The organism is Streptomyces echinoruber, assembly GCF_014651135.1.
Classification (GTDB): Bacteria; Actinomycetota; Actinomycetes; order Streptomycetales; family Streptomycetaceae; genus Streptomyces; species Streptomyces echinoruber.
In genome coordinates this window covers 1-57326 of the sequence record NZ_BMWH01000018.1, presented here as the reverse complement: position 1 = coordinate 57326, position 57326 = coordinate 1, and the positions used below count along the sequence as shown (strand labels likewise).

At 73.4% G+C, this 57326-nt stretch carries 45 protein-coding genes and 2 pseudogenes (1 of these 47 running past the window's edge); 28 read left to right on the top strand and 19 right to left on the bottom strand.

The features are described 5' to 3' along the window. A protein-coding gene (locus IE225_RS20495) for a formimidoylglutamate deiminase (RefSeq protein WP_190059038.1) crosses the window boundary here: on the top strand, window positions 1-1124 show its 3' portion. Its footprint begins 238 nt before the window's first position; only the last 1124 of its 1362 coding nucleotides appear in the window; its start codon lies off the left edge, out of view; the stop codon is at window positions 1122-1124. Window positions 1125-1159: 35 nt separating this feature from the next. After that, window positions 1160-2377, top strand: coding sequence for an imidazolonepropionase (gene hutI / locus IE225_RS20490; RefSeq protein ID WP_190059037.1), 1218 nt, complete (start codon window positions 1160-1162; stop codon window positions 2375-2377). Between the two features lie 52 nt (window positions 2378-2429). On the opposite strand, the gene IE225_RS20485 is transcribed toward hutI, so the two are convergent. Together IE225_RS20485 and IE225_RS20480 are read right to left on the bottom strand one after the other, a co-directional pair. Then, a complete protein-coding gene (locus IE225_RS20485) occupies window positions 2430-4037 on the bottom strand; it encodes an RICIN domain-containing protein (protein WP_190059036.1) in 1608 nt (535 codons plus the stop codon). A 223-nt stretch (window positions 4038-4260) separates the two neighbouring features. Then, window positions 4261-5232, bottom strand: a complete 972-nt coding sequence (locus tag IE225_RS20480) for an RNA polymerase sigma factor SigF (protein WP_190059035.1) — start codon at window positions 5230-5232, stop codon at window positions 4261-4263. Between the two features lie 237 nt (window positions 5233-5469). Between IE225_RS20480 and IE225_RS20475 the strand changes: the two genes are divergently transcribed. The 3 genes and pseudogenes from IE225_RS20475 (at window position 5470) to IE225_RS20470 (ending at window position 7101) form a co-directional block, all read left to right on the top strand. After that, window positions 5470-5847: an STAS domain-containing protein gene (locus IE225_RS20475; RefSeq protein ID WP_190059034.1), complete on the top strand. Its 378-nt coding sequence runs from the start codon at window positions 5470-5472 to the stop codon at window positions 5845-5847. A gap of 417 nt (window positions 5848-6264) precedes the next feature. Beyond that, window positions 6265-6378: pseudogene (locus tag IE225_RS34245) on the top strand (ATP-binding protein); the annotation flags it as partial. Window positions 6379-6570: 192 nt separating this feature from the next. Then, entirely contained in the window at window positions 6571-7101 is a 531-nt protein-coding gene (locus IE225_RS20470; protein ID WP_190059119.1) for an ATP-binding protein, read from the top strand. Between the two features lie 627 nt (window positions 7102-7728). Here IE225_RS20470 and IE225_RS20465 read toward each other — a convergent pair. Then, the gene (locus tag IE225_RS20465; protein WP_190059033.1) at window positions 7729-9225 is read right to left on the bottom strand and encodes an oligopeptide:H+ symporter; all 1497 of its coding nucleotides are present in this window, start codon (window positions 9223-9225) and stop codon (window positions 7729-7731) included. A gap of 557 nt (window positions 9226-9782) precedes the next feature. Between IE225_RS20465 and IE225_RS20460 the strand changes: the two genes are divergently transcribed. Both IE225_RS20460 and IE225_RS20455 read left to right on the top strand, forming a co-directional pair. After that, window positions 9783-10460: a response regulator transcription factor gene (locus IE225_RS20460; protein WP_190059032.1), complete on the top strand. Its 678-nt coding sequence runs from the start codon at window positions 9783-9785 to the stop codon at window positions 10458-10460. A gap of 62 nt (window positions 10461-10522) precedes the next feature. Beyond that, window positions 10523-11794, top strand: coding sequence for a sensor histidine kinase (locus tag IE225_RS20455; RefSeq protein ID WP_190059031.1), 1272 nt, complete (start codon window positions 10523-10525; stop codon window positions 11792-11794). 79 nt (window positions 11795-11873) lie between these two features. Here the strand turns inward: IE225_RS20455 and IE225_RS20450 are convergent, their stop codons facing one another. Beyond that, on the bottom strand, window positions 11874-12422 hold the full coding sequence (locus IE225_RS20450) for a GtrA family protein (protein WP_190059030.1): 549 nt from the start codon (window positions 12420-12422) through the stop codon (window positions 11874-11876). A 240-nt stretch (window positions 12423-12662) separates the two neighbouring features. Between IE225_RS20450 and IE225_RS20445 the strand changes: the two genes are divergently transcribed. The 3 genes from IE225_RS20445 (at window position 12663) to IE225_RS20435 (ending at window position 15570) form a co-directional block, all read left to right on the top strand. Continuing rightward, window positions 12663-13802, top strand: a complete 1140-nt coding sequence (locus IE225_RS20445) for a 5-(carboxyamino)imidazole ribonucleotide synthase (RefSeq protein WP_190059029.1) — start codon at window positions 12663-12665, stop codon at window positions 13800-13802. A gap of 77 nt (window positions 13803-13879) precedes the next feature. After that, window positions 13880-14386 (top strand): 5-(carboxyamino)imidazole ribonucleotide mutase, encoded by a 507-nt coding sequence (gene purE, locus IE225_RS20440; RefSeq protein WP_190059118.1) that lies wholly within the window; start codon window positions 13880-13882, stop codon window positions 14384-14386. 2 nt (window positions 14387-14388) lie between these two features. Further along, complete coding sequence (locus IE225_RS20435) at window positions 14389-15570, top strand: dipeptidase (protein WP_190059028.1); 1182 nt, start codon at window positions 14389-14391, stop codon at window positions 15568-15570. On the opposite strand, the pseudogene IE225_RS33330 reads toward IE225_RS20435, so the two are convergent. The 3 genes and pseudogenes from IE225_RS33330 to IE225_RS20425 all read right to left on the bottom strand — a co-directional run. After that, window positions 15516-15656: pseudogene (locus tag IE225_RS33330) on the bottom strand (alkene reductase); the annotation flags it as partial. The gene IE225_RS20435 and the pseudogene IE225_RS33330 sit on opposite strands and share 55 nt — an antisense overlap. A gap of 39 nt (window positions 15657-15695) precedes the next feature. Beyond that, window positions 15696-16088 carry a VOC family protein gene (locus IE225_RS20430; RefSeq protein WP_190059027.1) on the bottom strand — a complete coding sequence of 131 codons (393 nt, stop codon included), beginning with the start codon at window positions 16086-16088 and terminating at the stop codon, window positions 15696-15698. A gap of 17 nt (window positions 16089-16105) precedes the next feature. After that, on the bottom strand, window positions 16106-16474 hold the full coding sequence (locus IE225_RS20425) for a VOC family protein (RefSeq protein ID WP_190059026.1): 369 nt from the start codon (window positions 16472-16474) through the stop codon (window positions 16106-16108). 119 nt (window positions 16475-16593) lie between these two features. Here IE225_RS20425 and IE225_RS20420 point away from each other — a divergent pair, with 119 nt between their 5' ends. After that, the gene (locus IE225_RS20420) at window positions 16594-17100 is read left to right on the top strand and encodes a CGNR zinc finger domain-containing protein (protein WP_190059025.1); all 507 of its coding nucleotides are present in this window, start codon (window positions 16594-16596) and stop codon (window positions 17098-17100) included. A gap of 22 nt (window positions 17101-17122) precedes the next feature. On the opposite strand, the gene IE225_RS20415 is transcribed toward IE225_RS20420, so the two are convergent. Next, window positions 17123-18466: a UDP-glucose dehydrogenase family protein gene (locus IE225_RS20415; RefSeq protein WP_190059024.1), complete on the bottom strand. Its 1344-nt coding sequence runs from the start codon at window positions 18464-18466 to the stop codon at window positions 17123-17125. A 234-nt stretch (window positions 18467-18700) separates the two neighbouring features. On the opposite strand from IE225_RS20415, the gene IE225_RS20410 reads away from it, so the two are divergent. Then, window positions 18701-19858 (top strand): acyl-CoA dehydrogenase, encoded by a 1158-nt coding sequence (locus IE225_RS20410; protein ID WP_268250008.1) that lies wholly within the window; start codon window positions 18701-18703, stop codon window positions 19856-19858. 84 nt (window positions 19859-19942) lie between these two features. Here the strand turns inward: IE225_RS20410 and IE225_RS20405 are convergent, their stop codons facing one another. Continuing rightward, window positions 19943-21238 (bottom strand): LCP family protein, encoded by a 1296-nt coding sequence (locus IE225_RS20405; RefSeq protein ID WP_190059023.1) that lies wholly within the window; start codon window positions 21236-21238, stop codon window positions 19943-19945. 119 nt (window positions 21239-21357) lie between these two features. Between IE225_RS20405 and IE225_RS20400 the strand changes: the two genes are divergently transcribed. Next, window positions 21358-21987, top strand: a complete 630-nt coding sequence (locus IE225_RS20400) for an acyl-CoA thioesterase (protein ID WP_190059022.1) — start codon at window positions 21358-21360, stop codon at window positions 21985-21987. A 151-nt stretch (window positions 21988-22138) separates the two neighbouring features. On the opposite strand, the gene IE225_RS20395 is transcribed toward IE225_RS20400, so the two are convergent. Continuing rightward, window positions 22139-23677: an LCP family protein gene (locus tag IE225_RS20395; protein WP_190059021.1), complete on the bottom strand. Its 1539-nt coding sequence runs from the start codon at window positions 23675-23677 to the stop codon at window positions 22139-22141. A gap of 141 nt (window positions 23678-23818) precedes the next feature. Here IE225_RS20395 and IE225_RS20390 point away from each other — a divergent pair, with 141 nt between their 5' ends. Continuing rightward, on the top strand, window positions 23819-24853 hold the full coding sequence (locus IE225_RS20390) for a glycosyltransferase family 2 protein (RefSeq protein ID WP_190059020.1): 1035 nt from the start codon (window positions 23819-23821) through the stop codon (window positions 24851-24853). Window positions 24854-24974: 121 nt separating this feature from the next. Here the strand turns inward: IE225_RS20390 and IE225_RS20385 are convergent, their stop codons facing one another. The 3 genes from IE225_RS20385 to IE225_RS20375 all read right to left on the bottom strand — a co-directional run bounded on the left by IE225_RS20385 (window position 24975) and on the right by IE225_RS20375 (window position 29859). Further along, window positions 24975-26585: an LCP family protein gene (locus IE225_RS20385; protein WP_229879827.1), complete on the bottom strand. Its 1611-nt coding sequence runs from the start codon at window positions 26583-26585 to the stop codon at window positions 24975-24977. 151 nt (window positions 26586-26736) lie between these two features. After that, on the bottom strand, window positions 26737-28473 hold the full coding sequence (locus IE225_RS20380) for an LCP family protein (protein WP_190059018.1): 1737 nt from the start codon (window positions 28471-28473) through the stop codon (window positions 26737-26739). A 630-nt stretch (window positions 28474-29103) separates the two neighbouring features. Continuing rightward, window positions 29104-29859: a TIGR03089 family protein gene (locus IE225_RS20375; protein WP_190059017.1), complete on the bottom strand. Its 756-nt coding sequence runs from the start codon at window positions 29857-29859 to the stop codon at window positions 29104-29106. A 138-nt stretch (window positions 29860-29997) separates the two neighbouring features. Between IE225_RS20375 and IE225_RS20370 the strand changes: the two genes are divergently transcribed. Next, entirely contained in the window at window positions 29998-31635 is a 1638-nt protein-coding gene (locus IE225_RS20370; RefSeq protein WP_229879825.1) for a peptidoglycan recognition protein family protein, read from the top strand. A gap of 216 nt (window positions 31636-31851) precedes the next feature. Beyond that, window positions 31852-32934: a mannose-1-phosphate guanylyltransferase gene (manB, locus tag IE225_RS20365; protein WP_190059015.1), complete on the top strand. Its 1083-nt coding sequence runs from the start codon at window positions 31852-31854 to the stop codon at window positions 32932-32934. Between the two features lie 109 nt (window positions 32935-33043). On the opposite strand, the gene IE225_RS20360 is transcribed toward manB, so the two are convergent. The 4 genes from IE225_RS20360 to IE225_RS20345 all read right to left on the bottom strand — a co-directional run bounded on the left by IE225_RS20360 (window position 33044) and on the right by IE225_RS20345 (window position 37167). Continuing rightward, a complete protein-coding gene (locus tag IE225_RS20360; protein WP_190059014.1) occupies window positions 33044-34036 on the bottom strand; it encodes a DNA-3-methyladenine glycosylase family protein in 993 nt (330 codons plus the stop codon). Between the two features lie 268 nt (window positions 34037-34304). Beyond that, window positions 34305-35645, bottom strand: coding sequence for a coenzyme F420-0:L-glutamate ligase (locus IE225_RS20355; protein ID WP_190059013.1), 1341 nt, complete (start codon window positions 35643-35645; stop codon window positions 34305-34307). Then, window positions 35642-36601: a 2-phospho-L-lactate transferase gene (gene cofD, locus IE225_RS20350; protein ID WP_190059012.1), complete on the bottom strand. Its 960-nt coding sequence runs from the start codon at window positions 36599-36601 to the stop codon at window positions 35642-35644. Before cofD ends, IE225_RS20355 begins: the two co-directional genes overlap by 4 nt. A 56-nt stretch (window positions 36602-36657) precedes the next feature. After that, window positions 36658-37167 (bottom strand): cysteine dioxygenase, encoded by a 510-nt coding sequence (locus IE225_RS20345; protein ID WP_190059011.1) that lies wholly within the window; start codon window positions 37165-37167, stop codon window positions 36658-36660. Between the two features lie 699 nt (window positions 37168-37866). Here IE225_RS20345 and IE225_RS20340 point away from each other — a divergent pair. The 3 genes from IE225_RS20340 (at window position 37867) to IE225_RS20330 (ending at window position 43667) form a co-directional block, all read left to right on the top strand. After that, complete coding sequence (locus tag IE225_RS20340; protein WP_190059010.1) at window positions 37867-38130, top strand: WhiB family transcriptional regulator; 264 nt, start codon at window positions 37867-37869, stop codon at window positions 38128-38130. Window positions 38131-38340: 210 nt separating this feature from the next. Further along, window positions 38341-42099 carry a glycosyltransferase family 2 protein gene (locus tag IE225_RS20335; protein WP_190059009.1) on the top strand — a complete coding sequence of 1253 codons (3759 nt, stop codon included), beginning with the start codon at window positions 38341-38343 and terminating at the stop codon, window positions 42097-42099. Next, complete coding sequence (locus tag IE225_RS20330) at window positions 42096-43667, top strand: DUF5719 family protein (RefSeq protein ID WP_190059008.1); 1572 nt, start codon at window positions 42096-42098, stop codon at window positions 43665-43667. Before IE225_RS20335 ends, IE225_RS20330 begins: the two co-directional genes overlap by 4 nt. Before the next feature lie 223 nt (window positions 43668-43890). On the opposite strand, the gene IE225_RS20325 is transcribed toward IE225_RS20330, so the two are convergent. Then, the gene (locus IE225_RS20325) at window positions 43891-44337 is read right to left on the bottom strand and encodes a metallopeptidase family protein (protein ID WP_190059007.1); all 447 of its coding nucleotides are present in this window, start codon (window positions 44335-44337) and stop codon (window positions 43891-43893) included. Between the two features lie 271 nt (window positions 44338-44608). On the opposite strand from IE225_RS20325, the gene IE225_RS20320 reads away from it, so the two are divergent. From IE225_RS20320 to IE225_RS20285, 8 genes are all read left to right on the top strand, one after another. Beyond that, window positions 44609-45031 (top strand): DUF3499 domain-containing protein, encoded by a 423-nt coding sequence (locus IE225_RS20320; RefSeq protein ID WP_190059006.1) that lies wholly within the window; start codon window positions 44609-44611, stop codon window positions 45029-45031. 957 nt (window positions 45032-45988) lie between these two features. Then, complete coding sequence (locus IE225_RS20315) at window positions 45989-47353, top strand: phosphomannomutase/phosphoglucomutase (RefSeq protein WP_190059005.1); 1365 nt, start codon at window positions 45989-45991, stop codon at window positions 47351-47353. A 380-nt stretch (window positions 47354-47733) separates the two neighbouring features. Then, window positions 47734-47904: a Trm112 family protein gene (locus IE225_RS20310; RefSeq protein ID WP_190059004.1), complete on the top strand. Its 171-nt coding sequence runs from the start codon at window positions 47734-47736 to the stop codon at window positions 47902-47904. A gap of 48 nt (window positions 47905-47952) precedes the next feature. Further along, on the top strand, window positions 47953-49080 hold the full coding sequence (locus IE225_RS20305) for an SIS domain-containing protein (RefSeq protein WP_190059003.1): 1128 nt from the start codon (window positions 47953-47955) through the stop codon (window positions 49078-49080). 233 nt (window positions 49081-49313) lie between these two features. Continuing rightward, window positions 49314-50465, top strand: coding sequence for a mannose-6-phosphate isomerase, class I (manA, locus tag IE225_RS20300; protein ID WP_190059002.1), 1152 nt, complete (start codon window positions 49314-49316; stop codon window positions 50463-50465). A 245-nt stretch (window positions 50466-50710) separates the two neighbouring features. Then, entirely contained in the window at window positions 50711-51697 is a 987-nt protein-coding gene (locus IE225_RS20295; RefSeq protein WP_190059001.1) for a cation diffusion facilitator family transporter, read from the top strand. Window positions 51698-52053: 356 nt separating this feature from the next. Beyond that, window positions 52054-53511 carry an adenosylhomocysteinase gene (gene ahcY, locus IE225_RS20290; protein ID WP_190059000.1) on the top strand — a complete coding sequence of 486 codons (1458 nt, stop codon included), beginning with the start codon at window positions 52054-52056 and terminating at the stop codon, window positions 53509-53511. A gap of 282 nt (window positions 53512-53793) precedes the next feature. Continuing rightward, the gene (locus tag IE225_RS20285; RefSeq protein ID WP_190058999.1) at window positions 53794-54408 is read left to right on the top strand and encodes a hypothetical protein; all 615 of its coding nucleotides are present in this window, start codon (window positions 53794-53796) and stop codon (window positions 54406-54408) included. Between the two features lie 70 nt (window positions 54409-54478). Here the strand turns inward: IE225_RS20285 and IE225_RS20280 are convergent, their stop codons facing one another. Beyond that, window positions 54479-55540 carry an RDD family protein gene (locus IE225_RS20280; protein WP_190058998.1) on the bottom strand — a complete coding sequence of 354 codons (1062 nt, stop codon included), beginning with the start codon at window positions 55538-55540 and terminating at the stop codon, window positions 54479-54481. A gap of 138 nt (window positions 55541-55678) precedes the next feature. Between IE225_RS20280 and IE225_RS20275 the strand changes: the two genes are divergently transcribed. Further along, complete coding sequence (locus IE225_RS20275; RefSeq protein ID WP_190058997.1) at window positions 55679-56683, top strand: stage II sporulation protein M; 1005 nt, start codon at window positions 55679-55681, stop codon at window positions 56681-56683. Window positions 56684-57326 lie beyond the last annotated feature (643 nt).

The window sequence follows — 57326 nt, the reverse complement described above, 5'->3', positions numbered from 1 at the left end:
AGGTCGGCTCCGGCACCTTCTGGACCTGGCGCGAGGTGATGTACGCGACGGCCCGCCGGCTGACCCCGGACACCTACCACGCCCTCGCCCGCGCGGTGTACGCCGAGATGGCCCTCGCCGGCATCACCGCCGTCGGCGAGTTCCACTACGTCCACCACGCCCCGGACGGCACGCGCTACGCCGACCCCAACGCGATGGGCGAGGCCCTGATCGCGGCCGCCGCCGAAGCCGGCATCCGCATCACCCTCCTCGACACCTGCTACTTGTCCTCCGGCTTCGGCGAGCCGCCCACCCGCCACCAGCTCCGCTTCTCGGACGGCACCGCGGAGAACTGGGCGGAACGCTGTGCACTTCTCAAGGAACGGGACCACGCGCGGATCGGCGCCGCGATCCACTCCGTGCGGGCGGTGCCCGCGCCGCAGCTGGCGACGGTGGCGCGGTGGGCGCGGGACCGGCGGGCCCCGCTGCACGTGCACCTGTCCGAGCAGACCGCGGAGAACGACGCCTGCCGTGCCGCCCACGGCCGCACGCCCACGCAGCTCCTCGCCGACCACGGGGTGCTGGGCCCGCTCACCACGGGCGTGCACAACACACACCTGACGGACGAGGACATCGCCCTGATCGGCACCTCCGGCACCGGCACCTGCATGTGCCCGACCACCGAACGCGACCTGGCCGACGGCATCGGACCCGCCGCCGCCCTGCAGCGGGCCGGCTCCTCTCTGTGTCTGGGCTCCGACAGCCACGCCGTGATCGACCTGCTCGAAGAGGCCCGCGCCATGGAACTCGACGAGCGGTTGCGCACCCGCACCCGCGGCCACTGGACGGCGTCCGACCTGCTGTACGCGGCCACCGAGGCCGGGCACGCCGCGCTCGGCTGGACGGAGGCGGGCACCCTCCGGGCCGGTGCCCTCGCCGACTTCACGACGATCGCGCTGGACTCGGTCAGGACCGCGGGCGCCCCGCCGCATCTCGGCGCCGAGACGGCCGTATTCGCCGCGACGGCCGCGGACGTGCGGCACACGGTCGTGGGCGGGCGGCACGTCGTGCGGGACGGGGCGCACACCCTCGTGCCCGACGTGCCGCGGGCCCTGGCCGACGCCATCGAGGCCCTGCGGGCCTGACCCCCCTCCCCGCCCCGGCCACCCCCGAGGACGCCATGAGCAGCAGCACCAGCACCCTCATCACCAACATCGCCACGCTGGTCACCAACGACCCCTCCCTCGGCTGGGGGTCCCCCCGCTCGAGCACGTTCGAGAGTGGGGGAAGTTCCCCCCTCGGTCTGGTCCGGGACGCGGCCGTCGTCGTCGAAGGCGACCGCGTCGTGTGGACCGGTTCCTCCAGGAAAGCACCCGCCACTGACAATCGGGTCGACGTCCAGGGCCGGGCGGTGCTCCCGGGCTTCGTCGACTCCCACTCCCACCTGGTCTTCGCCGGCGACCGCACCGAGGAGTTCCACGCCCGTATGTCCGGCCGCCCCTACACCGCGGGCGGCATCCGCACCACCGTCGCCGCCACCCGCGCCGCCACCGACGCGGAACTGGAGGCCAACCTCCTGCGCTACCGGCACGAGGCCCTCCGCCAGGGCACCACCACGCTGGAGACGAAGTCCGGCTACGGCCTCACCGTCGAGGACGAGGCCCGCGCCCTGCGCCTGGCCGCCCGCCACACCGAGGAAGTCACCTACCTCGGCGCGCACGTGGTCCCCCCCGAGTACGCCGACGACCCGGCCGGCTACGTGGACCTCGTCACCGGAGCGATGCTCGACGCCTGCGCGCCGCACGCCCGCTGGATCGACGTCTTCTGCGAGAAGGGCGCCTTCGACGGCGACCAGGCCCGCGCCATCCTCACCGCGGGCAGACAGCGGGGCCTGCAGCTCCGCATCCACGCCAACCAGCTCACCCACGGCCCCGGCGTCCGGCTCGCCGTCGAACTCGACGCGGCCAGCGCCGACCACTGCACCCACCTGACGGACGCGGACGTGGACGCGCTGGCGAACAGCCGCACCGTCGCCACCCTCCTGCCCGGCGCCGAGTTCTCCACCCGCGCCGAGTGGCCCGACGCCCGCCGCCTGCTCGACGCGGGCGTCACCGTGGCCCTGTCCACCGACTGCAACCCGGGGTCGTCGTTCACCTCGTCGATGCCGTTCTGCATCGCGCTCGCCGTGCGGGACATGGGCATGACGCCGGACGAGGCGGTCTGGTCGGCCACGGCCGGCGGTGCCGCGGCCCTGCGCCGCACCGACGTCGGCCGCCTCGCCCCCGGCGCCCGGGCCGACCTCCTCGTCCTGGACGCCCCCAGCCACGTCCACCTCGCCTACCGTCCGGGCGTGCCCCTGGTCACGCAAGTCTGGCAGGGCGGCGAGCGCGTCGTATAAGTCGTATAAGCGGGCGGGGGGCCGGCCGACCGGCTTCGTCACCCGGGCGTGCTCACGCCCGTCCGGCCCGCCACCGCTGCCCCGCGCCCCCGGTCAGCGGCTCCAGCGACAGCCCGTCCCCGTCCTCGTCCGGGGTCAGCGCCGTCTCGATGGCGATCGCGGGCCGGACGACCCCGTCGTCGTCCACCACGAACTGCAGGTTCACCGCGTGGTCGCCGTTCAGTGAGGAGCACTGCCAGATCCCCACGCCCTTGTCCACGTCACCGCGGCTGTCCAGGCAGAAGTCCGGGTCGGCGGAGGAGACCAGCACCCCGCGCACGGAGTCGACGCGCCAGCGCTGGGTGGGGGAGGAGGAGCAGGGCGCGGTGCGCACGTCGGTGCCGTTGTCGAAGTCACCGGCCACGTCCAGGCAGCGGCCCGTGGCGACGTTCACCACCTGGGCGGAGGTGCCGCCGGGCGGGCGCACCGGGGAGGGCGTGGGCGTGGGCGTGGGGCGCGGGCGGGCCGTGCGGCGCGGCGGGGCGGAGGTGCGCGTCGGCGACGGGGAGGCGGACGTGGGGGAGGGGGACGGCGGCCGGGACGTCGGCGGGGGCAGCGTCTCGGTGACCGTGACCGACGGGGTGCCGGGCGCGGGCGCCGCCGGGGCCGCCGCGCGCTGGTCGCGCGAGCCCCCGGTGAGCAGCAGGCACAGCACGAGCGGGACGACCACGCCCACGGCGGTCGAGGCGATCACGTAGCGCCGGGGCGGCGGCCAGGCCCGGGTGCCGCCCGCGCCGCGGCGGGCGGCGCGGCCCAGGCGGACGGCGGCCCGCGCCACTTGGCCGGGCGGTTCCGGCGCGGCGGCGGTGGTCTGCCGGGTGTAGGAGGCACCGCCCCACGGCAGCAGGCCCTCGGCGAGCGTGGTGCGCGGGTCGTCCCGCAGGGCGGACAGCTCCGCGTGGGCGGCGGTGCAGTGCGGGCAGTGCGCCATGTGCGCGTGCAGGTCGGTGCTGTGCCGGGGCGCGTCCGGCCGTACCGCCTCCTCGATCAGCCGGCGGAAGTCGCCGCAGCGCGGGTCGTCGGAGGCGGCGAGCCGGATCCGCAGGCAGGCCTGGGCCAGTGCCTGCAGCGCCGGCTCGGTGCCGAAGAGGACATCCGCGCGGGTCAGGCCGAGGAAGGTGGCCGTGCGCTCCTCCGGCTCCCGGTCCACCACGCCGTACCAGATCAGGCCCTGGTCCCGGGTGGGCAGGGACTCGAACGCGGCGAGCAGCGGCGGGACGGGGCCGGCCGGGCCGGCCGCGTTCAGCACCAGCAGCAGCGCCGGATCCAGGCCGCCGGCCGTCCGCGGGTCCTTCGCCCACGCCGCGGCCAGCCGCACCGTGAGCAGCAGCAGGTCCAGCCGGACGGGCACCCGCGGCTCGGTGCCGCGCGCGGCGCGGCGGGCGGCCATGGTGAACACCTGCGCCGCCAGCTGCCGTGCCGTCGCCTCGCTCGTCGCGCATGTGCGGGCCAGCGCCAGCACCGCGGACCGGTGCCTTAACCGCAGTTCCCGCAGCGCCGGATAGACGGTGGGCGTGCGGGCGCGCAGCAGTTCGATCAGGCGCACGTCGGGTGCTTCCGCGTGCATGCCGCTGCCGCGTCCGGTGCCGACACCGTTGTCGGACCCCTCGGCGTGAGCCATGTTCCCCCTTGCCTCCTCCTGAGGTGCCGTCTCCGTTGACGCCGTTCGCCGCTTCCTGACAGACCGGCGGGAGGAGGGACCATGGTGGGGGAAAGTGGCCGGTGAGAAAAGAGTTTCTACCGGTAACCCCGAGACGGTTGAGAAAGAAACGGCCGGGGGCGGCCCGGAAGAACACCGGGCCGCCCCCGCCGGTCCGGAGAAACCGGCAGGAACGGGACGGGGATCACTCCTCGACCGTCAGCCCCTTGCGCAGCCGGATCAGCGTCCGCGACAGCAGACGGGAGACGTGCATCTGGGAGATGCCGAGCTCCTCGCCGATCTCCGACTGGGTCATGCCCGCCACGAAACGCAGGGAGAGGATCCTGCGGTCGCGCGGCGACAGGCCGGCGATGAGCGGCTTGAGCGACTCGATGTACTCGATGCCTTCCAGACCGTGGTCCTCGTAGCCGATGCGGTCGGCGAGCGCGCCCTCGGAGTCGTCCTCGTCGGGCTGCGCGTCCAGGGAGCTGGCGGTGTAGGCGTTGGCCGCCGCCATGCCCTCGACGACCTCGTCGCCGGTGATGCCCAGGCGCTCGGCCAGCTCCGCGACGGTCGGGGCGCGGTCCAGCTGCTGCGCCAGTTCGTCACCGGCCTTGGCCAGGTCCAGGCGCAGCTCCTGCAGCCGGCGCGGGACGCGCACCGACCAGGAGGTGTCGCGGAAGAAGCGCTTGATCTCCCCGATGATGGTGGGCATCGCGAAGGTGGGGAACTCCACACCGCGGGAGAGTTCGAAGCGGTCGATCGCCTTGATCAGGCCGATGGTGCCGACCTGGACGATGTCCTCCATGGGCTCGCTGCGGGAGCGGAAGCGGGAGGCCGCGAACTTGACGAGGGCGAGATTGAGTTCGACGAGGGTGTTGCGGACGTAGGAGTACTCGTGGGTGCCCTCCTCGAGTACCTCCAGCCGCTGGAAGAGGGTCTTGGAAAGGGCCCGCGCGTCGTCGGGGGCCACTTCGTCGTACGGGGGGATCTCCGGGAGGCCGGCGAGGATGCCGTCCTCGGCAAGGTCCCGCTCGGCGCCTGTGTCGTCTGCGTCCTGCAGCTCGTCCTGCAGCTCGAAGGGATCCGGACGGTGCGGAAAGGGTGTCGACGCTTCCCGGCGGGTATCCCTCTGGGTATGCGATGCGTCGAGCCGGGATGACATGATGTCCTCCATCGTTCTCGGCATATGGCTGCCGAAGCCAGTGCGTGCACTGCGGTGTGCGGCGCCTCCAAAGCCGGCCGTGTCGGGTACGGGTCCCTACTAGCCCTACCCGCTTCCCTGAGCCGGTGGCAAGTGCGCTCTGGGCGCCTATGCCCGTTTCCTGGGGGATGTTCGGCTGTCGGAGCGCGAACGGAAGGCGTAGTGTTCGAGGGCGTCAGTCAGCAGCCACGACCTCGGGAGAGAGACGGCATGGACCGCGGGACGGTCGGCAGCGCACAGTCGGGCCGGCTTCTGGTGGAGGTGCGGCAAGAGGGATCCAGTGTCGTCGTGACCCCGGCGGGTGAGCTGGACCACCACACCGCCGACCTGTTGCGCGAACCACTGGACGACTGCCTCGCCAAGGGGCAGGCGCGGCTCGTCGTGGACTGCTCGCGTCTGGAGTTCTGCGACTCCACCGGGCTGAACGTACTGCTCGGAGCGCGCCTGAAGGCCGAGTCCCTGGGGGGCGGAGTGACCCTGGTGGGCATGCAGCCGGTGGTGGCGCGGGTGTTCGAGATCACGGGGGCGGAAGCCGTCTTCACCGTCCACGACACCCTTGAGGACGCCCTGGCCGACGAGACCGGATGAGTCCCGGTGAGTCCTGGCGAGTCCCGGTGCCGCCCCGGTGCGAGGCGCCCGCCCGGCGGCGCGCGACGCTCCCGGCGCCCACGGCCTCGTACGGCTTCCCCGGCGTACGGCTTCCCCGGCTCTCCGGGGCTTTCGGGGGTTTCGGGGGTTTCGGGGGTTTCGCTCTGCGGTTTCCGGGGCTTTTGCGGCGCCCACGGCCCGCGGGTTCCCGCCGGTCCCGGGGTGCCGTTCCGGCCATACGGATGTATGGATGCACGGGGGCGCAATCCGGGGGTGTTCCCCCCGAACGGTCGGGCAGGAGACATGCTGAGCATGTCGGCCCGACCGGCGGCAGGGACACCGCCCCTCGGCGCACCGACGGTGTTCCTGACAGTGACGTTCGATCGTGAACTGGTGAATCGGTGAGGTGAAGCGCTGATGAGCACCACCCGGCCCTACTCGCCGGGCGACCGCCGCCCGGAGCCCAGCGGCGCTTCCAGGGCGTCCGGGGCGGGCGCGGCGGCGGCCGGGACGCCCGACGGCGGAGTGCCCGGCGCAGGGACCTCCGGGCAGCCCGGCGCGGCCCCGGTGCCCGCGGCGGGCGCCGCCCTGGCCGCGGCGCCGGGTGCGACCGCGCCCAAGGAGACCGCGGAAGTGCCGGGCGGCACCGGGGGCACGCCGGAGGAGACCGCCGGCGGGGCGGCGCGCGGTGCCGGGGCGACGCGCGGTGCCGGGACGCCGGACGTGACGGTGGAAGGCGGCGCGGCACGACCGGCCGGTGCGCCGCGTGAAAGTGGTCGCAGTGGTGGTGCGGAGCGCCCGGAAGGCGGCTCCGGGGGGGAGGCCGCGGTGCCGGAAGGGCGAGGGCGTCAGGTGCGCCGGCTCAGCTTCGACGACGAGAGCGGGGTCGTTCCCCTCGCCCGTGACTTCACCCGCCAGGCGCTCTACGACTGGGGCTGGCTGCCCGCGGCCGGCGCGGACCAGCGGGCGGCCGCCGAGGACGTCCTGCTCGTCGTCTCCGAACTCGTCACCAACGCCTGCCTGCACGCCGGCGGCCCGGACGCGCTGGGGCTCACCTGCGACAACAAGGTCATCCGCATCGAGGTGACCGACCGCGGCACCGGCCAGCCCGCCCCGCGCACCCCGCACCGCGCCGGGCGGCCCGGCGGCCACGGCATGTTCATCGTGCAGCGGCTGTGCCTGGACTGGGGCGTGGTCCGCACCCCCGGCGTCACCGGCAAGACGGTGTGGGCGGAACTGGGCGCACCCGCGTAACGGCCGACCACGCCGCTTCCTCGCGCCGGCCGCGCTGTTTCCTCGCGCCGGCCGCGCTGTTTCCTCGGGCCGGCCGCGCTGTTTCCTCGGGCCGGCCGCGCTGTTTCCTCGGGCCGGCCGCGCCGCTTCCCCGGACCGGCTGCCGCGCCGACCGCGCTGCCACCACGCGTCCACCGCGCTGCCACCCCGTGCCCACCGTGCCGCTTCCACGCGCTCACCGCGCCCCGCCGCACCGGTAACGCTCCGGCGCACGCCACGCTTTCCTTTCCCGCCGGTTTTTCCCCGCCTGCCTTCCTCGCCGGGTTTCCTCACCGGTCTTCCCATCTGTCTCCCATCGGGTTCCGGCCTTCCCGCCGGTTCCCTCCGGTCGTTCCGCCGGTTCTCCCGCCCTCCGGGTCGTCCCGGTCGTCCCGGTCATCCCGTCGACTCTCCCGCCGGGGTCTCCCGCCGGGGCCCGGCCGTACCCCCACGGCCCGTCCCGGCCGTACCTCCACGGTCCCGTCCGGCGCGCCGCCGGAGGCGAGGTGACCGGGCCCGTACGCCGAAGGGCCGCCGCACCCCGGGGTGCGGCGGCCCTTGGCGCGGACGTACGAGGACGTCGGCGCACGTCGGCGCACGTGGTGCGGATCAGTGCACGTCGCCCATGAGCTCCTTCACCTTGCGCCGGTACAGCCACACCGCGCCGCCCGCGACGACGGCGAGGACGGCCTCGAGGGCGACGATGCCCGTCTTGTTGAGGTCGACGCCGGCGATGGAGAGCAGGCCGGTGGTGGCGTCACCGGCGGTGACGGCGAGGAACCAGACGCCCATCATCTGGGAGGCGTACTTGGCGGGCGCCATCTTGGTGGTGACGGACAGGCCGACCGGGGAGAGCGTCAGCTCGCCGACGGTCTGCACGAAGTAGATCGCCACCAGCCACAGCGCGGCCGCCTTGTGCCCGCCGTCGGCGATGGACAGCGGCGCGAGGAAGAGGAAGAAGGACACGCCGATCAGCAGCAGGCCCAGCGCGAACTTCACCGCGGTGCTCGGCTCCTTGCCGCGCCGCGCCAGCGCCACCCACAGCCAGGCGAAGACCGGGGCCAGCGCCATGATCATGACCGGGTTGACGGACTGGTACCAGGAGACCGGGAACTCCCAGCCGAGGACGCTGTTGTCGGCCGACTTCTCGGCGAACAGCGACACGGTCGAGCCGCCCTGGTCGTAGATCATCCAGAACGCGGCCGCGGCCACGAAGAACCAGATGTACGCCGTCATCTTGGCCTGCTCGGCGCCGTTGAGCTCCTTGTCCCGCTTGATGCGGGCGATGACCAGCACGGGGATGACCAGGCCGGCCACGGTGATCGGGACCAGCACCCAGTTCAGGGTGTAGACGCCGGAGAAGGCGACGATCGTGTAGAAGACCGCGGCGACGGCCGCCCACAGCGCGGACTTGCGCAGCACCGCCGTCTTCTCCGCGGCGGACAGCGGGGTCGGCACGACGTCCGAGCGGGAGCTCAGGTGGCGGGTGCCGAGCAGGAACTGGCCGAGGCCCAGGGCCATGCCCAGCGCGGCGAGCGCGAAGCCCAGGTGCCAGTTGTAGTTCTCGCCGACGGTGCCGATGACCAGCGGAGCGGCGAAGGCGCCCAGGTTGATGCCGATGTAGAACAGCGTGAAGCCGCCGTCCCGGCGCGGGTCCTGCGGGCCGTCGTAGAGGTGGCCGACCATCGTGGAGATGTTGGCCTTCAGCAGGCCGGAGCCGATGGCGACGAGGCCGAGGCCGGCGAAGAAGGTGCCGGCGGTGGGCAGGGCCAGCGTCAGGTGGCCGAGCATGATGACCGTGCCCGCCACGGCGACCGTCCGGCGGGGACCGAGGACACGGTCGGCGAACCAGCCGCCCGGCAGGGTGAGCAGGTACACCAGGGACAGGTACACCGAGTAGATGGCGGTCGCGGCGGTGCCGCTCATGTGCAGGCCGCCCGGTGCCACCAGGTACAGCGGGAGGAGAGCCTTCATGCCGTAGTAGGAGAAGCGCTCCCACATCTCGGTCATGAAGAGAGTGGCCAAGCCGCGGGGGTGGCCGAAGAAGGTCTTTCCGGAACCGGGAGTGTCCGGCCGGACCGAGTCCTTCGTCAGGCTGGTCGCCATGGTCGTTCCTTGCTGGTCGGGACGCGCGGCGGGGTGGGTCGCGCGCCCGGTGGGGGGAGGTCGGCCGGGCATCCGTCTCCGCGCGTCGCTGGGCGAGGGCGCCGACCGCCACGGGGCATTCCATTCGAGGGCTGGGAGAGAACCAGCCCGCACACAAAAGGGACCTTCGGCGTCGAACGGCCGCCAAAGGTCCGCGCGGTGCTCACAAGTTTTTATTCACCATAGGGCAGGATACGGGTGGGTTTGGAAGCAATTGAGACGCGGATCACAAGGTAAGAAGGAGCCGCGGCGAAGCTTTCCATGGTCAACACCAGGATGACATCTCCGGTGCCCTGGTACTGACCGGGCCTGCGGGGACAGCCGGGCGAGCCCGCAGGGAGCCGCGGACCGAGCCTGCGGGGAGCCGCAGACCGGGCCTGCGGGGAGCCCCGCTAGCCAAGCCCCGCGGGAGCCGCCGGCCGGGCCCGCGGGGGCGTGCGCGCCGGGTGGCGCGAAGGTAAGAATCACCCACCCGCATCACACCTCGGCATTCGTCCGCGGCGGACTACCATCACCTCATGACCCGTGTACTGCTCGCCGAGGACGATGCGTCCATCTCGGAACCGCTGGCCCGCGCCCTGCGCCGGGAGGGGTACGAGGTCGAGGTGCGTGAGGACGGACCCGCCGCGCTCGACGCCGGGATGCAGGGCGGCGTCGACCTGGTCGTGCTGGACCTCGGCCTGCCCGGCATGGACGGCCTGGAGGTCGCCCGGCGGCTGCGTGCCGACGGGCACACCGTTCCGATCCTGATCCTCACGGCGCGGGCCGACGAGGTCGACACCGTGGTCGGCCTGGACGCGGGTGCCGACGACTACGTCACCAAGCCCTTCCGGCTCGCCGAACTGCTCGCCCGCGTCCGGGCCCTGCTGCGGCGCGGCGCCGCCGAACCGCAGCAGCCGCCCGCCACGCACGGCGTGCGCATCGACGTCGAGTCGCACCGCGCGTGGATGGGCGACGAGGAACTGCAGCTCACGGCCAAGGAGTTCGACCTGCTGCGGGTGCTGGTGCGGGACGCCGGCCGGGTCGTCACCCGCGACCAGTTGATGCGCGAGGTCTGGGACACCACGTGGTGGTCGTCGACCAAGACCCTCGACATGCACATCTCCTGGCTGCGCAAGAAGCTCGGCGACGACGCCGCCAACCCGCGCTACATCTCCACCGTGCGCGGCGTGGGCTTCCGCTTCGAGAAGAACTGAAACCGCCCGCGGCCGGGCCACCGGACCCGCAGCCGGGCACCTGAGCGGACCGTAAGAGGGACATGCGCCGTCGACTGATCCAGTCCACGCTCGCCGTGGTGCTCGTCGTGATCGCCGTCTTCGGCGTCTCCCTCGTCATCGTGGAGAGCCGCACCATCAGCAACACCGCCCAGGAGCGGGTCACCCTGGAGGCGGCCCGGCTGGCCAGCATCGTGGACAGCCGGCTGGTGGGCGACGAGCCGGTCGACGCCCAGGTCTTCCGGGAGCAGCTCACCGAGGACCGCTACGCGGTGATCCGCATCCCCGGCGAGCGGACCGTCGCGGTCGGCGCCGAACCGGACGGCGAGGTCATCCGGGGCACCGCGCGGGGCGAGCGCGGCGAGACGGTCGTCGTCGAGGAACCGCGCTCCACGGTCACCCGCGAGGTCGGCCGTACGCTGCTGATCATCGCGCTGGTGGCGCTGCTCGCCGTGGTCGCGGCCGTGCTCCTCGCCATCCGCCAGGCCAACCGGCTCGCCTCCCCGCTGACCGACCTCGCCGAGACCGCCGAACGCCTCGGCTCCGGTGACCCGCGCCCCCGGCACAAGCGCTACGGCGTGCCGGAGCTGGACCGGGTCGCGGACGTCCTGGACTCCTCCGCCGAACGCATCGCGCGCATGCTCACCGCCGAGCGGCGCCTGGCCGCCGACGCCTCCCACCAGCTGCGCACCCCCCTGACCGCGCTGTCCATGCGCCTGGAGGAGATCACCCTCACCGAGGACCTGGACACCGTGAAGGAGGAGGCCACCATCGCGCTGACGCAGGTGGAGCGCCTCACGGACGTCGTCGAGCGGCTGCTGACCAACTCCCGCGACCCGCGCAACGGCTCCGCCGTCACCTTCGACCTCGACGACGTCATCCAGCAGCAGATCGCCGAGTGGCGCCCCGCCTACCGCAGCGCGGGCCGGGCCATCGTCAGCTCCGGCAAGCGCGGCCTGCAGGCCGTGGGCACGCCCGGCGCGGTGGCCCAGGTGCTGGCCGCGCTGATCGAGAACTCGCTGATGCACGGCGGCGGCACGGTCGCGCTGCGCACCCGCGTCACCGGCAACCAGGCCGTCGTGGAGGTGACGGACGAGGGTCCGGGCGTTCCGCCCGACCTGGGCGCGCGGATCTTCGAGCGCACGATCAGCGGCCGCAACTCCACCGGCATCGGCCTCGCCGTCGCCCGGGACCTCGCCGAGGCGGACGGCGGGCGCCTGGAACTCCTGCAGGCCAAGCCCCCGGTCTTCGGCCTGTTCCTCTCCCGCACCCCGCCCAGGCGGGCGCCGGAGGGGGAGCAGCCGACGGTCAGGTGAGCCCGACGGCCAGATGAGGCCGACGGTCAGATGAGGCCGACGGTCAGATGAGCCCGCGCGTCCGGCGGGCCGGCCGGGGTCAGCGCATCGCCCGCTGCCGGCGTCGTCCGCCCGGCTCCTTCCCGAGGAACGACTCCGCGTCCGCCACCGCCTGCCGGGCCGGCAGCGCCCGGAACACCCACGTGCGGTAGGACCAGAACCGGAACAGCGTGGCGACGCCGATGCCGAGGAACTTGAAGATGTTGCTCTGCAGCGGGCTGTCCCAGCCGAAGCCGTACGTCGCGAGGTACAGCACCCCGTTCTCGATGACCAGCCCGGCCGCGCTGAACAGCAGGAACAGGACCATCTCCCGGGTGCGCCCGCTGCGGTCGCGGTCCCGGTAGGTGAAGTAGCGGAAGCCGAGGTAGTTGAAGGCGATCGCCACGACCGTCGCGATGACGCTCGCCCGCACCACCTGCAGGTCGGTCACGTGCCGGACCAGGTTGAACACCAGCATGTTGACCAGCAGGCCGGCCCCGCCCACCGCGCCGAACTTGGCGACCTCCCGCCACAGCAGGCCGATCCGCCGGCGCAGGGCACCGCGGGGCGCCGGGGGCGCCGCATGAGGTCCCGAGGAACCACGTTCCATGGTCGTGCAGGCCCCCGTCCGTAGGGTTCGTCAACTCCGTCATGCTAACCAGCGGCCCCCGCTTGTGCCCGGGTACGACCCGAGAGGTCGGCAATAGGTCGGAAAGAGGCCGGAAAGCGGTGGGAAAGAGACCGGACGGAAGCAGGCGGGTACCAGGGCGCCGCCCCCCCGCGGGGGGCGTGATTCCGGCCGCCGTGGCCGGGTCGGACCCCTCCCGGCGGCGCTGGGTACTCTAGGAGCGTGACGTTCCCGGTAGTCGGCATGGTCGGCGGTGGCCAGCTCGCTCGTATGACGCACGAGGCGGGCATCCCGCTGGGCATCAGGTTCAAGCTCCTCAGTGACACTCCTCAGGACTCCGCGGCGCAGGTCGTGAACAACGTCGTCGTCGGCGACTACCGCGACCTGGACACGCTGCGCGCCTTCGCGCGGGGCTGCGACGTGGTCACCTTCGACCACGAGCACGTCCCCACCGAGCACCTGCGGGCGCTCCAGGCGGACGGCGTCGTGGTGCGCCCGGGCCCGGACGCGCTGGTGCACGCCCAGGACAAGGGCGTGATGCGGGCGAAGCTGGACGCGATCGGCATCCCCTGCCCGCGCCACCGCATCGTCTCCGACCCGGCCGACGTGGCCGCGTTCGCCGCCGAGGGCGAAGGCTTCCCGGTCGTGCTGAAGACCGTGCGCGGCGGCTACGACGGCAAGGGCGTGTGGGTGGTGAACTCCGCCGAGGAGGCCGCCGACCCCTTCAAGGCGGGCGTCCCCGTCCTCGCCGAGGAGAAGGTCGACTTCGTGCGGGAGCTGGCCGCCAACGTCGTGCGCTCCCCGCACGGCCAGGCCGTCGCCTACCCGGTCGTGGAGTCCCGGCAGGTCAACGGCGTCTGCGACACGGTGATCGCCCCGGCGCCGGACCTGGAGGAGCACCTCGCCCTGCAGGCGACGGAGATGGCCCTGACCATCGCCAAGGAGCTCGACGTCGTCGGCCACCTGGCCGTGGAGCTGTTCCAGACCCGCGACGGCCGCATCCTGGTCAACGAGCTGGCCATGCGCCCGCACAACTCCGGCCACTGGTCCATGGACGGCGCGGTCACCAGCCAGTTCGCCAACCACCTGCGCGCGGTCCTCGACCTGCCGCTGGGCGACCCGCGCCCGCGCGCGAAGTGGACGGTCATGGTCAACGTGCTGGGCGGGGACTTCCCCGACATGTACCCCGCGTACCTGCACTGCATGGCCCGCGACCCCCAGCTCAAGATCCACATGTACGGCAAGGACGTGAAGCCCGGCCGCAAGGTGGGCCACGTCAACACCTACGGCGACGACCTGGACGACGTGCTGGAGCGCGCCCGTCACGCTGCCGGCTATCTGAGAGGCACGATCACCGAATGAGCCCCGCCCACCCGTCGCCCGACCACGGCCCCTCATCGAGCGCCGGCGCGCGCCCCCTTCCCCTGGTGGGCATCGTCATGGGTTCGGACTCCGACTGGCCCGTCATGGAGGCCGCCGCCCAGGCGCTCGACGAGTTCGAGATCCCCTACGAGGTCGACGTCGTCTCCGCGCACCGGATGCCCCGCGAGATGATCGCGTACGGCGAGCAGGCCGCCGAGCGCGGGCTGAAGGTGATCATCGCCGGGGCCGGCGGGGCCGCCCACCTGCCCGGCATGCTGGCGTCGGTGACCCCGCTGCCGGTGATCGGTGTGCCGGTGCCGCTGAAGTACCTCGACGGCATGGACAGCCTGCTGTCCATCGTGCAGATGCCGGCCGGTGTGCCGGTCGCCACGGTCTCGGTGGCCGGGGCCCGCAACGCCGGGCTGCTGGCGGCCCGCATGCTCGCCGCGCACGACGAGGAACTGCTGGGCCGGATGCGGGAGTTCCAGCAGGAGCTGAACGACCAGGCCACCGAGAAGGGGCGGCGACTGCGGGCGAAGGTCGAAGGCGCGAACGGCGGCTTCGGCTTCGCCGGCGGGAAGTGACGATGACCTCACTGGAGCAGGCCCGGGAACTGCTGCGGGAGTTCCCGGTCGTCGACGGCCACAACGACCTGCCCTGGGCGCTGCGCGAGCAGGTGCGCTACAACCTCGACGCCCGCGACATCGCCGTACCGCAACACGCCCACCTGCACACCGACCTGCCGCGGCTGCGCGCGGGCGGGGTCGGGGCGCAGTTCTGGTCGGTGTACGTGCGCACCGACCTGCCGGACCCGGTGACGGCGACGCTGGAGCAGATCGACTGCGTACGGCGGCTCGTCGACCGCCACCCGGCCGACCTGCGGGCCGCGTTCGGCGCCGACGACCTGGAGGCGGCCCGCCGGGAGGGCCGGATCGCCTCCCTCATGGGCGCCGAGGGCGGCCACTCCATCGCCTGCTCGCTGGGCGCGCTGCGGGCGCTGTACGCGCTCGGCGTGCGCTACCTGACGCTCACCCACAACGACAACGTGCCGTGGGCGGACTCCGCGACGGACAAGCCCGGCGTGGGCGGCCTGTCCGCGTTCGGCCGCGAGGTGGTGCGGGAGATGAACCGCCTCGGCATGCTCGTCGACCTCTCGCACGTCGCGGCGACGACGATGCACGACGCGCTGGACGCCACGTCGGCGCCGGTGATCTTCTCCCACTCCTCGGCGCGCGCGGTGTGCGACCACCCCCGCAACATCCCCGACGACGTGCTGGAGCGCCTGCCCGCCAACGGGGGCGTGGCCATGGTGACGTTCGTGCCGAAGTTCGTCCTGCAGGCCGCCGTCGACTGGACGGCGGCCGCCGACGAGCACCTGCGCGCCCACGGCTTCCACCCCCTGGACACCACCCCGGAGGCGATGAAGGTCCACCGCGCCTTCGAGGAGCGCCACCCGCGCCCGGTCGCCACGGCCGCGACCGTCGCCGACCACCTCGACCACATGCGCGAGGTCGCCGGCATCGACCACCTCGGCATCGGCGGCGACTACGACGGCACGGCCTTCACCCCCGCCGGCCTCGACGACGTCTCCGGCTACCCCCACCTGCTCGCCGAGCTGCTCGACCGCGGCTGGTCCCGCGCCGACCTGGCCAAGCTGACCTGGAAGAACGCGGTCCGGGTGCTGCGCGCCGCGGAGGACATGGCCCGCGACCTTCAGTCCACGCGCGCACCGTCCACCGCGACCATCGAGGAACTGGACGGCCGCTGATCCTCCAGGGCTGGGTAGTCGGTGTAGCCGGTCGCCCCGCCCACGTACATGAAGTACCGGTCGCGCACCGGGTTCAGCGGCGCGCCCACCCCGGGCAGGCGTCGGGCGCGCCGGTCCGGACGGCCTCAGCCGTGCTCGATCCGGCAGAGGCAGAACGGGTGGCCCGCCGGGTCGGCGTAGACCCGGAAGTCCTTCGTCTCGGCGTCCTCCAGGTCCAGCGGCCGCGCGCCCAGCGCCAGCACCCGCTCGTGCGCCGCGTCCATCTCCTCCCACGTCGACCCGGCGTCGAAGTCGAGGTGGAACTGCTGCCCGTTGCGGTCGGCGCGCGGCCACTCCGGCGGGGTGTGGCCGGGCGCCCGCTGGAAGGTCAGCCGCGGCCCGCCGGGGAGGTGCAGGACGACCCAGTCGTCGTCCTCGGCCTGCGGGGTGCCGCCGCCGACCTCGGCGTAGAAGGCGGCCAGTGCCCGCGGGTCGGGGCAGTCGACGACCACGTTGCGCAGACGGGCCACGGGTGCCATGGGAAACCTCCGGTCGGTCAGCAGGCGCACAGGCAGAACGGGTGCCCCGCCGGGTCCGCGTACACACGGAAGCTGCGCGAGCGGTCCTCGGCGTCCAGCGGCCGGGCACCGAGCGCCAGGACGCCCTGCTCCGCCGCGTCCAGGTCGTCGACGGTCAGGTCCAGGTGGAACTGCTGCGAGTGGTCGGCCGCCGGCCACCGCGGCGGCACGTACCCGGGGGCCGCCTGGAAGGCCAGCGATGGGCCGCCCGGCACCTTCAGGTCCACCCAGCCGGCGTCCTTGGGGTCCTCCTCCACCGTGCCGCCCAGCACCTCGGCGTAGAACCCGGCGAGCGCACGGGGGTCGGGACAGTCCAGGACGACGACACCGAGCCTGGCGAGAGCCATGACGTTCCTCCTCCTCGAGGGGGTGGTTACCCGTAAGGGCGGGCAACCGGTAACCGTTACCGCATGCTCCCGCATCACCGGTAACACCGCAAGGGGACGTGCGCGGTACCGTCGCTGCCATGAGTGAGCAAGCGCCCGCGCCCGGGGGTCTGGCCCTGGTCGAGTCCCTCGTGAACACGCTGGACATCGAGGCGGGCGCCGACGCGCTGGACACGGCCGAGGGCCGGGCGCGCCTCGGCGTCACGGAGGCGGAGCTGCCGCAGGCGCGGGAGCTGCGCGAGTCGCTGCGCGCGGCCCTGCTGGCGCACGCCGGCCACCCGCCGCACCGCGCGGTGACCCCGCTCGGCGAGCTGCTGGCCCGCGCGCCGCTGTACGTCGCCGTCGACCCGGCGGACGGCACGGCACGCCTCGCCGCGGTCGACGACGGACCGCTGCTCGCCCGGGTCGCGCTGGCCGTCGCCGAGGCGGCCGGACGGGGCACCTGGACCCGGCTGAAGGCGTGCGAGGCGCCGGCCTGCCACTGGGCGTACTACGACCGCAGCCCGGCCGGCCGCCGCCGCTGGTGCTCGATGTCGGTGTGCGGGGCGCGCGCGAAGATGCGCCGCTACCGCGCCAAACAGCCGTAACGGAACGGATGCTGACGAAGCGTCAGGCGGTCGGGCGGCCCATCGCCCGGTAGGTCCAGCCGGCCCGGCGCCAGCGCTCCGCGTCGAGCGCGTTGCGCCCGTCCAGGACGACCCGGGCGGCGACCACCTCGCCGAGCTCCTCCGGGTCCAGCTCGCGGAACTCGCGCCACTCGGTCAGGTGCAGCACCACGTCGGCGCCGCGCACCGCCTCCAGCGCCGAGTCGGCGTAGCCGAGGGTGGGGAAGACCCGGCGGGCGTTCTCCATGCCCTTCGGGTCGTACACCGTGACCTGGCCGCCCTGCAGGTGGATCTGCCCGGCGACGTTCAGGGCGGGCGAGTCGCGCACGTCGTCGGAGTCCGGCTTGAAGGTGGCGCCGAGCACCGCGACCCGCTTGCCGAGGAACGGCCCGCCGCCCAGGGCGTGCCGCGCCAGCTCCACCATCCGGGCCCGCTGCCGCATGTTGATCGAGTCGATCTCGCGCAGGAACGTCAGCGCCTGGTCCGCGCCCAGCTCGCCGGCGCGCGCCATGAACGCCCGGATGTCCTTGGGCAGGCAGCCGCCGCCGAAACCGATGCCGGCGCGCAGGAACTTCCTGCCGATCCGGTCGTCGTACCCGATGGCCTCCGCCAGCTTGGCCACGTCACCGCCCGCGGCCTCGCACACCTCCGCCATCGCGTTGATGAAGGAAATCTTGGTGGCGAGGAAGGAGTTCGCGGCCGTCTTCACCAGCTCGGCCGTCGGGAAGTCGGTCACGACCAGCGGGGAGCCCTCGGCGATGGGCGTGGCGTACACCTCGCGCAGCAGCTTCTCCGCACGCTCGCTGCGCACGCCGATGACGATGCGGTCGGGGTGCAGCGTGTCCTCGACGGCGTAACCCTCGCGCAGGAACTCCGGGTTCCAGGCCAGCTCCGCGTCCTGTCCGGCCGGCGCCAGCTCCGCCAGCACCCGGGCCAGCCGGTCCGCGGAGCCGACCGGCACGGTCGACTTGCCGACGACCAGGGCGGGACCGGTCAGGTGCGGGGCGAGCGAGGTGATCGCGGCGTCCACGTAGCTCATGTCGCAGGCGTACTCGCCGTGCTTCTGCGGCGTGTTCACGCACACGAAGTGCACATCGCCGAAGGCGGCGACCTCCGCCCAGTCGGTGGTGAACCGCAGCCGCCCGCTGGAGCCCTCCAGGCCGGCGACGTGCCGGCGCAGCAACTCGTCCAGCCCCGGCTCGTACAGGGGTGCCTCACCGCGCCGCAGCGTCTCGATCTTCTCGGGGACCACGTCGAGGCCCAGCACCTCGAACCCCAGCTCCGCCATGGCCGCCGCGTGCGTGGCGCCGAGGTAACCGGTGCCGATCACGGTGATCTTGAGGGCCATGACTGCTCCTGCTCGGGACGAAGACGGGTACGGCGTCGACGGGTACGGCGTCGCTGCGGGCCCGAGCATAACGGGGGCGTGGCCGGGGCCCCTGACGGGGAAGCCTCCCGCTGTCGCCTAACTCACGTGCCGCTCATGAAGGAGGCGCCCTAAAATTTGAGTTACTTAACGGTAGTTAGCGTCCGCAGTACCCTTTCATCACACGTCACGAGCGTCTTTGGAGCGTGAGAGACCTTGGCCGGATCGGCTGACTTCGACCTGTACCGCCCGTCCGAGGAGCACGACATGCTCCGCGACGCCGTCCGCTCGCTGGCCGAGGCGAAGATCGCGCCGTACGCCGCCGCGGTGGACGAGGAGGCCCGCTTCCCGCAGGAGGCCCTCGACGCCCTCGTCGCCAACGACCTGCACGCCGTGCACGTACCCGAGGAGTACGGCGGCGCGGGCGCCGACGCGCTGGCCACCGTCATCGTCATCGAGGAGGTCGCCCGCGTCTGCGCCTCCTCCTCCCTGATCCCGGCGGTCAACAAGCTGGGCTCCCTGCCGGTGATCCTCGCCGGCTCGGAGGAGCTGAAGAAGAAGTACCTGGGCCCGCTCGCCAAGGGCGACGCGATGTTCTCGTACTGCCTCTCCGAGCCCGAGGCCGGCTCCGACGCGGCCGGCATGAAGACGCGGGCGGTGCGCGACGGCGACCACTGGGTGCTCAACGGCGTCAAGCGCTGGATCACCAACGCGGGCGTGAGCGAGTACTACACGGTCATGGCGGTGACGGACCCGGAGAAGCGCTCCAAGGGCATCTCGGCGTTCGTCGTCGAGAAGTCCGACCCGGGCGTCTCCTTCGGCGCCCCCGAGAAGAAGCTCGGCATCAAGGGCTCCCCGACCCGCGAGGTCTACCTCGACAACGTCCGCATCCCCGCCGACCGCATGATCGGCGAGGAGGGCACCGGCTTCGCCACGGCCATGCGGACCCTGGACCACACCCGCATCACCATCGCCGCCCAGGCCCTCGGCATCGCCCAGGGCGCCCTGGACTACGCCAAGAACTACGTCCGCGAGCGCAAGCAGTTCGGCAAGCCCATCGCCGACTTCCAGGGCATCCAGTTCATGCTCGCCGACATGGCCATGAAGATCGAGGCCGCCCGCCAGCTCACCTACGCGGCCGCCGCCAAGTCCGAGCGCAACGACCCCGACCTCACCTTCCACGGCGCGGCGGCCAAGTGCTTCGCCTCCGACGTCGCGATGGAGGTCACCACCGACGCGGTCCAGCTCCTCGGCGGCTACGGCTACACCCGCGACTACCCGGTGGAGCGGATGATGCGCGACGCCAAGATCACCCAGATTTATGAGGGCACCAACCAGGTCCAGCGCATCGTGATGGCGCGCAACCTGCCGTAGGCGGTCCGCGGTTGGGGACCCGCACGAGCCGGCGCCGGGGACACCCTCCGGGGTGCCCTCGGCGCTTTTCGTTCCTCAGCGGCCTCAGTTGCCGGAGACGGTGACCTTCTCGTCGTTCTTCAGTTCGTTGACCAGGGTCTTGACCTTCGCCATGTCCCACTGCAGGTTGCCGTTGGGGGCGTTGCCCGCGATCGGCATGTTCATGGACGTGCCCTCGCCGCCGCTGACGCCCTTCATCGCCCAGAACATGGAGGCCAGGTCCCACAGGGACATGTCCTTGTCGACGATGAGGGAGTCGAGGCCCGCGCCCATCGTCGGGTAGAGCTTGAAGGGGTTCAGGACCGTCGACGGGGTGGCCACCTGGTGGGCCAGCGCGGAGAGGAACTTCTGCTGGTTCTTGGTGCGTTGCAGGTCGCTGGCGGCGAACGCGTGCCGGGTGCGGACGAAGGCCAGGGCCTGCTCGCCGTTCAGCTTCTGCTTGCCCGCCTTGAAGTCGGCGCCGGAGTACTTGTCCTTGAACGGCTTGTCGATGGTGATCTCGACGCCGCCGACCGCGTCCACGATGTTCGCGAACCCGGCGAAGCCGATCTCGACGTAATGGTCGATGTGCAGGCCGGTGTTGTACTCGATCGTACGGACCAGAAGGGTCGGCCCGTCCTCGGCGTAGGCGGCGTTGAGCTTGGTGTGCCGGCCTCTGCCCTGGTAGACCTTGCCGGACGCCGACCCCTTGTACGTGGGGATCACTACGTCCGAGTCGCGCGGCAGCGAGATCAGCGTGTCGCCGTTGTCGCCGACGTGCAGGATCATCATCGAGTCCGTGCGCTTGCCCTCCGCGGACCCGGTGTGCAGCTTCTTCTTCTGCTCGTCGGACAGGCCGGCGCGGCTGTCGGAGCCGACGATCAGGTAGTTGGTGCCCTCGCCCGTCGCCGGGCGGTCGATGACCGTGGACAGGTCGACGTCGCGGTGCAGCTTGGAGTCGGCCCAGAAGTACGTGCCCACGGCGGTGACCACCAGCGCGCCGGCGACCGTGATCGCGGTCCACTTGATGCGGCGCCCCCAGTTCGGGCGCGGCCGCACACCGCCGCCGCCCGCGCCGGACCCGCCGTAGACCTGGCCGGTGTTGTAGCCGCTGTCGTACCCTCCGTCATCGCCGTAGCCGCCGCCGTGGCCCTGGCCGTCGACGTACGACGGCTGCTGCCGCGGCACCCTGCCGCCGTACTGCGCCGCCGGCGCGCCGGGACCGGCGTAGCCGCCGTGACCGGCCTGGCCGTGCCGCACCTGGCGCATCACGCGGGCGCCCTCCGGCTGGGGCTGTGCGCTGCCGCGTCCGTACCGGGTGCCGCGTCCGTCGTCGGACCATCCCTCGGGCCACTCGTTCATGGGCCCCAGTGTGCCGGGCGCGCCGGTGTCCTTCACAAGGGGCGTCGGAAAATCAGGGCCGCCCTGTTGCGAATCCGACACAAAGTCCGCGAACGGCGCCTCGGCATAAGGTGGAGGTCATGACGAAGCAGGCCCCCGTCTCGGAGCAGGAGACTTCCGACACCCCGGACACCCCGGGCGCCCCGGCCGGTCCGGCGGCCGGCGGCGCGCCGAAGACCCCGGAGGACCCCGGGCTTCCCGGCAAGCCGACCTCGGCGTCCCGGACCACCCTCAGTCACATCATGACCCACAACGACACCAACCTGCTGGGCACGGTGCACGGTGGCGTGATCATGAAGCTGGTCGACGACGCGGCGGGCGCCGTCGCCGGCCGGCACAGCGGCGGTCCCGCGGTCACCGCGTCCATGGACGAGATGGTGTTCCTGGAGCCGGTCCGCGTCGGCGACCTCGTCCACGTCAAGGCGCAGGTCAACTGGACCGGCCGCACGTCCATGGAGGTCGGCGTCCGGGTCCTGGCCGAACGCTGGAACGAGTCCACCCCGCCCACCCACGTCGGCTCCGCCTACCTCGTCTTCGCGGCCGTGGACGCCGACGGCAGGCCGCGCCCCGTCCCGCCGGTCATCCCCGAGACCGAACAGGACAAGCGCCGCTACCAGGAGGCCCAGATCCGCCGCACCCACCGCCTGGCCCGCCGCCGGGCCATCATGGAGCTCCGGGAGCGCAGGCTCTCCGAGGGTTACGAGGAGTAGCCCGGCGGCAGGAGCAGCCCGACGGGCCTCGCGCGGGCAGCCGAGGTGCCCGGTATGTCAGGTGTGCCCGGTGTGCCCGGTGAACCCGGCGAGCGGTCTCCCTCGGCCCCCCGCCCCGTCCCCGTATCTCCCCAGCCTCCCCCCGCCCCGCTCACGGTGCCGGGCACACCACCTGGTCGCCCCGCACCACGGTCGGTTCCGTCCGCACCGGGGTCTCGGCGCGGACCTCGCGGACGTCGTGGAAGTCCGCCCCGGCGATCACCCGCAGCACCGGCCCCTGCCCCGGCACCGCGCGCAGTTCGCTGCCCGGCAGGGCGGCCGCGAGGGAGCGGGCGGAGCGGTCCCAGCGGGGGTCGTGGGCGACGACGGTGTGCCGGGCGGTGCGCTCGGCGGCGTCGACGGGCCGGCCGGTGGTGCGGAAGCCGGCGCCGGCGAGCGCGGCGTCCACGCGCCGCCCGAGTCCCTTGATCCTTGTGCCGTTCTCCACCTGGACCCGGATCTGCCCCGGTGCCACCTCCACCGGCACCGGACGCGGCCCGCGGTCCGGCGCACGGTCCGGTCCGCTGTCCGGCTCGGAGACGCGCCGCCCGGCCAGCGGGCGGTCCTCGCGCAGGGCGGCGAACAGCCGCGCCGCCCCCTCCTGGTCCCACTTGAGCGTCGAGCCGATGCCCTTGACGACTCCCATCTGCGCGACGGGGACGGTGGCGAACTCCGAGGAGCGCGGGGAGAAGTCGCGCATCGCCCGCCCGAGATCGAGCAGTTCACCGGTGCCGAAGCCCCGGTCGGCGCGGACCGAGCCGAGCACGGCCCGGGTGACGTCGCGGAACTTCAGCGGGTTCAGCAGCACCCCGGAGGAGGTCGCCCGGTCGACGAGCGCGGCGAGGAAGCGCTGCTGGCGTTCCATGCGGCCGAGGTCGGAGGCCGCGTCGACGTGCCGGGCCCGCACGTACTGCAGGGCCTGCCCGCCCGTCAGGGTGTGGGTGCCGGCGGGCAGGTCGAGGCCGGTGTAGCCGTCCTTCAGCGGGTGGGTGGTGCACACCTGCACGCCGCCGAGGACGTCGACGGTGCGCATGAAGCTGGTGAAGTCGACCTCCAGGTAGTGGTCGATCTTCAGATGGGTCATGTCCTCCACGGTCCGCACGGTCAGCTGCGGGCCGCCCTCGGCGTAGGCCGCGTTGAGTTTCAGCGGGTGCGGTCCGTGCGGGCGGCCGGTGGCGGGGTCGGTGTGCGCGGGCGCCTCGGCGTAGGAGTCGCGGGGCAGGCTGACGACGCTGGCGCGCTGCCGGTCCTCGGAGATGTGCACGATCATCATCGTGTCGGTGCAGTGGCAGGGCTGGCCGCCCAGCCGGTACCGGCGCCGCAGCGCCTCGCTCACCCTGTCCCGGCCGTCGGTGCCCACCAGCAGCACGTTCATGCCGTGACCGGCCCGGGGCCGGTTCTTCATGTCCTTGAACGGGTCGACGCGGGTGATGGTCGCGTCCAGGCTGCTGATCACCAGGTGCCCGATCCCGGCCGAGGCCAGCGCCACCGCCGACAGCGTGGCCATCGCGCGCATCGCCCAGCGCGGCCGGCGGCGCGGCGCGGGGGGCCACGGCGGCCGGTGCGTCCGGTCCGGTGCCGGCCGGCCGCCGCGGGGGCGGGGGCGGCCGGCACCGGACCGGGCGGGGGAGCGGGGCGGCGTGCTGGGCATGGAAACCTCCGCTGGGGCCGGCTGGGGCCCGAAGCCGTACGTGGGATCCGTGAGCACCGTAGGCCCATACGATCTGCTGACCGGGGCAGCGGCCCCGGCGGCGCGCACCGGTGTCGCCCGTTCGCGGTAACGTGAGCACCGATGAACGCCAAGTCCGACGTGCGGCACCCCGCCGTGTCCGTGATCATGCCCGTCCTCAACGAGGAGCGGCATCTGCGTCAGGCCGTCCACGCGATCCTCGCGCAGGAGTACGACGGCGAGCTGGAGGTCGTGATCGCCCTCGGTCCGTCCACGGACCGCACGGACGAGATCGCGGCCGAGCTGGTCCGCGAGGATCCGCGCGTGCACACGGTGCCCAACCCCTCCGGCCGCACCCCGGCCGCGCTGAACGCCGCGATCAAGGCCTCCCGCCACCCGGTGGTGGTCCGGGTCGACGGCCACGGCATGCTGTCGCCGAACTACATCGCCACGGCCGTGCGGCTGCTGGAGGAGACCGGCGCGCAGAACGTCGGCGGCATCATGCACGCCGAGGGCGAGACCGCCTGGGAGAAGGCCGTCGCCGCCGCCATGACCTCGAAGATAGGCGTGGGCAACGCCGCCTTCCACACCGGCGGCGAGGCCGGCCCCGCCGAGACGGTGTACCTCGGGGTCTTCCGCCGCGAGGCGCTGGAGCAACAGGGCGGCTACAACGAGGAGTTCATCCGTGCCCAGGACTGGGAGCTGAACTTCCGCATCCGTGAGGCGGGCGGCCTGATCTGGTTCTCGCCCGAGCTGAAGGTGTCCTACCGCCCCCGCCCCACCGTCCGCGCCCTGGCCAAGCAGTACAAGGACTACGGCCGTTGGCGGCACGTGGTCGCCCGCTACCACGCCGGTTCCATCAACCTGCGCTACCTGGCCCCGCCGACCGCTCTGTGCGCCATCGCCGCCGGGCTGGTCGTGGGCGCCGTCCTCACCCCGTGGGGCCTGGTCGTCCCCGGCGGCTACCTCGCCGCCATCCTCCTGGGCTCGATACCGGCGGGCCGCGGCCTGCCGTGGAGGTCCCGCCTGCAGATCCCCGTCGCCCTCGCCACCATGCACATGTCCTGGGGATGGGGCTTCCTGACCAGCCCCCGGTCCCTGGCGAAGAAGGTCATCGCCTCCCGGCGGCCCGCGGTCACCGCCGCCGACGGCGGCTGACCGGACGCGGAGCGCCGGGAGGCGCGGAAGACGGACACGGAGCGCCGGGAGGCGCGGAAGACGGACGCGGAGCGCCGGGAGGCCCGGAAGACGGGCATCGAGCGCCGGGAGGCCCGGACCCCTACCAGGTGAAGTCCGGGTTGACGTGCATGCACTGGCTGGTGTCGGCACCGTTGATCGCCTGTGCCGACGCGGGGGTCTTGTCGGCGGCCTTCTTCGGTGCCCGGTAGGCGGTGCCGGAGCGCCAGTCCGCGCCCACGACGAGGGTGACGCCGGAGACGTCCGTGGAGCGCTGCACCGAACTCGCCGGGATTCCCAGGGCCTTGGCCACCCGCTGGGCGTCGCCCGCCAGGTCGGCGCTCGGGTAGCGCACCACGGTGGTCTCCTGGGCGGTCGCCGCCGAGGTGTCCGCGAAGGCCCGGGTGAAGCCCTTGCCGGCCAGCAACCGGGCCACGGCGGCCGCGCGGCCGCCGACCGGGCCCAGGGTGTCGGTGCGGGTGCCGTTCTGCACCACGACGCCGATCCGGTCGTCGGGCGCGGCCGGGTCCGTGCTCGCCGCGACCTGCTTGACGGGGGCCTTCTTCTTCTTGTCCTTGCCGTCGAGGGCGATGTCCTCGCGGACCAGCCGGAACAGGGTCTGGGCGTCCTCGGTGGGCTCGACGCGCTCGCCGACGTACCGGTTGGGCATCGTCGTCATCGTGATGCGCCGCGGGGGCACCTTGCGCAGTTCGGTGGCCAGGTCGTAGAGCTTCTTGACGCTGTCCAGGCCCTTGTCGACGGTGAGCGCCCGGGTGGCCGCCTCGGCGAGAGCGCGCAGCTCGTTCGGTTTGCTGAGGGTGGCGTTGGCGCGCAGCTGGCGGACCATCGCGTTCATGTACTGGTGCTGCGCCTTGGCGCGGGCCAGGTCGCTGCCGTCCTCGAAGCCGTACCGGGTGCGCAGCCACTGCAGGGCCTGCTTGCCCTTGATGTAGGTGGTGCCCTTCTTCAGCTTCAGGCCCGAGCCGTGGCCGGAGGAGGTGTGGGAGTAGACGTTGGCGTCCACGCACACGGGTACGCCGCCGACGGCGTCCGCCATCGACACCACACCCGAGAAGTCGATCATCATGAAGTGGTCGATGTGGATGTCCGTCAGCTTCTCCCACGTCGCCACCGTACAGCCCGGACCGCCGCGTCCCAGCGACTCGTTGGTCATCAGCCGGCCCGTCGTCGCCGGGTAGACCTTGCCGTCGGGAGCGGTGCACTTGGGGATCTGCACCAGCGTGTCGCGCGGCATGCTGATGACCGACATGTTGCTGCGGTCCGCGGAGACGTGGACGAGCATCTGCACGTCCGCCAGGGGCGTGCCGCCGAACGTCTCGCGGGCGCCGCCGAGTTCCTGGTTCTCCTTGGTGTCCCGCGCGTCGGACCCGATCAGCAGGATGTTCAGCGGCTTCTGACCGGCCGCGTTCGCCTGGGTCTCGGCCGCGCGGTCCTTGGCGTCGCCGAGGTTGAGGTCGTCCTTCCTGATGTTGCCGTTGAGGTGCTGGTAGTAGAGGTAGCCGGCGCCCGCGGTGCCCAGTATCACCACCGCCAGGACCGTCGCCGACCAGCGCAGCACCCGGCGCCGGCGCGGCCGCGCGGCACCGGGCCGGCCCTGGCCGCCGTGCGTGCCGCCGGCCGGTCTGCCGTCGCCTTCCTTCTCGTCGCGTTCGCCCTGTTCGTCCCGCGGTATCAGGGACACGGCGTTCTTCACCGCGGGAACCTCCTCCCGCACCCGGCTCTGCGTCAACTCCCCTGCCTCCCCACCCTGGGGCCTGTCCCGGGACAGGTCCTTTCCGCCACCGAACACGCCTTCGCGCACCCTGTTAGACGCGCGAAAGGCCCATAGGGTTATCCGGCGCGGCCTACTTGGCGCACTCGACCTTGTCCGCCGTGGTCTTGCGGACGTCCGACGGAGCCTTCGTCGGCGGGGTCAGCGGGACGCCCGCCCCCTTGAAGTCCTTGCCCAGCGTCAGCGTCATCGCGGGAAGGCCCTGGGAGTTGGTCACGCTCTTGCCCGGCTTGAGCGCCGAACCGGGCAGTCCCATGATGGCGGCCAGCCGGCGCGCCTGGGCCGCCTGGTCGGGCGCGTACTCCAGCGTCGTCCTACCGGCCTCGCCGGGAGCGTTGCCCGCGTTCTCGGACTTGGTCACGCCCTCATCATTCTGCAGCCAGGTAAGAGTTTCCTGTGCGCTGCCGGCGGGGGCTCCGCCGTTGAGGATCCGCACCCGGACCTCGGAGGCGGGGGCCTGGGTGCCCTTGAGGCGGTCGGCGGCGGCGTCCTTCGCCGCCTTCTCCTTCTTCTTGACCTCCGTGAAGGACACGTCGTCCCTGATCATCTGGAAGACCTGCTGGGCCGACGGGTTCTTCAGCACCACCGTCGCGTGCACCTTCTCCGCCGGGTTGTCGACCACCGGGACCGTCGTGAAGGTGAGGTTCTTGACGTTGAGCTTGCCCAGCTCCATCCCCAGGTCCTTCAGCTTGCCGATGCTGTCGAGCTTGGAGTCGACGGTCAGCGCCTTGGTGCCCGCCTCCGCGAGCTTGAGCATCTTCGACGGGTTGGTGAGGGTGTCGTTCGACTTCAGCTTGCGCATCAGCGCGCTGAGGAACTGCTGCTGGATCTGGATGCGGCTCAGGTCGCCGCCGAAGCCCACGGAGTGCCGGGTGCGCACGAACGCCAGCGCCTGCTCGCCCTCGATCGTGTGCCTGCCCTTGGACAGCTTCAGGTGCGAGTCCGGGTCGTTGATGTCCTTGCCCAGGCACACCTCGACGCCGCCGACCGCCGTGGTCAGCGTCTTGACCGCGTTGAAGTCGGCGACCATGAAGTCGTCCGGGGTGATGCCGGTCAGCTCGGTGACCGTGCGCATGGTGCAGGAGGGGGTACGGCCGTCCTGGCCCAGGCTGGTGTTGAAGCGGACGTTGTCCGTGCCGCGGATGACCCTGGTGGTGCCGTCCGCCTGCTTGGTGGGGCAGTCCGGAATGTCGACGATCAGGTCGCGCGGGATGCTCAGCGCGGTCGCGTTGGAGCGGTCCTTGGACACGTGCAGCAGGATCGTGGTGTCGGCGTGGCCGACGCTGCCGGAGTCGCCGTAGCCGTCGTTGCCCTTGCCGGTGCGTTTGTCGGTGCCGATGAGCAGGATGTTGATGGCCTTGTCCTTCTGGAAGCCACCGGTGCTCGCGCCGTCGTCGGAGACCGACGTGATGTTGTCGTTGAGGTGCTTCAGGTAGAGGTAGCCGGCCGTCGCGGCCGTCAGGACGACGAAGGCCATCGTGCCGCCGGTCCACAGCAGCGCCTTCTTCGCCCGCGACTTCTTCTTCACCGGCCGCCGCCCCCGCCGCCCCGGCAGCGGTTCGTCGGGGTCCGGACGGCGTCGGCGCGGTGGCGGAACGTCACGGCCGGGCGCCTCACGGGTGCGCCGGGAGGGGGCGGTCGTCGTCCGGCTGCCCGCGGTGCCGCCGGGTGCGGCCCGGCGGGGACCGGGGACCGGTGACTGCGGTGCGGAAGGGGTCAGTCGCAGTTCGTATTCGCCGGTGTTCGGATTGAGCACCCACTGGTCTGCGGGGTCGATGTTCTCCGCCCGCCCACGGCCTTGCGCGTCCACGGTCGTCCGAATCCTCCGTAGGGGCCACGCCGCGCCTTCCCCCTCAAAGGCGCTTTGGTCACACGGTCAGCCAGTGCACGACCTCGCGGCGGACCTCGCGGCCGGATGCACCGGATCGCTCACACTATCCGCCCAGTTCAGCGTTAAGCGACGCCGGTGACAAATTCCACGTCCCTACAAGCGGGCAATTCGCCCATTTCTTAAGACGTTTGTTCGTTGTCTTGGCCCCTGCTTTACCCGCGGACGCCCCGGGTGGACCGTTTCCGGCGGAACACCGGAAGCGGCGGCGGGGTGCCGACGTGCCTTCCCATGACCTTTCCGTGCCCGCCCCGGTACGCGCCGTAATCGTACGGCCGCTCGTACGGGCGGGCCTTTGCGGCGGAATGGCCCGGCGGACGGGAGCCGTACGGATTCGGTGAGGGTGTCGTGCGGACCGGTGCGGGGAGAGGGTGCGCGGGCCCGGGGCCGTCGGATCGGGGGCCGCCGGGTGCGCCGGGGCGGGCGGGGGCCGGAGGGGCGCCGGGCGCGGTCCCGGAGTGGTGGCGAGTGCCCGGGGAGTGGTGCCGAGTCCCAGGGGAGCGATGCCGAGCCTCCGGGAAGTGCTGTCGAGCCCTCAGCCCCCCGGGAGCGCTACCGCGCCGTGGCCGTGACCCGTTCGCTCTCCACCCGCTTGGCCACCGCGTCCTCCCCCAGCCGCTCCAGGTGCCGGCACAGCACGACCGACCCGCCCACGGCGAGCGGCGCGAACAGGCCGGCGCTGAGTCCGTGCCAGGTGTCGTAGGGGAGCGCGGAGAGGATGCGGGAGCCGGGACCGGTCAGGCCGAGCTCCGGCGCGTCGCCGCGCGCCCGCTCCACCACCTCCGCGCCCGTGTACTCCGCCCCGGCCACGATCAGCGCGGGCTCCTCGGGGTCGACGGGGGCGTACGGCGTGAAGAGGTCGCCCTGGCCGGGGACTTCGACGGCGTAGTCGACGAAGCCGTCCGGCGGCTGCGGGAAGCGCCCGCCGAGCGGTCGCAGGGCGAGGGCCACGCGCTCGCCGCGGCAGGCGCGCGCCGCGTCCAGCGTGTCGGGGCCGCTGACCACCACGTCGGCCGCGGCCGGGTCGCCGGCCACGTCGGCGACGGCGCCGACGGAGGAGCACGCCAGCAGCCACACCGCCGTCTGCCAGTGCGCGGGCAGCAGCAGCGCGACCCGGTCGCCGGGGGAGGCGGCGAGGTCGCCCTGCAGGAGGTTGGCGGTCTTGGCCACCCAATTGGCGAAGGTGGCCACGGACAACTCGACGCGTTCGCCCGTGGCGTCGTCGTAGAAGGTCACCAGGGGGCGGCCCGGATCCGCGGCGAGCGCGGAACGCAGCAGGTCGGCGGGGGTGCGGTCGGTGGCGTTCACTCACGCAAGCGTACGCGGCGCACGGCCGCGCACGCAGCGCGGGCGGCTCTTCGCGCCACCGGTTCGGAGCAATGTCACCCGACGTGGCGTCAACTCCGTGTTGGACAGGTTTGTATGACTATGTCCAGGATGAGGGGCATGCGCGGATTCCTTGCTTCCTCGTCCTCCCCGGCCGTCGGCCCGGCCCGGGCCGTCACCTCGCTCGGCGTCACCTGCGCGGCGGCCCTCGCCCTCCCGTTCGCCCTGCCCGCGGCCCCGGCGACCGCCCGGTCCGCCCCGGCCGCTAGACCCGCGGCGGTAGCGAGACCCGCGGCGGCTGCCGAGGCGGCCGTCGTTCCCGGCAGCACCCAGTCCCTGCCCCTGACGCCCCTCGCCCGCAGCCGGGGGGCGGCCGGCTCCGCCCCCGCGGCGGGCCTGTACCGCCGGAACGTCCACCGCTTCTCCCTGCTCGGCGTCGTCTGGGACGACCCGGACAGCGCACTGCGCGGACGCGTCCGGGTCCGCACCCGCGCCACCGCCACCGGCGCCTGGTCCGCCTGGCAGGACGTCGAGACGCACAGCTTCGACCACGCCGCCGACCCCGGCACCGCCGAACGCGCCTCGCACCGCGTGCGCGGCGCCACGGCCCCGCTGTGGGTCGGGGACTCGGACGGCGTGGAGGTGCGCGTGCAGGCGGACGCGCGGGCCGCGGAGACGGTGGGAGAGGCGGCGGGGGAGACGGCGGGGGAGACGACGGGGGAGACGGCGGGGAAGGGGGTGCGGGGGACGGCGCGGCGGGCGCCGTGGCCGGACGCCGGGAGGTACGGGGAGCGGCCGTACGGCACCGCGGCCGCCGCCGCGGGGCGGCTCGCGCGCGACGGGGACGACGGAGACGAGGGGGAGGAGGACGGCGACGGGGGCGACGACACGGCCGTCCTGCCCTCCGGGCTGAGCCTGGAACTCGTCGACCCGGGCGACGAACCCGCCACCGACGCCACCGACAGCGCCGCCGGCCCGGAGGCCCCGCACACCGGCACGATGACCACCGGGACCGTCGCCGCGTCCGCCGCCAACACCGCCCTCGCCCCGCTCGGCGCCACCGTCATCCCCGCGCTCGGCCGGAAGGCGACCGAGCGCGAGCTGCTGGCCCTCAGGGGCGACGAACTGACGCCGGCGCAGCGCGCGCAGCCGTACATCGGCCCGCGGCCGCGCATCGTCACCCGCCGCGGCTGGGGCGCGGACGAGTCCCTGCGCGAGAAGGGCTTCGTCTACACCAAGAAAGTGAAGGCGGCCTTCGTGCACCACACCGCCTCGGGCAACAACTACACCTGCGCGCAAGCCCCGTCGGTCATCCGCAGTATCTACCGCTACCACGTCCGGAGCATGGGGTGGCGGGACATCGGCTACAACTTCCTGATCGACAAGTGCGGAAACATCTACGAGGGCCGGGCCGGCGGCGTGGCGAAGCCGGTCATGGGCGCCCACACCCTCGGGTTCAACAGCAACACCACGGGGATCGCGGTCATCGGCTCGTTCGCCTCCGTCAAGCCGCCGGCCGCGGCGGTCACGGCCATCGCCCGGCTGACCGCGTGGAAGCTCGGCCTGCACGGGATGAATCCCCGCGGCAAGACATATCTGACGTCCGGCGGTGGCAACCTGTACCGAAAAGGAAAGAGCGTACGGCTGAACGTGATTTCCGGTCATCGCGACGGATACGCCACGGAGTGTCCCGGACGGCTGCTCTACGGCAAACTCGGCACCGTCCGCACGGCGGCGGCGCGCTACCAGGGCCGCTGACGGGCGAACCGGAGTCAACCGGGCCGGTACCACCGGGCAACCGGGCTGGTGTCATCGGGCAACCGGGCCGGTACCACCAATGCAACCAACCGATACAAGCAACTGATACAACCGAAAAGCGGCGCGCAGCGTCCGGAACGTGTGCAAACAAGGGTCTGCATACACTGGCCGGCCGAAGGACGTTCGGCCGGTCCCGGCAGGAAGCAGAGACGACAGGTGACAGAAGCGATCCTCCTGGTCGGCGGCAAGGGCACGCGGCTGCGCCCGCTCACCGTGCGCACGCCCAAGCCGATGGTGCGGGCGGCCGGGGTGCCATTCCTGACGCACCAGCTGGCGCGGGCCAAAGCGGCGGGCGTCGAGCACATCGTGCTCGCCACGTCCTACCTGGCCGAGGTGTTCGAGCCGTACTTCGGCGACGGTTCCTCCCTCGGCCTGCATCTGGAGTACGTCACCGAGGAGGAGCCCCTGGGCACCGGCGGCGCCATCCGCAACGCCGCCGCCCGTCTGCACTCCGCCCCCGACGACCCGGTCCTCGTCTTCAACGGCGACATCCTCACCGGGCTCGACATCCGGGCCCTCGTGCGCACCCACCGCTCCAGTGGCGCGGACGTCTCCCTGCACCTGACGAAGGTGGCCGACCCGCGGGCGTACGGCCTGGTCCCCACGGACGGGACGGGCCGCGTGACGGCCTTCCTGGAGAAGCCCCAGACCCCCGAGGAGATCGTCACCGACCAGATCAACGCGGGCGCCTACGTCTTCCGCCGCTCGGTCATCGACACGATCCCGGCCGGCCGTCCGGTCTCGGTGGAACGCGAGACCTTCCCGGAGCTGCTGTCGGCGGGCGCCCACCTGCAGGGCATGGTCGACTCGACCTACTGGCTGGACCTGGGCACCCCGGCCGCCTTCGTCCGCGGCTCCGCCGACCTGGTGCTGGGCCGCGCCCCCTCCCCGGCGGTTCCCGGCCGCTGCGGCGACCGCCTCGTCCTGCCCACGGCCACCGTCGCCCCCGACGCCAAGCTCACCGGCGGCACCGTCGTCGGCGAGGGCGCCTTCGTCGCCGAGGGCGCCCGCGTCTTCGGCAGCACCATCCTCCCCGGCGCCGTCATCGAACCCCACGCCGTCATCACCGACTCCCTCATCGGCACCGACGCCCGCGTCGGCCGGCGCAGCGTCCTCACCGGCACGGTCATCGGCGACGGCGCGGTGATCGGCCCCGACAACGAACTGAGGGACGGGGTGCGGGTGTGGTGCGACGCGAGGATTCCGGCGGGGGCGGTGCGGTTCTCCTCGGACCAGTAGAGCCCGGCGGCCGGAGTCGGCGGGACCCGGTGCCCGGAACCGCCGGGACTCGGTGGCCGGGCCGTGGGGACGGCCCCCCGGAACGGCCATCCGCGCGGTCCCGGCGTCCTCACCACCGCCCGATGTCGCCGCGCGCTCTCCGCGGCGCGCGGCGCGGCGGCACCCTGCCGCTGAGCAGGATCAGCCGCGCCGCCCGGTGCCGCTGCCCGGCGTACGGTTCGAGCAGCCGCAGCATGACGGAGTCGTCGGCGTCCCGGTTCCCGGCCAGCGCCCACCCCACGATCCCCGGCAGATGCAGGTCCCCCACGGTCACCGCGTCCGGGGCCCCGTGGCTGCGCTGCACCACCTCCGCGGACGTCCACGGCCCGATGCCCGGCACGACCTCCAGCCGCGCCCGCGCGGCCTCCGGCGCCAGCCCCACCGCCTCCTCCAGCCGTGCGGCGACCCGCACGGCCCGCAGCACGGTCGACGCCCGCTTGTCGTCGACCCCGGCCCGGTGCCACTCCCACGACGGGATCAGCGCCCACGTCCGCGGCGCGGGCATGACGTGCATCCGCCCGGGCACGGGCCCCGGCGCCGGCTCCCCGAACCTCCGCACCAGCGTCCGCCACGCCGCGTACGCCTCGGCGGTGGTCACCTTCTGCTCCAGGATCGACGGGATCAGCGACTCCAGCACCAGCCCGGTCCGGGTCAGCCGCAGCCCCGGCCGCCGCCGCCACACCAGCGCCAGCAGCTTGTGCCGCGGCGTGAACGCGGACGGATCGTCGGCGGCCCCGCACAGCTCGGGCAGGTGCTCCAGCAGCCACTCGGCCCCCGGCCCCCACGCCTCGCCGCGCACCCGCCCGCCGTCGTACCGCTGCACCCGCAGCGTTCCCGGCCCGCACGGCGTCAGGCTGGCCCGCCACACGGAACCGTCCGGCAGCGCCCGGAACGTCGGGTCGGCGGGCCCGCGCCGCAGCGGGGCGAGCACCAGCCCGAGGTCGAGCGGCCCGTTGGGCGCCCAGACGCGCACCCGTCCGCCCGAGCGCACCTGCGCGGGCACGCCGGCGTACCCGCCGCGTACCGCCGTACGCGCGGGCCGGGGTGCGAAACGCCCTGCCACGAGACGGTGTCCTCGAAGTCGCCGGAGACGTACGTCCTGCCGGCCCGTCCGGTCGTCTCGTCCGGTCGTCTCGTCCGGGATCCGGGACCGGACCGGGGGCGGCCGTACGAGACTACGCGGTCACGCGACGGCTCCGGCCGCGCCCTCGTACGACGGTCCGGGCCGCGCCCTCGTACGACGGTCCGGGCCGCGCCCTCGTACGACGGTCCCGGCCGCGGCTCCGTACACGTCTCCGGCCGCGCCCCCCGGTGCCGGGCCGGGGGCCGTTTCACCGCACCTCGATGAACGCCCCCGCGTCCCGCTCCGGCCGTGGCCGGGGCTCCCCGGCCGGATGACCGACCGCGACCGCACCCATCGGGTCCCAGTCGGCGGGCAGGCCGAGGACCTCGCGCACCACGTCCCGGCAGAACATCGTCGACGACACCCACGCCGAGCCCAGCCGCTCCCCGGCGAGCGCGACCAGGAAGTTCTGCACGCCCGCTCCGGCGGCGACGACGAACATCTCCCGCTCGGCGCCGTCGCGCCGCGTGTCGCCGTAGTGGTGGGCGCCGTCCATGACGAGGCAGGGCACCACCAGGTAGGGCGCGTTGCGCAGGACGTCGCCGCGGCGGACGCGCCGGGCGATGGACTCCTCGCTCTTGCCGTCCCGCCGCAGGTCGGCGATCCAGGCGTCGCGCATGGCGTCGAGCAGCCGGGTGCGCGACTCGGGGGACTCCAGCAGCACGAAGCGCCACGGCGTCGTGTGGTGCGGCGCGGGCGCGGTGACGGCCGCGGCGACCGCCCGCCGCACCGCACCGGGGTCGACGGGCTCGTCGGTGAAGGCCCGCACGGTGCGCCGCTGGGTGACCGCCAGCCGTACGGCCTCCGACGTGCCGAGCCGGAACATGTCGTCGCGCGCCTCGCGCACCATGGCCCGCGCCCCCGGGCCGTCGTCCTCGGCCACGAGGTGGCGCAGGCCGCGCACCACGGCGACGGGCAGCCCGGCGGCCTTGCCCTTGACGAGGTCGCCGGCGGCGGCGAGTTCGTCGGCGGTGGCGACGACGGTGGCGCTGAGCGGGTTGCCGTGCGCGTCGGTGCCGCCGCGCAGGTCGTCCAGGACGCGCACCCCGGCCGCGCCGATCGCGACGTCCGTGAGCCCCGCGCGCCAGGGGCGCCCGAAGGTGTCGGTGACGAGGACGCCGACGTCGACGCCGAGGGCCTCGCGCAGCCCCTCGCGCAGGGTCCGCGCGGAGGCGTCGGGGTCCTCGGGGAGGAGCAGGACGGTGCCGGCGGGCGTGTTGGAGGCGTCGACGCCGGCGGCCGCCATGACCAGGCCCTGCCGGTTCTCCACGATCCGCAGCGGCCCGCGCCGGGCCACCACCCGGACGGTCTCGGCGTCGATCGCGGCCTCCCGGTCGGCCGCCGCGACGATCCGGCCCTCCGCCTTGGAGACGATCTTGGAGGTGACGAGGAGGACGTCCCCGTCGGCGAGGCCGGGCTCGGCCGCGGCGATCAGCTTGGCGAGGTCGTCACCCGGCTGCACCTCCGGCAGCCCGGCCACCGCCCAGACCCGGTACTCCCGGTGCTCCTCCCGGTACTCCTCCCGGTACTGCGGAGCCGTCCCGCTCACGCCTCGCGCACCTCCTCGGCCAGCGCCAGCGCCTCCCGCGCCATGGCCGCGGCCGCCTCGGCGTCGGTCATCATCAACGGCACCGCCCGGCAGCGGATGCCCGCGGCCTCGACCCGCTCGACCGCGTCGGCGTCGACGGTGTCGACGAGCCAGCCGTCCAGCAGCCCCGAACCGTAGTGCTCGGCCACCGCGGCGGCGGTGGCCTCCACGCCGACCGCGGCGAGCACCTTGTCCGCCATGCCGCGCACCGGCGCGCCCCCGACGATGGGGGACAGGCCCACGACCGGCACGTCGGCGTCCGCGATGGCCTCCCGGATGCCGGGCACGGCGAGGATGGTGCCGATGGAGACGACCGGGTTGGACGGCGGGAAGAGCACGACGTCCGCCTCGGCGATGGCCTCCAGGACGCCCGGCGCGGGCTTGGCCTGCTCCGCGCCGACCGGCACGATCGCCTCGGCGGGCACGGAGGCGCGCAGCCGCACCCAGTACTCCTGGAAGTGGATCGCCTTGCGCTCTCCGTCGAGGGTGACGGCCACGTGCGTCTCGACCCGGTCGTCGGTCATCGGGATGAGCCGCACGCCCGGCTTCCACCGGTCGCACAGCGCCTCGGTGACCGCGCTCAGCGGGTAGCCGGCCTGGATCATCTGGGTGCGCACGATGTGCGTGGCGAAGTCCCGGTCGCCCAGCCCGAACCACGACGGCCCGGCGCCGTACGCGGTCAGCTCCTCCTTGACGTGGAAGGTCTCGTCGGCCCGACCCCAGCCCTGCTCCTCGTTGATGCCGCCGCCGAGGGTGTACATCACCGTGTCGAGGTCCGGGCAGACCTTCAGCCCGAAGAGGTGGATGTCGTCGCCGGTGTTGCCGATGACCGTGACGTCCGCGTCCGGTGCCGCCCGCTTCAGGCCGCGCAGGAAGCGGGCACCACCGATGCCGCCTGCCAGAACCACAATCCGCATGGAGCAAGTCTTGCAGGCGGGACCGACAGCGCGGCGCGGGATCCGGCGGGCGTTCGTCAGGTGGCGGTCGCGCAGTGGGCCGCGTGCGCCGTGTGCGCCGTGTGTCCGTCGTGCATCGGCATCTCGGTCAGGCCGGGGAAGTACACGTGCAGGCTGACGGCGGGCTCCAGCGTGTCGTTGACGACCTCGTGGACGTACCCGGGGGCGAAGACGCGCTGCGCTCCCGCGCGCAGCGCGCGCGTGCCCCGCCCGGTCCGCTCGGTGAGGGTGCCCTCGAGCACCGTCAGGACGCCGGAGGAGCGGCCGTGGTCGTGCAGCCCGGTGCCCTGGCCGGGCAGCCAGGACAGCAGCCACACCTCGTAGCCGGGGCCGGTGCGCAGCCGGTGGTACCAGCGGGTGGTGGCGTCGTAGCGCACCAGGCGGGCCCACTGGGCGCGGTCGGCGGCGAGGGAGCGGGCCAGCCCGACGAACTCGGCGACGGTGGCCGGGTGCGGGCGCGGCTTCTGCAGCAGGTGGGGGACTTCGAGGATGTCGCCGGCGATCTGGAGGTCGCTGTCGCTGTTCATGGGGGGTGGTTCCTCGGCGGAGACGTCGGGGAGGCGGATGAAGAAGGCAGAGGGTGTGCGGGTGCCCTGAGGGATGCCCGGATGAGGCTCAGAAGGGCGGAAGGGTCGGCCGGAGCGGGGTGGGGCTCAACAGCCGGAACAGCGACAGCTACAGCGAGCGCGGGCGGCACCGAGGGACCCGGCGGTGCGGGTCGGGGTGAGTGCCGAGTTCGCGAGCATGCCCACAAGGCAATCGGTTCACACCCTCTCTGTCAACTTGGCGCCCGGTATGTGGGATGTGGTTCACCTCATCCGGTTCATCTGCCGGCTGAAAGGTTTGTTCTCGCCTCGACCGGGACACACGGGGGCTCAACCGGGTACGCAAGCGTCGTTGCGATCCCGTGATCCGACTGTGATCCGGTTCGCTTCGGCCTGCGGGTCGGAACGGGATCGAAGTCCGGGGCGTCCTCCTCGGTGCAGGCTCGGCGCAGGCGCTGCGCGGGGGCGGACTCCCTCCCGGGCCTCGTCTGCGTGTCAGGGTTTATGCCGATTAGCACACTTTCCGCATGGCCTTGGTTCCGCAGAGTGAATAAGGGGCCCAATAGCAGATCTCGGCTTGACTCGCCCGGAGCACCACACTTGTAATTTCACTCGTGTCGTTCAGCCGGTATCGGTAACGGCTGCATCACGGGGACGCGGAAAGACAGACGAGGGGCGCACATGACCGAGCTGCTGCAGCAACTGCTGGTCGACGACGCGGACGAGGAACTCGGCTGGCAGGAGCGCGCGCTGTGCGCCCAGACCGACCCGGAGTCCTTCTTCCCGGAGAAGGGCGGCTCGACCCGCGAGGCCAAGAAGGTCTGCCTCGCCTGCGAGGTGCGCTCCGAGTGCCTGGAGTACGCCCTCGCCAACGACGAGCGCTTCGGCATCTGGGGCGGCCTGTCCGAGCGGGAGCGCCGTCGCCTGAAGAAGGCCGCCGTCTGAACCGCCGTCCGGCTCTTCGTTTCTCATCGGCCTTCAGTACGGCGCTCACCCGCACGGCGTTCACCAACAGCCCGTCGCCCGGGGTTGTCCACAGGCGGCGGGCCGCCGTCGTGGCCAGCCGATAGTGTGGTCGCTCGTCCGAGACGTCCCGCGGCCCCCACGAGCCACGGGCGTCCAACCGCAGTCCACCGAACCGGGGCCCGTACCTCGATGTCCGTGCACAGCCATACGGCAGGCCATCACGACGCCGCCGCGACAGCGGTGTCCGACCCCTCCCGTTCGTCGGCGTCCGACCCGACCCGCCCAGCGGTGTCCGACCCGACCCGCCCGCCCGAGTTCCCGCGCCACGTCGTCACCGCGGTGCTCGTCGCCCACGACGGCGCCCGCTGGCTGCCCGACGCGCTCGCCGGGCTGCTCGGCCAGGAGCGCCCCGTGCAGTACGCCGTGGCCGCCGACACCGGCAGCGCGGACGACTCCGCCCAGTTGCTCACCGACGCCCTCGGCCCCGACCGCGTCCTGCACCTGGCCCGGCGCACCGGCTTCGGCCAGGCCGTCGACGAGGCCGGCCGCATCGCGCCCGTCCTCACCCCGGACGAACTGCCGTACCTGAAGCGGCCCAGCGGCTGGGACCCCGTCACCCGCACCTGGCGCGACGACGCCTACGACCTGCCCGAACTCCCCTACGGGGAGCCGGTGCAGTGGCTGTGGCTGCTGCACGACGACTGCGCCCCCGAGCCCGGCGCCCTCGCCGAACTGCTGCGCGTGGTCGAGCACGAGCACGAGATGGGCCGCGAGGTCGCCGTCGTCGGCCCCAAACTGCGCGGCTGGTACGACCGGCGGCAACTGCTGGAAGTCGGCGTCACCATCGCCAACTCCGGCCGCCGCTGGACCGGTCTGGAACGCCGCGAGCAGGACCAGGGGCAGCACGACCACGTCCGCCCGGTGCTGGCGGTGTCCACCGCCGGCATGCTGATCCGCCGCGACGTCTTCGACCAACTCGGCGGATTCGACCGGCACCTGCCCCTCATGCGCGACGACGTCGACCTGTGCTGGCGCGCCCAGGCGGCCGGCCACCGCGTCCTCGTCGCCCCCGAGGCCGTCGTACGGCATGCCGAGGCCGCCTCCCGCGAGCGGCGCACCGTCGACTGCGCGGGCCGCACCTCCGCCTCCCCGCACAAGGTGGACAAGGCCGGCGCCGTCTACACCCTCCTCGTCAACACCCGTACCGCCGCGCTGCCCTGGGTGCTGCTGCGGGTCGTGCTCGGCACGCTGCTGCGGACCGTCGCCTACCTCGTGGGCAAGGTGCCCGGACAGGCCCTCGACGAGATCAGCGGCCTGCTGGCCGTGCTGCTGCGGCCCGGGCGGATCGTCGCCGGACGGCGCCGCCGCGGCCGCCCTCAGGTCGAACGGGCCGAGCTGCGGCCGCTGTTCCCGCCGCCCGGCGCCACCGTGCGCGCCACCGTCGAGCAGGTCGCGGGCAACCTCGTCGGCCGCTCCGACCCCGAGGTGTCCTCCGCCGGACGGCACGGCGGCGCCCTGGAGTCCGGACCCGGCGGCGACGACGCCGACTTCCTGGAGATCGAGCAGTTCGCCCGCCTCAAGCGCATCGCCCGCAAACCCGGCCCGGTGCTCTTCCTGACGCTGCTGGCGATCTCCCTCGTCGCCTGCCGCGGCCTGCTCGCCGGCGGCGCCCTCGCCGGCGGCGCCCTGCTGCCCGCCCCGGCCGGCTCCGGCGACCTGTGGGCGCGCTACCTGGACGCCTGGCACCCGGTGGGCGCCGGCGGCACCGCGTCCGCGCCGCCGTACCTGGCGCTGGTCGCGCTGCTGGCCTCCCTGCTGTTCGGCTCCACCGGACTCGCCGTCACGCTGCTGCTGGTGTTCTCGGTGCCGCTGGCCGGCTGCACCGCCTACTTCGCCTCCCGCCCGCTCGTCCCCTCGCGGCTGCTGCGCGCGTGGGCGGCCGTCGGCTACGCCTTCCTGCCCGCCGTCACCGGCGCGCTGGCCGGCGGCCGGATCGGCACCGCCGTCCTGGCTGTGCTGCTGCCGCTGCTGGCACGCGCGGGCGTGGCGGCGAGCGGCCTGGCCGGCCCCTCCGGAAACCCCGGCAGTTGGCGGGCCACCTGGGCGTACGCGCTGCTGCTGACCGTCACCACCGCGTTCACGCCCATCGTGTGGCCCGTCGCGCTGGTCCTCGGCCTCGCCCTGCTCGCCGTGCGCCGCCGCGACCTCGCCGCGCACGGGCTGCGCCTGCTGGCCCAGGTGGGCACGCCGCTGCTGGTGCTCGCGCCCTGGTCGCTGACGCTGCTGCCGTTCGGCTTCTTCACCGAGGCCGGGCTCGACCTGCGCACGCCGCCCGCCTCCGCCCTCGACCTGCTCGGCGCCGGCCCGGGCGGCCCCGGCACGGTGCACGGGCTGACGCTCATCGGCATCGTCCTGGCCGCGCTCGCCGCCCTACTGCGTTCCGAACGCCGCACGGCCATCCGCACGGCCTGGGTGATCACCCTGGTCGGCTACGTCTTCGCGGTCCTGGCCAACCGCTCCGCCTGGGCCGGCCCCGCCACCCTCGTCTACGGCCTCGCCCTGCTGGCCGCCGCCGTCCTCGGCGCCGACGGGGCACGCGCGCGCGTGGCCGAGCAGAGCTTCGGCTGGCGCCAGCCCGTCGCCGCGCTGATCGCCCTCGCCTGCGCCGCCGGCCCGCTGCTCGCCGCCGCCGGCTGGATGATCCGCGGCGCCGACGGACCGCTGGAGCGGCGCGACCCGGCCCAGGTGCCCGCGTTCGTCGCCGAGGACAGCAGCACCCGCGACCGGGCCCGCACCCTCGTCCTGGACGGCGAATCCACCGCCCGCGTCGACTACATGCTCGTCCGCGGCTCCGGCACCCGCATGGGCGACGCCGAACTCGCCGCCGCGAGCGGCGACAACACCCGGCTCGACCAGGTCGTCGCCCACCTGGTGGCCGGCTCCGGCGCCGACCAGGCCGCGCAGCTCGGCGGCTTCGCCGTGCGCTACGTCCTCCTCCACAAGGGCGCCCCCCGCGAGATCAGCCGCGTCCTGGACGCCACGCCCGGCCTGACCCGGCTCAGCCAGCAGGACGGCACCGCCCTGTGGCGCGTGGAACGCGAGGTCTCCCGCGCCGCCATCGTCACCAAGGGCGGCCGGCCCCGGCCCGTCGCCGCCGGCCCCGTCGACATCCACACCACCGTCCCCGCCGGCGGCACCGGCCGCGTCCTGCGCCTGGCCGACGCCGCCGCCGAGGGCTGGACGGCCACCCTGGACGGCAGACCGCTCACTCCCACCACCGTCGACGGGTGGGCGCAGGGCTTCGAACTGCCCGCCTCCGGCGGGAAGCTGGACGTCACCTACGACGACCCCGTCGGCCACACCGCCTGGCTGTGGCTCCAGGGCGCGCTCGCCGTCGTCCTCGTCGTCCTGGCCCTGCCCGGCCGGCGCCGCGACGTCGACGACGACCTGCCCGAGCAGCAGCCCCTGCCCGCCCAGGCCGTCGCGGGCGAAGGCCGCCGCGCCCGCCGCCTGCGCGCCCAGGCGGAGGCCGAGGCACCCGCCGGGGACCCGGAGCCTGCCGGGGGCCCAGAGCCCGCCGGGGACCCGGAACCCGCCCCTGCCGTCGTCCCGCATCAGCCCGCCTACGACCAGTGGCCCGACCCGGCCGGCCACCCGGACGCCGCGTACGCGCCCTACGGCGGTGGGCAGTACCAGGAGCAGTACCGGGACGCGCCCGCCGGCTACCACCCGGCGGACCCGTATGGCGGGACGTACCAGGCCGACCCCTACCAGGGCGGCCCGTACGACCAGGGCGGCCAGTACGACCCGTACGCGTACGGGGGCGGAACGCCGCAGGCCACCCCCTACGACCAGACCTACCAGCAGGGCTACGACACCGCGTACGACCCGGCGCAGCCGCACCCCCACGGCAGCGGCGGTGAGCACCCCGACGGGAGCCAGCAGTGAACCGCACCACCCTGTCCGTCCTCGCCGCCGCGGCCGCGCTCGCCGCGGTGACCGGCCTCGCCGCGCTGACCACCCCGGCGGCCTCCGGCGACGACACCGGGCAGGCCGCGGCCCGCCTGCCCGTGGAGCGCACCAGTCTGGTCTGCCCGGCCCCCAGCACCTCCGACATCGCCGACACCTCGTACACGTCGTTCACCCCCGTCACCCGCGGCACCGGCAGCGGCGGCACCGCCCGGCTCCGGGCCGCCACCGAGACGGGCACCGAGACGGGCGGGAGCGGCGCGGGCGACACCGGAGCCGGCAAGGACGGCAAGGACGGCAAGGGGAGCGGGGAGAGCGGCGGCAGGACGGCCGCCGTGCCCGCCCTCCAGCCGAAGCAGCCCGGTACGCCGGTCACCGACGACACCTCCGGCGGGGACGCGCCCGCCCTCATCGGCACCGCCGACGGGAGGCTCGCGCCCGGCTGGACCGTGCAGGAGACCACCGACACCGCCGCCGGCACCGGACGCGGGCTGCTCGGCGTCACCTGCGCCGCGCCGGACACCGAGTTCTGGTTCCCGGGCGCCGGCACGGCCGCCGGCCGCAGCGACTACCTGCACCTGACCAACCCCGACGACTCCGCCGCCGTCGTCGACGTCAAGCTCTACGGCAAGGACGGCGCGCTGAAGTCCACGCTGGGCGACGGCATCACCGTCGCCCCGCACGCCGCCGAGCGGATCCTGCTGTCCACCCTCACCGACGAGCAGCAGGACGACCTCACCGTGCACGTCAGCGCGCGCAGCGGCCGGGTCGGCGCCGCCGTGCAGTCCCTGGACGACAGGCTCGGCGGCGACTGGCTGGCCGCCTCCGCCGACCCGGCGAGCAGCCTGGTGCTGCCGGGCATCCCCAAGGACGCCACGTCCGTCCGCCTCATCGCCTTCACCCCGGCCGACGCCGACGCCGACCTCAAGGTCCGCCTCGCCTCGCCGTCCGGCCCGATCACCCCCGCCGGGCACGAGACGCTGCACGTCAAGGGCGGCACCACCACCGCCGTCGACCTCGGCGACATCACCCGGGGCGAGGCCGGCTCCCTCGTGCTCACGCCCACCGACCGGTCCGTGCCCGTCGTCGCCGCCCTGCGCGTCGTGCGCGGCAAGGCCGGCAAGCAGGAGACCGCCTTCATCCCCGCCACCCGCGCCGTCGGCACCCGTGCGACGTCCGCCGGCAACAGCGCCAAGGGCTCCACCCTCTCCCTCGCCGCCCTGAACCCGGACCCGGGCACCGGGGGAGGAACCGCCACCGTCAAGGTCACCGCCTCCGCGGGCAGCGAGGGCGGCACGCCGGTGTCGAAGACGTACACGATCAAGGCCGGCACGACCGAGGACCTCACCCCGCCCGTCCCGGCCGGTCTGAAAGGCACCTACGCCCTCACCGTCGAGCACCTCTCCGGCGTCCCCGTCTACGCCGCCCGTACCCTCGCCGTCACCGAGGGCGGCGTGCCCGCGTTCACCGTCCAGACGCTCCCGGACGACCGGGGGACGGTGACGGTGCCCAAGGCCGAGGAGGATCTGTCGGTGCTGCAGAGGTAGCGGTGGTGGCGGTCGCCGGGGCCGGCGGTCGCTGGGGCGCGGGGCCGGTCCCGGTGTGCACGGGCCGACCCGGCGTGCTTGGGGCGGTCCCGACGTGCGTGGGTCGGTCCCGGCGTGCGTGGGTCGGTCCCGGCGTGCGTGGGGCAACGTACGTGGGTCGGTCCCGATACGCGTGGGCAGGCCACCGCGTACGGTGGGCCGGCCACTGCGTACGGTGGGGTGCTCAGTCCTCCCCGTAGCGGGGATCCACCGTCTCGGGGGTCAGCCCGAGCAGCTCCGCCACCTGCTCGACGACGACCTCGTGCACGAGCGCGGCCCGCTCGTCGCGCCCCTTGGTGCGGATCTCCACGGGCCGCCGGTAGACCACGACCCGCGCCGGCCGCCCGTCGCGCGCGGGCACCGTGCCGCCCAGCGGCACCGCCTCGTCGCTCCACCCGCCGGTCCCGTCCAGCCGCGGCACCTCCAGGACGAGGAAGTCGATGTCGGCGAGTTGCGGCCAGCGCCTCTCCAGCCGTTCCACGGAGTCCTGAACCAGGTCGGCGAACGCCTCCGCGCGGCTGGCGGCGAGCGGCACCTGCGGCGGCGCGATCGGTCCGCGCATGCCCCGCCCGTGACGATCACGACGACGGGGCCCGGGGCCGGCGGCACGGGGCGGTACACGGTTGTCCATCACTGGTGAAGGGTAGTCCTCGGCGGGGCCGTGCGCCCGGCCCTCGGGCGGTGTCGCGGGATGTCGGCACATGACCGTTCCAGCAAGGGTCGGACTCGATTCCGTATCTCTCCAAGACCGTTGATCTCAAGCCAATTGGCGTTGTTTGTACCAACTGATGACCGGACCGGAATCCCCGCTTCCCCACGAAGTCCGGCGTCCGCGCAGGTCAGCGAGGCAGGCCCGGGAACGGTGTGGGGCGTTTCACAGCACGACACGGTGGAGTGACCTGGTGAAGAGTCGTCGCGGCCCGCTCAAGAGTGCGGTACCGTCCAACGTCGTGAGCCCTGTACGTCGCTGTTCGCGCACCGCCTGCGGCCGCCCCGCCGTCGCGACGCTGACGTACGTCTACGCCGACTCGACGGCGGTTCTCGGCCCTCTCGCCACCTACGCCGAACCCCACTGCTACGACCTGTGCGCCGAGCACTCCGAGCGCCTCACCGCACCCCGCGGCTGGGAGGTCGTACGGCTCCTCGACGGCTCCGCCCCCGCCCGGCCCAGCGGCGACGACCTGGAGGCGCTCGCCAACGCCGTGCGCGAGGCGGCCCGCCCGCAGCAGCGCGCGGCCCAGGCCGGTGGCGGCGGCCGCGCCGCCGACCCCATGGAGGTCGCCCGCCGCGGCCACCTGCGGGTGCTGCGCTCGCCGGACAACTGACCGCCCCACCCGCCCCCGGGCTGAACCGGGACCCGTAACTCCGGCGCACTCCGCGAAGCAGTGGTCCTGGAAGCAGTAGTCCTGGAAGCAGTGGTCCCGGTCCAGATCCGCGGGCAGCCCCGGCTGCCGCGGGCGCCGGCCCGGCCGTTCCCGGGTCAGTGCACCGGACGCCGGGCGGTCGCCCAGGACGAAGTGCGCCGGCCGGCCGAAGCGGGCGCGGGCCTCCTCGGGCGGCAGGCCGGTGACCGGCAGGCCGGTGACCGGCAGGCCCAGGCGCCGCTCGATCACCTCGGCGATCTCCCGATCACCTCGGCGATCGCCCGCACACTTCGGCGATCTTCCGCAACGGCACCCCGCGTCGTCGACGGCGTCCGGCGGTTCGCGGACGACGGCACTGCCGGCGAAACCGGTGGCACCGGTGGCGAACACACGCAGGACGACTCGCCTCGGCAGGAGGACGGGAGGAGGCCGGGACGTGAAGTCCCGGACCGGAAACGGTGGTTCCACGGTGCGCGCGGCGGGCGCCGCCGGTCCGGGACCTGTTCCGCACCACGCGATACGCCTCCGGCATCACCGCAGCTCACCCTGCGGCCGCCGGCCCGCACCGGTATCGGCGCGGGCCGGCGGCGACTACAGTCGAACCGTGCCCGACTCGCCCCCGTCGGCGAGGCCGTGGCCATCGCCCCGGCGGCTGTCCGCTCCGGACAGCCCCGCCCCGATCTGACCACGGTGCCCCTGGATCCCTGGACGGCGTCGAACCCGCCCGCGTCGTCCTCGCGACCCGCGCGGGCGACCGGGGCCCGCTCCTGGACGACCTGTGCGTATGGGCCCGGCGACTCGCGGGCACGAGTGATCCGGCTGCCGGACCGGCCCGGGGACGCCGTCGGGGCACACCGTCCACGGCCGGCCGGGACGGGTAGTTTGAGGTGACCGACAGGACTTCCAGGAGGGTTGGCCGTGGCTGCTGATCTGTCTCAGATCGTGAAGGCGTACGACGTCCGCGGAGTGGTCCCCGACCAGTGGGACGAGTCGCTGGCCGAGCTCTTCGGGGCCGCGTTCGCCCAGGTGACCGGTGCGGACGCGATCGTGATCGGACACGACATGCGGCCCTCGTCGCCGGGCCTGGCGCGCGCCTTCGGGCGCGGCGCGGCCGCGCGGGGCGCCGACGTCACCGAGATCGGGCTGTGCTCGACCGACCAGCTGTACTACGCGTCGGGCGCTCTGAACCTGCCGGGCGCGATGTTCACCGCCTCGCACAATCCGGCGAAGTACAACGGCATCAAGATGTGCCGCGCCGGAGCCGCCCCGGTCGGCCAGGACTCGGGGCTGGCCGACATCCGCGCCCTGGTCGAGCGGTGGCTCGACGAGGGGGCGCCGCAGCCGGTGGAGACGCCGGGAACCATCACGCAGCGCGACACGCTGCAGGACTACGCGGCCCACCTGCGCTCCCTCGTCGACCTGACCTCCATCCGCCCCCTGAAGGTCGTCGTGGACGCGGGCAACGGCATGGGCGGCCACACGGTGCCCACCGTCCTGGCCGGCCTGCCCATCGAACTCGTCCCGATGTACTTCGAACTGGACGGCACCTTCCCCCACCACGAGGCCAACCCCCTCGACCCCGCCAACATCGTCGACCTGCAGAAGCGGGTCCGCGAGGAGGGCGCCGACATCGGCATCGCCTTCGACGGCGACGCCGACCGCTGCTTCGTCGTCGACGAGAACGGCGCCCCCGTCCCGCCGTCCGCGATCACCGCCCTCGTCGCCTCCCGCGAGCTCGCCAAGCACGGCGGCAAGGGCACGATCATCCACAACCTCATCACCTCCTGGTCCGTGCCGGAGGTGGTGAAGGAGAACGGCGGCACCCCCGTCCGCACCCGCGTCGGCCACTCCTTCATCAAGGCCGAGATGGCCCGCACCGGCGCCATCTTCGGCGGCGAGCACTCCGCCCACTACTACTTCCGCGACTTCTGGAACGCCGACACCGGCATGCTCGCCGCCCTCCACGTCCTCGCCGCCCTCGGCGGCCAGGACGGCCCGCTGTCCGCCCTCGTCGCGCAGTACGACCGCTACGCCGCCTCCGGCGAGATCAACTCCACCGTCGACGACCAGGCCGGCCGCCTCGCCGCCCTCAAGGCCGCCTTCGAGGGCCGGGAGGGCGTCACCCTCGACGAACTCGACGGCCTCACCGTCACCGCCGCCGACTGGTGGTTCAACGTCCGCCCCTCCAACACCGAGCCCCTGCTGCGCCTCAACGCGGAGGCGCGTGACGAGGAGACCGTGACCAGGATCAGGGACGAGGTGCTGGGCATCATCCGCGGCTGACGCTTCCGCTCCGGCGAGGTCTCCGCTCCGGCGAGGTCTCTGCTCCGGAGACTCCAGGGGCCCCGGGGGCTCCAGGGGCTCCGGCGGGGGCTGCCGTGCACCGGCCTCCGGGCGATGCCCGGGGCGCGGGGCGGAGCCCTCGCCGGGCCCGGGCCCTCGCCGGTCCGGGCGGAGCCCCACTCGGGGGCTTGGGCGGAAGCCCGTGACGGCCGTTCCGCAGCGGCTCCACAGCCGCTGCGCGGCCACTCCGCGGTCACTTCGCGGCCACTCCGCGACCGGTCGAGCCGGGCGGACGGGAAGCCCACTCCCGTCCTCCCCGGCGGTACCCTGACCAGGCACGTCACTCCACACCCGTACCGTCGTCCCCGAAGGGAACCCCCATGCCGCTCGAAGCCGGCCTCCTGGAGATCCTCGCCTGCCCCGCCTGCCACGCCCCCCTCGAGGAGCAGGGCGACGAGCTGATCTGCACGGGCCGGGACTGCGGCCTGGCGTACCCGGTCCGCGACGGCATCCCCGTCCTCCTCGTCGACGAGGCCCGCCGCCCCGCGTAACCCCCTGCCGGGACCACCCGGCGACCGGAGCCGATCGGAGGCTGCCGCATGCTCGACGAACCGCTGCTCGACGACCCCGAGGCCCTCGCCCGAGCCGACCGCCGAGGCCTGCTGCGCGGCGCCGCCGAGGCCGGTGCCCGCGTCCGCACCGCCGTTCGGCACGCCGCGGAGGCGGGCGTCACCGACCTCAAGCCCGACGGCCGCCCCCGCGCCGTCCTGATCGCCGGCCCCGGAGCCGCCGCCACCCACGCCGCCGACCTCCTCGGCACCCTCGCCGGCGCCGGCAGCCCCGTCATCCGCCTGGCCCCGACCGGGGTCGCCCCGGCCGCCGGCGCCCTGCGCTGGGAGCTCCCGGGCTGGGTCGGCGCCGTGGATCTGCTGCTGATCGCCACCCCGGACGGCACGGAACCGAGCCTGTCGCTGCTGGCCGAGCAGGCCTACCGCCGCGGTTGCAGCGTCGTCGCCGTGGCCCCCGTCCGCACCCCGCTCCAGGAGGCGGTCACGGGCGCCCACGGCCTGTTCGTACCGATGGCCACGGCTCCGTACGACCAGGAGGAGCCCCTCGCGGCCTCGTCCCCCGGCGTGCTGTGGGCGCTGCTGACACCGTTGCTGGTGCTCCTGGACAAGATCGGCCTGCTCGCGGCCCCGCGGGACGCCCTGGAGAAGGTCGCCGACCGGCTGGACCACGTCGCCGAGCGCTGCGGCCCGGCGATCGCGACCTACAGCAACCCGGCCAAGACGCTGGCCGCCGAACTCGCCGACGCGCTGCCGCTCGTCTGGACGGAGGGCACCTCGGCCGGTCCGGCCGGCCGCCGGTTCGCCGCCGCGCTGGCGGAGTTGTCGGGCGCACCGGCGATGGTGGCGGAACTGCCCGAGGCGCTCGCCGCGCACAGCGCCCTGCTGGCCGGCCCGCTCGCCGCCCGCGCCGACCCGGACGACTTCTTCCGCGACCGCGTGGAGGAGCCGCCCGCGCTGCACGCGCGTGTGGTGCTGCTGCGCGACCGCCCGATCGGGGGCATCACCGCCGCGCCCGCCGCCCGCGACCTGGCCCTGAGCCACGACACGCCGATCAGCGAACTGGAGCCGGAGCCGGGTGACGAGATCGAGACGCTGGCGGAACTGATCGCCACCACGGATTTCGCCGCCGTTTACCTGTCCCTCGCCTCGACGACGTGACATAGACCCGACCGCCATCGCCGGGCCCGGCCACCGGCCCCGCCATCGGGCGGCGGCTCCCGGACGGAGAGCCCGGGCAGCACGCCGGTCCCGGTTCCGGTCCTGGTCCCGGTCCCGAGGTCGGCCCGGTCCCGAGATCAGCCCGGCCCCGTGACCGGCCCGGCCCCGTGACCGGTCCGGTCCCGAGGCCGGCCCGGCCGTAACGACGACCCGCAGAAAGAACCCCACCCCGCATGGACCCCCTCGACAACACCATCCGCCCCTACGCCTGGGGTTCCCCGACCGCCATCCCGCACCTGCTCGGCGTCGAGCCGAGCGGCGAACCGCAGGCCGAGATGTGGATGGGCGCCCACCCGGGCGCGCCCTCGCGCACGCCCCGCGGCACGCTGCTGGAGGTCATCGAGGCGGACCCCGAGCGCGAGCTGGGCGCACCGGCGGTGGCGAAGTTCGGCCCGCGGCTGCCGTTCCTGCTGAAGATCCTCGCCGCGGCCGCCCCGCTCTCCCTCCAGGTCCACCCGGACCTGGACCAGGCCCGGGCGGGCTACGCGGACGAGGAACGCCGCGGCATCCCCGTGAACGCCCCGCACCGCAACTACAAGGACGCCAACCACAAGCCCGAACTCATCTGCGCGCTCACCGAGTTCGACGGCCTGTGCGGCTTCCGCGCCCCGGCCCGGGCCGCCGACCTGTTCGAGGGCCTCGGCGTCGGCTCCCTCAAGCCCTACGTCGACCTGCTGCGCGCCCACCCCGAGGACGCGGCGCTGCGCGAGGTGCTCACCGCGCTGCTCACCGCCGACCGCGCGGAGACGGCCCGCAGCGTCACCGAGGCCGCGGCCGCCTGCGCCCGCCTCGGCGGCCCCTACGAGCCGTACGCCGCCCTCGCCCGCCACTACCCGGGCGACCCGGGCGTGCTGGCCGCGATGCTGCTCCACCACGTCCGGCTGCGGCCCGGCGAGGCCCTGTTCCTCGGCGCCGGCGTCCCGCACGCCTACCTCGGCGGCCTCGGCGTGGAGATCATGGCCAACTCCGACAATGTGCTGCGCTGCGGCCTGACCCCGAAGCACGTCGACGTGCCCGAACTGCTGCGCGTCGTCCGCTTCGAGCCGGGCGACCCGGGCGTGCTGCGCCCGGAGGCCTCCCCGGACGGCGAGGAGGTCTACGAGACCCCGATCGACGAGTTCCGCCTCTCCCGCCACGTCCTGTCCGAGGGCGCCCCCGCCCGCGACCTGACCCTGCCCACCCCGCAGATCCTGCTGTGCACCGCCGGCACCGTGCGGGCGGGCGAGTACGAGCTCACCCCGGGCCGGTCCGTGTTCGTCCCGGCGGACGAGAAGGCCGGCGTCTCCGGCGCCGGCACGGTCTTCCGGGCCACGGTCGTCGTCTGACGCGCATGACCGCCCCGGTGGCGGTCACCTGACGTACGGCGGCGGCCGCCCGAGGTCCGGCGGTGGCGGTCGCCCGAGGTACGGCGGTGACGGTCGCCCGGGATACGGCGGTGGTGGTGACCGGGCGTACCGCCGCCGGACCGGGCTGCAACAATGGCCCACCGGCAAAGGACGGGCAAAGCCGCCGGGCGGGCACGGCCCCGGGCGGCGGCCCACGAACGAGGGCGAAGGGACAACGCGGACACATGAGCGCGTCAGGCGGCACCAAGGCGATCGTGGCGGCACTCGGCGCCAACCTCGCGATCGCGGCATCCAAGTTCGTCGCGTTCGCCTTCAGCGGTTCGTCGTCGATGCTCGCCGAGGGCGTCCACTCGATAGCCGACTCCGGCAACCAGTTCCTGCTCCTCGTCGGCGGCAAGCGCGCCCGGCGCGAAGCCACCCCGCAGCACCCCTTCGGCTACGGCCGCGAGCGGTTCATCTACGCCTTCCTCGTCTCGATCGTGCTGTTCACGATCGGCGGCATGTTCGCCATCTACGAGGGCTACGAGAAGATCCGGCACCCGCACGAGCTGGAGCACTGGTACTGGCCGGTCGGAGTCCTGGTCTTCGCGATCCTCGCCGAGGGTTTCTCCTTCCGTACGGCCATCAAGGAGTCCAACGAGCTGCGCGGCTCGCTGTCCTGGGCGCAGTTCGTCCGCCGCGCCAAGGCCCCCGAGCTGCCGGTCGTCCTGCTGGAGGACTTCGGCGCCCTGATCGGCCTGCTGCTCGCCCTCTTCGGCGTCGGCCTGTCGCTGCTGACCGGCGACGGGATCTGGGACGGCATCGGCACCGTCATGATCGGCGTCCTGCTGGTGCTGATCGCCCTGGTCCTGGCCGCCGAGACGAAGTCGCTGCTGCTGGGCGAGGCCGCCGGCGCCGAGGAGATCGGCAGGATCGAGGCCGCCCTCGTCGACGGCCGCACGGTCACCGGCATCATCCACATGCGCACCCTCCACCTCGGCCCCGAGGAGCTGCTGATAGCCGCCAAGATCGCCGTCCGGCACGACGACACGGCCGCCGAGGTCGCCGCCGCCATCAACGACGCCGAGGCCCGCGTCCGCGCCGCCGTGCCCATCGCCCGCGTGATCTACCTCGAGCCCGACATCTACAGCGAGACCGAGGCCGCCAAGGGCCCCGACCCCGAGGCCACCCCGGGCGGCCCCGGCCCGGCTCCGCACGCCGCCGGCCACTGACCGGGGCACCGGCCCGTCCCGGCCACGCCGTCCCGGCCACGGCGCCGACCCGCGACCGGACGCCCGTGATCGGCTCGATGTGTTCGCCGTGTTCGCTGTGTTCGCCGGCGGACTGGGGACACCCGAGCCGTCCGGTGTAGCTTGGGACGGAGCCAGACGTCGCTGCTGATGGCGGTCGGGCGGTCCCGGACGGACCGGCCGAGGGAGAGAGGGCCTCCGACGGACTGCGCTGCGCGCACGTGGGCATGCCTGTGCCCTCTTCGGGCACCTCGGTGTCCTCACGGGCACCCGTGTGCCCACCGCCGCGCAGACCAGCCAGCCGAACACACCTCGACCCATCCGAGGAGCAGCCTCATATGACCACTGTCGACAACCGACAGGACTTCAAGGTCGCCGACCTGTCCCTGGCCGAGTTCGGCCGCAAGGAGATCACCCTGGCCGAGCACGAGATGCCCGGCCTCATGGCGATCCGCAAGGAGTACGCCGAGGTGCAGCCGCTGAAGGGTGCGCGCATCACCGGCTCGCTGCACATGACGGTGCAGACGGCGGTGCTCATCGAGACCCTGGTCGCGCTGGGCGCGCAGGTCCGCTGGGCCTCCTGCAACATCTTCTCCACCCAGGACCACGCCGCGGCCGCCATCGCCGTCGGCCCCCACGGCACCCCCGACAACCCGCAGGGCGTCCCGGTCTTCGCCTGGAAGGGCGAGACGCTCGAGGAGTACTGGTGGTGCACCGAGCAGGCCCTCACCTGGCCGGACAGCCCCACCGGCGGTCCGAACATGATCCTCGACGACGGCGGTGACGCCACCCTGCTGGTCCACAAGGGCGTCGAGTACGAGAAGGCGGGCGAGGTCCCCTCGCCGGACACCGCCGAGTCCGAGGAACACCGGGTCATCCTCGAGCTGCTGACCCGCACCCTGGCCGAGAACCCGCAGAAGTGGACCCAGCTCGCCTCGGAGATCCGCGGCGTGACGGAGGAGACCACGACCGGCGTCCACCGCCTGTACGAGATGCAGCGCGAGGGCACCCTCCTCTTCCCGGCGATCAACGTCAACGACTCCGTCACCAAGTCGAAGTTCGACAACAAGTACGGCTGCCGCCACTCGCTGATCGACGGCATCAACCGCGCCACCGACGTCCTCATCGGCGGCAAGACCGCCGTCGTGTGCGGCTACGGCGACGTGGGCAAGGGCTGCGCCGAGTCGCTGCGCGGCCAGGGGGCCCGGGTGATCATCACCGAGATCGACCCGATCTGCGCGCTGCAGGCCGCGATGGACGGCTACGAGGTCACCACCCTCGACGAGGTCGTCGACAAGGCGGACATCTTCATCACCGCCACCGGCAACCGCGACATCATCATGGCCAGCGACATGGCCAAGATGAAGCACCAGGCGATCGTCGGCAACATCGGCCACTTCGACAACGAGATCGACATGGCCGGCCTGGCGAAGGTGCCCGGCATCGTCAAGGAGGAGATCAAGCCGCAGGTCCACACCTGGACCTTCCCCGACGGCAAGAAGATCATCGTCCTGTCCGAGGGCCGCCTGCTCAACCTGGGCAACGCCACCGGTCACCCGTCGTTCGTGATGTCCAACTCCTTCGCGAACCAGACCATCGCCCAGATCGAGCTGTACACCAAGCCCGACGCCTACCCGACCGGCGTCTACACGCTGCCCAAGCACCTGGACGAGAAGGTCGCCCGCCTCCACCTGGACGCCCTCGGCGTCAAGCTGACCAAGCTGCGCCCGGAGCAGGCCGCCTACATCGGCGTCGACGTCGACGGCCCCTACAAGCCGGACCACTACCGCTACTGACCCGGCCCGAGCCGCCGCCCGCGGGAGCGGGTGGGCACGCCCGCGGCTCCACGGCCGCACCCGGCGCCCTCCCGCTCCCCGGCACCGGCTCGCTCGACAGCCTTCGCCCAGCAGTCTCCGGCCGGCGGTCTCCGAGGCAGGCCCCCGCACCCCCGTGGCGGGGGCCTGCCCCTTTGACCGATCCGGCAACCGGCGCGGACGGGCACTCCGCCGGCCCGCGCCGACAACCGCGCCGTCACCGCCCCGGCAGGCCGGACAGCCTCGTCACGACCCAGGACCCCCATGCCCCGCGGCCGCTATTCACTCCACGATCCGCACGATCACACCCCCCTCGCAGAAGAGCATTTCCAGTGCGCCCCCGGCCCCAGCGGCTGGCGCTACACGTCCCTGCTGACCACTCCCGCCGGCGAACACCGCGGCTCGGTCGACCTCACCCTGGACGACCTCGGCCGCCCCCTGCGCCTCGAACTCCACGCGGGAAGCTGGCAGGTGCGCGGCGCCGCCCTCGACGGCGTCACCTGGGTCCGCACCGACCCCACCGGCACCCATGCCACCGAAGGCAACGTGCGCGCCCACGCCTTCACCGGCACATCCCCCGCCTTCCTCATCGCCACCGCCCGTCTCCTGCGCCTCACCCCTTCCTCTCCCGCGACCCGCGTCCGCCTCGTCGCCTTCACGGACCCAGTCCTCGCCCCGCGCACCGTGGACCAGTCCTGGGCGCTGGTGACCAGAGAAGCACACGCCACTGACAGCGGCCCCCTGATCGTGGACGAGTACCAGGTCACAGCCCTGGACACGGGCGAGCAGCACACCGTGCACCTCGCCGGGGACGTGGTCCTGGCCGCCCCCGGCCTCGAACTCGAGGACCTCGAATCCCCACCGTCCGTCTTTCCCTGACCCCCGCCTGCCCGCCCGACCGGCCCGCCTGTCCGGCCGACGGCCCGCCCTTCGGGCTGGCGCCCCGTTCTCAGGTCGGCGGCACGAACCCGGTGGCCGGCCGCTCGGCCTCGGCGGCGGCGGGCCGCTCGGACCCGGCGTCGCGGACGGGAGCCGGTGACGCCCCGGACGCGGGCGCCGGCACATCCGGCTCGGAGGCCGCCGTACCCGCCGTACCGGCCGCCCCACCCGGCGTCCGGGGCGACTGGTACGTCGGCGCCGGAGGCACGTCGCCGACGTGTCCCGCGACCCCACCGGGCGCGGCACCGGGCGCGGCACCGGGCGCGGCACCGGGCGCCACGCCACCGCCGAAGACCCCGGCGACTTCGCCGCCCGACACCGCCCCGCCACCGAAGGCTCGCCGCGCCTCCCGCGCCTGCCGCTCGTGCAGCACCGCCGCCAGATACATGGCCGGCGGCACGCCGTACGGCGGGGGCGTCCCCGTACGCGCCGCGAGATCCGTGGCGAGACGTTCCGCCATCGCCGAGCCGACCTGCGGATCCAGCTGACGCATACGGGTCAGGTACTGCCGGACGGCGAGCCACAGACCGTCGGGCACCGCCGACAGGTCGAGCCCGGAGAACCGCCCGGCCAGCCATGGCGGCGGCGGAGGCACGAAACCCGCCTGACCCGCGGGCACCCGCTCACGCACCACGAGCGTGCCCGCGAACACGTCCCCGAGCCGCCGCCCCCGGGGCGAGACCAGCGAAGCGATACAGGCCACGACCCCGAACGTCAGCAGAAGCTCCACCACGCCCAGCGCCCCCCGCACCAGCGCGTGCCGGAACCGGATCGGCCCGCCGTCGTCCCGCACCACCCGCAGCCCGCACGCCACCTTCCCCAGCGACCGCCCGTGGCTGAGCGTCTCCACCGCGATCGGCCCACCCACCAGCACCAGCAGGAACGACGCGATCAGCAGCGCCATCTGCGCCGCCTCGTCCAGGGACGCGGTCGCCGCCACCAGAGCCACGGTCACGGCGACATAGACGACGACCGTCACCGCCAGATCGAGCAACACGGCCAGCGCCCTGCTGGGCAGCCTCGCCGGGCGCAGTTCCAGCGCCACCGCCTCACCCGTGACCAGCTCACTCACCTGCGCCGCCCTTCCCTGGCCTGCTCCGAGAACGGCCAGTCTGCCAAGCTGAGGGCCACACGCGCCGCAGTACGGCAGCAGACCCTTTCCCGACCCTTACGACGCGCAGCCGGCGAGCTGCCGAGGAGCAGGCACACGATGGACCTGGACGTCTTCGTCTCCGCCCACCGAGCCGAGTGGGACCGCCTCGACACCCTGCTCCACCGGCGCCGGCTCACCGGCGCGGAGGCCGACGAACTCATCGCCCTCTACCAGCGCACCGCCACCCACCTCTCCCTCATCCAGTCCAGCGCCCCCGACCCCCAGCTGACCGGACGGCTCAGCCAGCTCGTGGCCCGCGCGCGCAGCACCGTGACCGGCACCCGACGCGCCTCGTGGCGCGACGTCGCCCGCTTCCTCACCCACGGTTTCCCCGCCGCCGTCTACCGCACTCGCCGCTGGTGGATACCCACCGCCCTGCTGTCCACCGCGATCGCCGCACTCTTCGGCTGGTGGATCGGCACCCACCCCGAGGTGCAGTCCGCCATCGCCGCCCCCACCGAGCTGCGGCAGCTCACCCGCCCCGGCGGTGAGTACGAGACCTACTACTCCAGCCATCCGGCGGCCGCCTTCGCCGCCCAGGTCTGGACGAACAACGCCCGGGCCGCCGCGATGTGCCTGGTCCTCGGCGTCTTCCTCGGCCTGCCGGTCCTGTGGATCCTCTTCCAGAACGTGCTCAACCTCGGCATCGGCCTCGGCCTCATGTCCGCCGCCGGCCGCCTCGACACCTTCCTCGGCCTCGTCCTTCCCCACGGCCTGCTCGAACTGACCGCCGTCTTCGTCGCCGCGGGCACGGGTCTGCGCCTCGGCTGGACCCTCATCGACCCCGGCCCGCGCCCCCGCCGCACCGCCCTCGCCGAGGAGGGCCGCGTCGCGGTCGGCATGGCCATCGGCCTCGCCCTCGTCCTGTTCGTCTCCGGCGCCATCGAGGGCTTCGTCACTCCCTCCGGCCTGCCCACCTGGGCCCGCATCGGCATCGGTGTCCTGGCCGAGCTCGCCTTCCTCGCCTACGTCTACGTCCTGGGCGGCCGAGCCGCCCGGGCCGGGGACACGGGCGACGTCGACGAGGTTGAGCGCAGTGCCACGGCGCCGACGGCCGCCTGATGTGCGTCCGGGGGCCGTCGGCTGCTAATCTCCTCTTCGCCCCACGAGGCACCGTTGACACGGGTCGGGTGGGGAGGTAGATTTGAGCAGTTGCCTGGAGGTGGGTGTACCCCAGCGGGCGACCTCACATCTGTCGCTTCCTCGGAGCGAGCCCAGTGCCGATTCCGAAGAAGCCGCCCCGACGGACTCGGGAAAGAACGGCCGGCCAAACCGGCCCGGAAGTTCTGATAAAGTCGGGACCGCCGGAAGGGAAACGCGGAAGCGGAAACCCGGAAGGCGCCGAGGAAATCGGATCGGAAAGATCTGATAGAGTCGGAAACACCGAAGGGAAACGCCCGGAGGAAAGCCCGGGACCGAGGGGTCCGGGGTGAGTACGAAGGAAGCGGTTGTTCCTTGAGAACTCAACAGCGTGCCAAAAGTCAACGCCAGATATGTTGATGCCCCGTCCGCCGGACCGGCCTGTGTGCCGGGTCTGGTGGCGAGGTTCCTTTGAAACACACACAGCGAGGACGCTGGGAGCCGGGGGGACGATTCCTCCCTCCTGGTTCCGCTCTCGTGGTGGTTGCCCCGGATCGATCGGGGAAGGCATTCACGGAGAGTTTGATCCTGGCTCAGGACGAACGCTGGCGGCGTGCTTAACACA

What these genes read in the sequence shown, in the direction of transcription:
- hutI (WP_190059037.1), top strand. Translation starts at nt 1,160, where the DNA reads ATGAGCAGCAGCACCAGCACCCTCATCACCAACATCGCCACGCTGGTC.
- IE225_RS20485 (WP_190059036.1), bottom strand. Translation starts at nt 4,037, where the DNA reads ATGGCTCACGCCGAGGGGTCCGACAACGGTGTCGGCACCGGACGCGGC.
- IE225_RS20480 (WP_190059035.1), bottom strand. Translation starts at nt 5,232, where the DNA reads ATGGAGGACATCATGTCATCCCGGCTCGACGCATCGCATACCCAGAGG.
- IE225_RS20475 (WP_190059034.1), top strand. Translation starts at nt 5,470, where the DNA reads ATGGACCGCGGGACGGTCGGCAGCGCACAGTCGGGCCGGCTTCTGGTG.
- IE225_RS20465 (WP_190059033.1), bottom strand. Translation starts at nt 9,225, where the DNA reads ATGGCGACCAGCCTGACGAAGGACTCGGTCCGGCCGGACACTCCCGGT.
- IE225_RS20460 (WP_190059032.1), top strand. Translation starts at nt 9,783, where the DNA reads ATGACCCGTGTACTGCTCGCCGAGGACGATGCGTCCATCTCGGAACCG.
- IE225_RS20455 (WP_190059031.1), top strand. Translation starts at nt 10,523, where the DNA reads ATGCGCCGTCGACTGATCCAGTCCACGCTCGCCGTGGTGCTCGTCGTG.
- IE225_RS20450 (WP_190059030.1), bottom strand. Translation starts at nt 12,422, where the DNA reads ATGGAACGTGGTTCCTCGGGACCTCATGCGGCGCCCCCGGCGCCCCGC.
- purE (WP_190059118.1), top strand. Translation starts at nt 13,880, where the DNA reads ATGGGTTCGGACTCCGACTGGCCCGTCATGGAGGCCGCCGCCCAGGCG.
- IE225_RS20435 (WP_190059028.1), top strand. Translation starts at nt 14,389, where the DNA reads ATGACCTCACTGGAGCAGGCCCGGGAACTGCTGCGGGAGTTCCCGGTC.
- IE225_RS20430 (WP_190059027.1), bottom strand. Translation starts at nt 16,088, where the DNA reads ATGGCACCCGTGGCCCGTCTGCGCAACGTGGTCGTCGACTGCCCCGAC.
- IE225_RS20425 (WP_190059026.1), bottom strand. Translation starts at nt 16,474, where the DNA reads ATGGCTCTCGCCAGGCTCGGTGTCGTCGTCCTGGACTGTCCCGACCCC.
- IE225_RS20420 (WP_190059025.1), top strand. Translation starts at nt 16,594, where the DNA reads ATGAGTGAGCAAGCGCCCGCGCCCGGGGGTCTGGCCCTGGTCGAGTCC.
- IE225_RS20415 (WP_190059024.1), bottom strand. Translation starts at nt 18,466, where the DNA reads ATGGCCCTCAAGATCACCGTGATCGGCACCGGTTACCTCGGCGCCACG.
- IE225_RS20405 (WP_190059023.1), bottom strand. Translation starts at nt 21,238, where the DNA reads ATGAACGAGTGGCCCGAGGGATGGTCCGACGACGGACGCGGCACCCGG.
- IE225_RS20400 (WP_190059022.1), top strand. Translation starts at nt 21,358, where the DNA reads ATGACGAAGCAGGCCCCCGTCTCGGAGCAGGAGACTTCCGACACCCCG.
- IE225_RS20395 (WP_190059021.1), bottom strand. Translation starts at nt 23,677, where the DNA reads ATGCCCAGCACGCCGCCCCGCTCCCCCGCCCGGTCCGGTGCCGGCCGC.
- IE225_RS20390 (WP_190059020.1), top strand. Translation starts at nt 23,819, where the DNA reads ATGAACGCCAAGTCCGACGTGCGGCACCCCGCCGTGTCCGTGATCATG.
- IE225_RS20370 (WP_229879825.1), top strand. Translation starts at nt 29,998, where the DNA reads ATGCGCGGATTCCTTGCTTCCTCGTCCTCCCCGGCCGTCGGCCCGGCC.
- cofD (WP_190059012.1), bottom strand. Translation starts at nt 36,601, where the DNA reads ATGCGGATTGTGGTTCTGGCAGGCGGCATCGGTGGTGCCCGCTTCCTG.
- IE225_RS20345 (WP_190059011.1), bottom strand. Translation starts at nt 37,167, where the DNA reads ATGAACAGCGACAGCGACCTCCAGATCGCCGGCGACATCCTCGAAGTC.
- IE225_RS20340 (WP_190059010.1), top strand. Translation starts at nt 37,867, where the DNA reads ATGACCGAGCTGCTGCAGCAACTGCTGGTCGACGACGCGGACGAGGAA.
- IE225_RS20335 (WP_190059009.1), top strand. Translation starts at nt 38,341, where the DNA reads ATGTCCGTGCACAGCCATACGGCAGGCCATCACGACGCCGCCGCGACA.
- IE225_RS20325 (WP_190059007.1), bottom strand. Translation starts at nt 44,337, where the DNA reads ATGGACAACCGTGTACCGCCCCGTGCCGCCGGCCCCGGGCCCCGTCGT.
- IE225_RS20310 (WP_190059004.1), top strand. Translation starts at nt 47,734, where the DNA reads ATGCCGCTCGAAGCCGGCCTCCTGGAGATCCTCGCCTGCCCCGCCTGC.
- IE225_RS20305 (WP_190059003.1), top strand. Translation starts at nt 47,953, where the DNA reads ATGCTCGACGAACCGCTGCTCGACGACCCCGAGGCCCTCGCCCGAGCC.
- manA (WP_190059002.1), top strand. Translation starts at nt 49,314, where the DNA reads ATGGACCCCCTCGACAACACCATCCGCCCCTACGCCTGGGGTTCCCCG.
- IE225_RS20295 (WP_190059001.1), top strand. Translation starts at nt 50,711, where the DNA reads ATGAGCGCGTCAGGCGGCACCAAGGCGATCGTGGCGGCACTCGGCGCC.
- ahcY (WP_190059000.1), top strand. Translation starts at nt 52,054, where the DNA reads ATGACCACTGTCGACAACCGACAGGACTTCAAGGTCGCCGACCTGTCC.
- IE225_RS20285 (WP_190058999.1), top strand. Translation starts at nt 53,794, where the DNA reads ATGCCCCGCGGCCGCTATTCACTCCACGATCCGCACGATCACACCCCC.
- IE225_RS20275 (WP_190058997.1), top strand. Translation starts at nt 55,679, where the DNA reads ATGGACCTGGACGTCTTCGTCTCCGCCCACCGAGCCGAGTGGGACCGC.